At 62.3% G+C, this 56,571-nt stretch carries 50 protein-coding genes (2 of these 50 running past the window's edge); 24 read left to right on the top strand and 26 right to left on the bottom strand.

The window, feature by feature from the left end; all coding sequences use genetic code 11:
- A protein-coding gene (locus ACLBXN_RS15875) for a hypothetical protein (RefSeq protein WP_447612776.1) crosses the window boundary here: on the top strand, positions 1-815 show its 3' portion. It extends 4 nt beyond the left edge of the window; the window shows 815 of its 819 coding nt (coding positions 5-819); its start codon lies off the left edge, out of view; it ends in the stop codon at positions 813-815.
- Entirely contained in the window at positions 808-1,872 is a 1,065-nt protein-coding gene (locus tag ACLBXN_RS15880) for a sensor histidine kinase (protein WP_447612777.1), read from the top strand. The genes ACLBXN_RS15875 and ACLBXN_RS15880 overlap by 8 nt, the downstream gene beginning before the upstream one ends.
- 560 nt (positions 1,873-2,432) lie before the next feature.
- Here the strand turns inward: ACLBXN_RS15880 and ACLBXN_RS15885 are convergent.
- From ACLBXN_RS15885 to ACLBXN_RS15900, 4 genes are all read right to left on the bottom strand, one after another.
- A complete protein-coding gene (locus tag ACLBXN_RS15885) occupies positions 2,433-2,585 on the bottom strand; it encodes a hypothetical protein (RefSeq protein WP_447612778.1) in 153 nt (50 codons plus the stop codon).
- Complete coding sequence (locus ACLBXN_RS15890; protein ID WP_447612779.1) at positions 2,582-4,111, bottom strand: ATP-dependent nuclease; 1,530 nt, start codon at positions 4,109-4,111, stop codon at positions 2,582-2,584. Before ACLBXN_RS15890 ends, ACLBXN_RS15885 begins: the two co-directional genes overlap by 4 nt.
- Before the next feature lie 59 nt (positions 4,112-4,170).
- Positions 4,171-5,979: a DEAD/DEAH box helicase gene (locus tag ACLBXN_RS15895; RefSeq protein WP_447612781.1), complete on the bottom strand. Its 1,809-nt coding sequence runs from the start codon at positions 5,977-5,979 to the stop codon at positions 4,171-4,173.
- 1,087 nt (positions 5,980-7,066) lie between these two features.
- On the bottom strand, positions 7,067-8,074 hold the full coding sequence (locus tag ACLBXN_RS15900) for a zinc-dependent alcohol dehydrogenase family protein (RefSeq protein WP_447612782.1): 1,008 nt from the start codon (positions 8,072-8,074) through the stop codon (positions 7,067-7,069).
- 162 nt (positions 8,075-8,236) lie between these two features.
- Between ACLBXN_RS15900 and ACLBXN_RS15905 the strand changes: the two genes are divergently transcribed.
- Positions 8,237-8,635, top strand: coding sequence for a winged helix-turn-helix transcriptional regulator (locus ACLBXN_RS15905; RefSeq protein ID WP_211458246.1), 399 nt, complete (start codon positions 8,237-8,239; stop codon positions 8,633-8,635).
- Positions 8,636-8,738: 103 nt separating this feature from the next.
- Here ACLBXN_RS15905 and ycaC read toward each other — a convergent pair whose 3' ends face one another.
- Together ycaC and ACLBXN_RS15915 are read right to left on the bottom strand one after the other, a co-directional pair.
- Positions 8,739-9,368 carry an isochorismate family cysteine hydrolase YcaC gene (gene ycaC / locus ACLBXN_RS15910; RefSeq protein ID WP_447612783.1) on the bottom strand — a complete coding sequence of 210 codons (630 nt, stop codon included), beginning with the start codon at positions 9,366-9,368 and terminating at the stop codon, positions 8,739-8,741.
- 81 nt (positions 9,369-9,449) lie between these two features.
- Positions 9,450-10,358, bottom strand: a complete 909-nt coding sequence (locus ACLBXN_RS15915; protein ID WP_447612784.1) for a pirin family protein — start codon at positions 10,356-10,358, stop codon at positions 9,450-9,452.
- Between the two features lie 131 nt (positions 10,359-10,489).
- Between ACLBXN_RS15915 and ACLBXN_RS15920 the strand changes: the two genes are divergently transcribed.
- Positions 10,490-11,401, top strand: coding sequence for a LysR family transcriptional regulator (locus ACLBXN_RS15920; protein WP_407714622.1), 912 nt, complete (start codon positions 10,490-10,492; stop codon positions 11,399-11,401).
- 66 nt (positions 11,402-11,467) lie between these two features.
- Here ACLBXN_RS15920 and ACLBXN_RS15925 read toward each other — a convergent pair whose 3' ends face one another.
- On the bottom strand, positions 11,468-11,953 hold the full coding sequence (locus ACLBXN_RS15925; RefSeq protein WP_043004613.1) for a glutathione peroxidase: 486 nt from the start codon (positions 11,951-11,953) through the stop codon (positions 11,468-11,470).
- A 266-nt stretch (positions 11,954-12,219) separates the two neighbouring features.
- On the opposite strand from ACLBXN_RS15925, the gene ACLBXN_RS15930 reads away from it, so the two are divergent.
- The 4 genes from ACLBXN_RS15930 to ACLBXN_RS15945 all read left to right on the top strand — a co-directional run bounded on the left by ACLBXN_RS15930 (position 12,220) and on the right by ACLBXN_RS15945 (position 17,527).
- Complete coding sequence (locus ACLBXN_RS15930; protein ID WP_447612848.1) at positions 12,220-14,676, top strand: transglycosylase domain-containing protein; 2,457 nt, start codon at positions 12,220-12,222, stop codon at positions 14,674-14,676.
- A gap of 127 nt (positions 14,677-14,803) precedes the next feature.
- Complete coding sequence (gene putP, locus ACLBXN_RS15935; RefSeq protein WP_447612785.1) at positions 14,804-16,327, top strand: sodium/proline symporter PutP; 1,524 nt, start codon at positions 14,804-14,806, stop codon at positions 16,325-16,327.
- Between the two features lie 212 nt (positions 16,328-16,539).
- The gene (locus ACLBXN_RS15940; RefSeq protein WP_447612786.1) at positions 16,540-16,959 is read left to right on the top strand and encodes a ribonuclease domain-containing protein; all 420 of its coding nucleotides are present in this window, start codon (positions 16,540-16,542) and stop codon (positions 16,957-16,959) included.
- A gap of 142 nt (positions 16,960-17,101) precedes the next feature.
- Positions 17,102-17,527, top strand: coding sequence for a barstar family protein (locus ACLBXN_RS15945; protein WP_447612787.1), 426 nt, complete (start codon positions 17,102-17,104; stop codon positions 17,525-17,527).
- Between the two features lie 72 nt (positions 17,528-17,599).
- On the opposite strand, the gene ACLBXN_RS15950 is transcribed toward ACLBXN_RS15945, so the two are convergent.
- Positions 17,600-18,292 carry a TerC family protein gene (locus ACLBXN_RS15950; protein ID WP_343676720.1) on the bottom strand — a complete coding sequence of 231 codons (693 nt, stop codon included), beginning with the start codon at positions 18,290-18,292 and terminating at the stop codon, positions 17,600-17,602.
- Positions 18,293-18,550: 258 nt separating this feature from the next.
- On the opposite strand from ACLBXN_RS15950, the gene ACLBXN_RS15955 reads away from it, so the two are divergent.
- From ACLBXN_RS15955 to ACLBXN_RS15965, 3 genes are all read left to right on the top strand, one after another.
- Positions 18,551-19,243: a LuxR C-terminal-related transcriptional regulator gene (locus tag ACLBXN_RS15955; protein ID WP_043004610.1), complete on the top strand. Its 693-nt coding sequence runs from the start codon at positions 18,551-18,553 to the stop codon at positions 19,241-19,243.
- A complete protein-coding gene (locus ACLBXN_RS15960; protein WP_447612788.1) occupies positions 19,244-21,184 on the top strand; it encodes a sensor histidine kinase in 1,941 nt (646 codons plus the stop codon).
- 290 nt (positions 21,185-21,474) lie between these two features.
- Positions 21,475-22,398 carry a transcriptional regulator gene (locus ACLBXN_RS15965; RefSeq protein ID WP_447612789.1) on the top strand — a complete coding sequence of 308 codons (924 nt, stop codon included), beginning with the start codon at positions 21,475-21,477 and terminating at the stop codon, positions 22,396-22,398.
- Here the strand turns inward: ACLBXN_RS15965 and mnmA are convergent.
- Complete coding sequence (gene mnmA / locus ACLBXN_RS15970) at positions 22,392-23,522, bottom strand: tRNA 2-thiouridine(34) synthase MnmA (RefSeq protein WP_447612790.1); 1,131 nt, start codon at positions 23,520-23,522, stop codon at positions 22,392-22,394. The genes ACLBXN_RS15965 and mnmA overlap by 7 nt on opposite strands.
- A gap of 53 nt (positions 23,523-23,575) precedes the next feature.
- On the opposite strand from mnmA, the gene ACLBXN_RS15975 reads away from it, so the two are divergent.
- The 5 genes from ACLBXN_RS15975 to ACLBXN_RS15995 all read left to right on the top strand — a co-directional run bounded on the left by ACLBXN_RS15975 (position 23,576) and on the right by ACLBXN_RS15995 (position 30,383).
- A complete protein-coding gene (locus tag ACLBXN_RS15975; protein WP_447612791.1) occupies positions 23,576-24,514 on the top strand; it encodes a LysR family transcriptional regulator in 939 nt (312 codons plus the stop codon).
- A 302-nt stretch (positions 24,515-24,816) separates the two neighbouring features.
- Positions 24,817-26,202 carry a GntP family permease gene (locus tag ACLBXN_RS15980; RefSeq protein ID WP_211458238.1) on the top strand — a complete coding sequence of 462 codons (1,386 nt, stop codon included), beginning with the start codon at positions 24,817-24,819 and terminating at the stop codon, positions 26,200-26,202.
- A gap of 293 nt (positions 26,203-26,495) precedes the next feature.
- On the top strand, positions 26,496-27,941 hold the full coding sequence (gene tcuA, locus ACLBXN_RS15985; RefSeq protein ID WP_447612792.1) for an FAD-dependent tricarballylate dehydrogenase TcuA: 1,446 nt from the start codon (positions 26,496-26,498) through the stop codon (positions 27,939-27,941).
- A 155-nt stretch (positions 27,942-28,096) separates the two neighbouring features.
- Complete coding sequence (gene tcuB, locus ACLBXN_RS15990) at positions 28,097-29,308, top strand: tricarballylate utilization 4Fe-4S protein TcuB (protein ID WP_447612793.1); 1,212 nt, start codon at positions 28,097-28,099, stop codon at positions 29,306-29,308.
- Between the two features lie 91 nt (positions 29,309-29,399).
- Positions 29,400-30,383, top strand: a complete 984-nt coding sequence (locus ACLBXN_RS15995; RefSeq protein ID WP_447612794.1) for a Bug family tripartite tricarboxylate transporter substrate binding protein — start codon at positions 29,400-29,402, stop codon at positions 30,381-30,383.
- A gap of 94 nt (positions 30,384-30,477) precedes the next feature.
- Here ACLBXN_RS15995 and ACLBXN_RS16000 read toward each other — a convergent pair whose 3' ends face one another.
- The 4 genes from ACLBXN_RS16000 to ACLBXN_RS16015 form a co-directional block, all read right to left on the bottom strand.
- The gene (locus tag ACLBXN_RS16000; protein WP_447612795.1) at positions 30,478-30,975 is read right to left on the bottom strand and encodes a carboxymuconolactone decarboxylase family protein; all 498 of its coding nucleotides are present in this window, start codon (positions 30,973-30,975) and stop codon (positions 30,478-30,480) included.
- 233 nt (positions 30,976-31,208) lie between these two features.
- On the bottom strand, positions 31,209-32,132 hold the full coding sequence (locus ACLBXN_RS16005) for an RNA polymerase sigma-70 factor (protein WP_447612796.1): 924 nt from the start codon (positions 32,130-32,132) through the stop codon (positions 31,209-31,211).
- A 196-nt stretch (positions 32,133-32,328) separates the two neighbouring features.
- On the bottom strand, positions 32,329-33,930 hold the full coding sequence (locus ACLBXN_RS16010) for a gamma-glutamyltransferase family protein (protein WP_447612797.1): 1,602 nt from the start codon (positions 33,928-33,930) through the stop codon (positions 32,329-32,331).
- Positions 33,931-34,086: 156 nt separating this feature from the next.
- A complete protein-coding gene (locus ACLBXN_RS16015; RefSeq protein WP_447612798.1) occupies positions 34,087-35,097 on the bottom strand; it encodes a Bug family tripartite tricarboxylate transporter substrate binding protein in 1,011 nt (336 codons plus the stop codon).
- A gap of 171 nt (positions 35,098-35,268) precedes the next feature.
- Between ACLBXN_RS16015 and ACLBXN_RS16020 the strand changes: the two genes are divergently transcribed.
- Complete coding sequence (locus ACLBXN_RS16020; RefSeq protein ID WP_211458227.1) at positions 35,269-36,189, top strand: LysR family transcriptional regulator; 921 nt, start codon at positions 35,269-35,271, stop codon at positions 36,187-36,189.
- Between the two features lie 22 nt (positions 36,190-36,211).
- On the opposite strand, the gene ACLBXN_RS16025 is transcribed toward ACLBXN_RS16020, so the two are convergent.
- From ACLBXN_RS16025 to ACLBXN_RS16035, 3 genes are read right to left on the bottom strand one after another with little or no spacing between them, the layout of a single operon-like run.
- Positions 36,212-37,108 carry a DMT family transporter gene (locus ACLBXN_RS16025; RefSeq protein WP_447612799.1) on the bottom strand — a complete coding sequence of 299 codons (897 nt, stop codon included), beginning with the start codon at positions 37,106-37,108 and terminating at the stop codon, positions 36,212-36,214.
- 58 nt (positions 37,109-37,166) lie between these two features.
- Positions 37,167-37,724: an NUDIX hydrolase gene (locus tag ACLBXN_RS16030; RefSeq protein ID WP_059440011.1), complete on the bottom strand. Its 558-nt coding sequence runs from the start codon at positions 37,722-37,724 to the stop codon at positions 37,167-37,169.
- Between the two features lie 26 nt (positions 37,725-37,750).
- Positions 37,751-38,263, bottom strand: coding sequence for a GNAT family N-acetyltransferase (locus tag ACLBXN_RS16035; RefSeq protein WP_447612800.1), 513 nt, complete (start codon positions 38,261-38,263; stop codon positions 37,751-37,753).
- Positions 38,264-38,459: 196 nt separating this feature from the next.
- Between ACLBXN_RS16035 and ACLBXN_RS16040 the strand changes: the two genes are divergently transcribed.
- A complete protein-coding gene (locus ACLBXN_RS16040) occupies positions 38,460-38,714 on the top strand; it encodes a DUF2061 domain-containing protein (protein ID WP_003066898.1) in 255 nt (84 codons plus the stop codon).
- 336 nt (positions 38,715-39,050) lie between these two features.
- Positions 39,051-40,406, top strand: coding sequence for an aminotransferase class III-fold pyridoxal phosphate-dependent enzyme (locus tag ACLBXN_RS16045; protein WP_447612801.1), 1,356 nt, complete (start codon positions 39,051-39,053; stop codon positions 40,404-40,406).
- Positions 40,407-40,469: 63 nt separating this feature from the next.
- On the opposite strand, the gene rsmA is transcribed toward ACLBXN_RS16045, so the two are convergent.
- From rsmA to ACLBXN_RS16060, 3 genes are all read right to left on the bottom strand, one after another.
- Complete coding sequence (rsmA, locus tag ACLBXN_RS16050; RefSeq protein ID WP_447612802.1) at positions 40,470-41,231, bottom strand: 16S rRNA (adenine(1518)-N(6)/adenine(1519)-N(6))-dimethyltransferase RsmA; 762 nt, start codon at positions 41,229-41,231, stop codon at positions 40,470-40,472.
- 102 nt (positions 41,232-41,333) lie between these two features.
- Positions 41,334-42,761, bottom strand: coding sequence for a peptidylprolyl isomerase (locus ACLBXN_RS16055; RefSeq protein WP_447612803.1), 1,428 nt, complete (start codon positions 42,759-42,761; stop codon positions 41,334-41,336).
- A gap of 14 nt (positions 42,762-42,775) precedes the next feature.
- Positions 42,776-45,196, bottom strand: a complete 2,421-nt coding sequence (locus ACLBXN_RS16060; protein WP_447612804.1) for an LPS-assembly protein LptD — start codon at positions 45,194-45,196, stop codon at positions 42,776-42,778.
- 168 nt (positions 45,197-45,364) lie between these two features.
- Here ACLBXN_RS16060 and ACLBXN_RS16065 point away from each other — a divergent pair, with 168 nt between their 5' ends.
- The 3 genes from ACLBXN_RS16065 (at position 45,365) to ACLBXN_RS16075 (ending at position 48,115) form a co-directional block, all read left to right on the top strand.
- Positions 45,365-46,471: an aminoglycoside phosphotransferase family protein gene (locus ACLBXN_RS16065; RefSeq protein ID WP_447612805.1), complete on the top strand. Its 1,107-nt coding sequence runs from the start codon at positions 45,365-45,367 to the stop codon at positions 46,469-46,471.
- A 164-nt stretch (positions 46,472-46,635) separates the two neighbouring features.
- Entirely contained in the window at positions 46,636-47,376 is a 741-nt protein-coding gene (locus ACLBXN_RS16070) for a 16S rRNA (uracil(1498)-N(3))-methyltransferase (protein ID WP_407714642.1), read from the top strand.
- A gap of 4 nt (positions 47,377-47,380) precedes the next feature.
- Complete coding sequence (locus tag ACLBXN_RS16075; RefSeq protein ID WP_447612806.1) at positions 47,381-48,115, top strand: SOS response-associated peptidase; 735 nt, start codon at positions 47,381-47,383, stop codon at positions 48,113-48,115.
- On the opposite strand, the gene ACLBXN_RS16080 is transcribed toward ACLBXN_RS16075, so the two are convergent.
- From ACLBXN_RS16080 to ACLBXN_RS16100, 5 genes are all read right to left on the bottom strand, one after another.
- Positions 48,116-48,991 (bottom strand): alpha/beta hydrolase, encoded by an 876-nt coding sequence (locus tag ACLBXN_RS16080; protein ID WP_447612807.1) that lies wholly within the window; start codon positions 48,989-48,991, stop codon positions 48,116-48,118.
- A 169-nt stretch (positions 48,992-49,160) separates the two neighbouring features.
- Positions 49,161-50,654: a M20 family metallopeptidase gene (locus ACLBXN_RS16085; protein WP_211458216.1), complete on the bottom strand. Its 1,494-nt coding sequence runs from the start codon at positions 50,652-50,654 to the stop codon at positions 49,161-49,163.
- A gap of 363 nt (positions 50,655-51,017) precedes the next feature.
- Positions 51,018-51,602 carry a methionine biosynthesis protein MetW gene (gene metW, locus ACLBXN_RS16090; RefSeq protein WP_043004586.1) on the bottom strand — a complete coding sequence of 195 codons (585 nt, stop codon included), beginning with the start codon at positions 51,600-51,602 and terminating at the stop codon, positions 51,018-51,020.
- Positions 51,599-52,753 (bottom strand): homoserine O-succinyltransferase MetX, encoded by a 1,155-nt coding sequence (gene metX / locus ACLBXN_RS16095; protein ID WP_211458215.1) that lies wholly within the window; start codon positions 52,751-52,753, stop codon positions 51,599-51,601. The genes metW and metX overlap by 4 nt, the downstream gene beginning before the upstream one ends.
- A 218-nt stretch (positions 52,754-52,971) precedes the next feature.
- Positions 52,972-53,541 (bottom strand): TMEM165/GDT1 family protein, encoded by a 570-nt coding sequence (locus ACLBXN_RS16100; protein ID WP_043004584.1) that lies wholly within the window; start codon positions 53,539-53,541, stop codon positions 52,972-52,974.
- A gap of 496 nt (positions 53,542-54,037) precedes the next feature.
- Between ACLBXN_RS16100 and ACLBXN_RS16105 the strand changes: the two genes are divergently transcribed.
- Together ACLBXN_RS16105 and ACLBXN_RS16110 are read left to right on the top strand one after the other, a co-directional pair.
- On the top strand, positions 54,038-54,430 hold the full coding sequence (locus ACLBXN_RS16105; RefSeq protein WP_003072279.1) for an RNA recognition motif domain-containing protein: 393 nt from the start codon (positions 54,038-54,040) through the stop codon (positions 54,428-54,430).
- Between the two features lie 240 nt (positions 54,431-54,670).
- A complete protein-coding gene (locus tag ACLBXN_RS16110) occupies positions 54,671-55,162 on the top strand; it encodes an RNA-binding protein (protein ID WP_343676769.1) in 492 nt (163 codons plus the stop codon).
- A gap of 104 nt (positions 55,163-55,266) precedes the next feature.
- Here the strand turns inward: ACLBXN_RS16110 and ACLBXN_RS16115 are convergent, their stop codons facing one another.
- Together ACLBXN_RS16115 and lptC are read right to left on the bottom strand one after the other, a co-directional pair.
- Positions 55,267-56,058, bottom strand: a complete 792-nt coding sequence (locus ACLBXN_RS16115) for an SDR family oxidoreductase (protein ID WP_447612808.1) — start codon at positions 56,056-56,058, stop codon at positions 55,267-55,269.
- Positions 56,059-56,061: 3 nt separating this feature from the next.
- On the bottom strand, positions 56,062-56,571 hold the 3' portion of the coding sequence (gene lptC / locus ACLBXN_RS16120) for an LPS export ABC transporter periplasmic protein LptC (protein ID WP_447612809.1). Its footprint extends 111 nt past the window's final position; the window shows 510 of its 621 coding nt (coding positions 112-621); its start codon lies beyond the right edge, outside the window; its stop codon occupies positions 56,062-56,064.

Below are 56,571 nucleotides of genomic sequence, written 5' to 3' on the forward strand. Positions count from 1 at the left end.
CGCAAGAGTTTTTCGATCCCGTGCTGTTCATCAAGGAGGATGCGCCGACTGCGGTCGATCTGTCGCAGACACCGTTCTTCTGCAATCTCCACGGCTACCCGCACTACTGCGCAGAGCCGCCCGCGGGCTTGACGGTGCTGGAGCCGGCCATCAGCAATCCCGAGGTCGCCATCGGCAACGCATACCGCGTCCTTTCGGCAACCACCACGCATCCGCAACCCGAATACGGCAGCCAGACCCAGTTGGTGTTCCAGGCCGACCGGATCGAGTACCAGGCCCTGGCCGCCACCCCTGAAACCGCAGCGGCTTTCGGCATGACGCTGATCGAGTCGGGACAGGGCATACGCATCACCAGCCCGCAGCCGCATCTTTCGCTGGTCGACTATGAATACGGCATGTTTGCCGGGCACCGCTCGCCCTACGAGGGAACGGGCTACCGTCTGCTGGGCAAGGTCTGCACCGATCTCGAACATCACGATTTCCCGCATGTCTTCACCTCTATCGACCCGCATCTGCCGCTGGTGATTTCGGTGGGAAAGTACTGGCCGCAGCAGCAGAAAATCTGTCTCGCCGACCTCTGGCTGCCGCGCGGCAAGGCCTTGTATGTGCCGCCCCGGCCCAGCCTGCCCGGCCAGGCCTGCCTGGATCTGCACGGCAACCGCAACTCGGCCCTGGCCTGCTGGCGCGGGATAGCGCGCTCCAGTGTCAGAACCCAGACCCTGCTGCAGACCGAAGGCGGCTATTTCTACTGGTTCTGGAACGAGCTGCCCACCACCCATCCCCTTCTGGACATGACAGGAGTGCTCCATGCTTGAAGTCCGACCCCGCCTGCGCACACTCGAACCCGACACCGGCAACCGCCTCTACCAGACGCTGCTGGAGTCCACCCTGGCGATCCCCTTCAAGATCGACTGGGCCAGCCAGAAATACAGCTATATCGGGCCGCAGATCGCGGACCTGCTGGGCTGGAGTCCCGAGAGCTGGGAGACCGTGAACGACTGGGCCGAACGCATCCACCCCGACGAGCGTGAGCAAACCGTCTCGCGCTGCGTGGAGCTGTGCCTGGCCGGCGTGGACCACGAAGCCGAGTACCGCGCGCTGACCAGCGACAACCGCTTTGTCTGGGTCAGGGAAGTGGTGCATGTGCTCTGCGACGAGCAAGGCCAGACCACGGCCCTGATCGGCTTCACCTTCGACATCACCGAGCAGAAGAAATCCGAGCAGCTGCGCGCCGAGCTGGAAGCCCAGAAGCTCTCCAACGCGCGCCTGCAGGAGCGCCTGCGCCTGACCCACGATCTGCACGACGGCCTGGGCGGCGAACTGGTCCACATGATTGCCTCGGTCGAGCAGGGCAGCGAAGCCCTGACCCGGCCCCAGGTGTTGTCCATGCTCAAGCTCATCCGCAACGACCTGCGCCAGAGCATAGACAACAACGCCTCGTCCCAGGTGCGCGTGCCCGCCACTCCGCAGGAATGGCTGGCCCCCTTGCGCCGCCGCTTCAACGATTTGTTCGAGGCCCTGGGTGTGCGCTGCGACTGGCAGTTTCCGCAAAGCTGGAGCCAGCCGCCCAACGCGCTGCAATACCTGGCGCTGACCCGGCTCATCGAAGAGGCCCTGACCAATGTCATCAAGCACAGCCAGGCTCGTCATGTGCGCCTGTCCCTGCTGCAACCCCAGGCGCAGGAGCTGCTGCTGGAGATCGAGGATGACGGCGTGGGCTTTGATGTGCAGGCCGTGGAGGCATCGGGCCTGGGCGTTGGCATGCGCTCCATGGCGGTGCGCATTGCGCGGGTCGGCGGACTGCTGGGAATTGAATCATCGCCGGGGCGGACGGCGTTGACGGCACGGGTGGTGTTGGGGGCTGAGGAATGAGTTTTTGAGCTGTAGTGCTTATGCAGCAAACGCTAGCAGTTATCAATTTCCTACTGCCCTGAATTCACCGTTTGCTGCGTCGCCTGCGACAGAGGCCGGGTCTCGCCCCGGCAGGCGACCTTCTTTTCTTGCTCGTGCAAGCAAAGAAGGCAAAAGAACACGCCCCGACTGTCCGCGTCCCTACGCTACGTTTCACTTCGCTGCGGGCAAACCTGCGTCACGCCATTCGGTCTGCGGTGCGGCAAAACTCGCTTTGCGCTACGCGCGCCGCTCAAATACGTTGCCGCAAGTCAGATGACGATGCATTGGCACTCTTCGGTGCCAATGCCCGCACCCCGAACCACGTGCCGCAGGCGCTGACATAAGGGTGGATACGGGTACGGATGGCCTGCGAGAGTTATGACGAAATCAGACTCAAGCTCTTATTCAACAAGCGGTAGTAGCTATCAATTTTTCAGAAAGCTATCTGGCTGGATGCTGCGCCGCAGAGTGCAGCATATAAAAAGGCAGAGTGACAACGTATTATTCTTTATCTCGACAAACCTTGGTTTATCAGAAAACTAATTTTTGTATTCCTTTATTTCCTCGAATTTACGGCTAAGCCCGGAATCTAACGCATTTAACACAGCTATTAATTCTGCAGCCCAAGCATAGTGACCACTATTTTTAAACTCTTCATCTCCACGCTTCATCAACCAATTTACTATATTCATTTTTTTGAATCATCAATTTTCATTGAGATAATTTTATTTTTTATATCTCTTTCAATGGAAATCCATCCCTCATGCACTTTTGACAATTCAATGAGCCAGTCCTCTGGAAAAATCCCCTCAATTGGAAGCCTATTTGGCAGAAGAAAATATTCCTCATTAGATCGGAAATTTATTTTCCCCCTAAAATAATTCGTTAGATCCGAAGTAACTTTAGTTGAAGCATCATCTCCATCAAGCAATATTACTATTGCTCTTTCCTTCCCCATAAAAATGTAAGTAGACTTCAAAAACTCTTTTAGTTTAGATACACCACCATAATCAACTATAGTCGCCGACCTAAGAAAATTAAAAGCATTAGATTTACCTTTGGGCTGTATTAGCCTCAATGCCCATTCAAGGACTATTTTGTCAGTTTTCCCTTCGACAAAAACATTGAACTCACTTAAGTTATAAAAGTCACTAAACCTTAGCCCCAAAGCCTTACGAATAGATGAGGTAGCCTCTGCATAAGTCTCAAATCCGTGACAAGAGGTGCCTTGCTCAGTAATTGCAGTAGCAATTGTTTTTTTAGGTTCCTGGGGAACAAAACCAATCGCATGAGTAGTGATGAAGACCGTACTAATCTCCGATAACTTATTTATTATTTTATTACATGAATCATAAAGCCCAGGATGCAAATATGATTCAGGCTCCTCAATCAACCAAATAACTTTTTTATTACTTCTATTTTCCTGCTCGGTAATCCATTTAAAACATGCCAAGGTCGTGGCAGCCTGAATTCCTGTCCCCTTCCTTAGCGAATGTGTTTTTTTCCCATCGTTGATAAAAAAATCAAATTTCGAAAGTGCATTTGAGAAAAGATTATTTGGTAAAGAAAATTGACAACTAATATTTTTAATTCCAGACTCTTCTAGATTTTTACCAACTTCCTTTGAAATATCATCAAGACAATTTACTATCAAATCCTCTTGATGTTGTAATAAATTTCCCACCTGATTTTTCAAATGAGGCAAAAATAAATTCCTATATAATGATTCGGCACTCTTTTCAGATGGGATATATTTACAAGAGAAATACCCTCTAAACTTATTCATCAATTCATCATGCAATATTTTATAACCTTCCCGCAAATCAGATCTAATTTTATAATTTGTATGAAATCTATAATTTGATTTACCGAGAGAGGAAAAATTCAAATAAACAGGTATTTCATCTGTTAATGCAGGCCCACCCTCTAGATGAGTTAATAAATGCGAATATTCAGAATGAAGACTAGCACTATCCTCAGAGAACCCTGAAAAATAGACAATGATGCTTGTTTGCTCGCCAGATGAATCAAATGGAAGATCCTCTGAAATTGAGTACTTCTGATCAATATCAGATGAAAAGAACAGATTTATTGCCTCTAATATATTAGTTTTCCCAGAATTATTTGGACCAACTAAAACAAGATTATCTTCGTAGGATATAGATATTTCAGACCTTATGCTACGATAATTTTTAATTCTGATTTTTGATATTTTCATTAATTAACAAAACCATATTCAAAATATTAATAGTGTCTTAACCAAGGTTTTTTATGCATTCATCGAAAATAAAGCATTAGGGTTGCCCGCGTCGAAGCAACATAAACCAACCTAGCCTCCAACGCCCCATCCTTCTTCACATCCCGCGCCTTACGCTCCTCATCCGAAGTCACCACGGCCACCACCGGCCACTCCAGCCCTTTGCTGGCATGCATGGTCATGACCTTGATGGAATCTTCATCAGGCTTGAACTGGCCTGACTTCTCCCGCACCCGGTAAGGCAGGCCTTTGCGGCGCAGGGCGTCGGCGCAGATAAACATTTCGTCTTTATGGCGGCAGAGCACGGCCATTTCGCCCCAGGCATGGCCTTGGGCGTGCTGGTCGGCCAGCAAGTCCGCCACGCGGCCTGCGCGGGCGGGGAAGGTGGGCAGGTCGATGACGATGGGGTCCGGGCCTTCGCGGCCACAGCTCAGGGGTTTGAGCAGCGGAATACCGTCTTCGTCCTTGGCATCCTCGGGTGTGAGCATGTCGCCGGCCACGCGGTGGGCCAGTTGCAGAATCTGGCGCGTGTTGCGGTAGTTGATCTTGAGAATGGTAGTGCGACCGGACGCCTGTATGCCCACGCTCTTGAGGCTGAAGTTGCGCTTCTGACCCCGGTCGTAAATGCTTTGCGCATCGTCATAGAGCAGCAGCAGGCTGTTGGTGCTCGGGTCCACCATCTGCGTGACAAGCTTCAGCCATTCGGGCGCAAAGTCATGGCCTTCGTCGATCAGCACGGCGTGGTACTGGCCTGCGGGAATATGTTTGTCGTCGAGACCCTTGATGACGCGAATCACAAACTCTTCCATGGCCTTGCCCACGGGCCACTTGTTGGCGTCTTCCGGCAGCAGGTTGTACGTCACCAGTTGCTCGCGGCACCATTTGTGGAAATGGCGCACATGAACGCGATCCTGCAGGCCTTTGGTCTCCATGCTGGCCGCCAGCTTCACGCCCAGCGGCTCGTTGTAGCAGAGCACGAGGATTGGCTTGCTGCCCGGCCCCTGGGTCTGGGCCAAATGCTCCGCGCGGTAGCCGAGGATCATGGTTTTGCCCGAGCCTGCCACGCCGTGGATGACGCGGTGGCCGTCGCCCAGGCTGCGTGCCAGCTGCTCCTGCTGCAGATCCATGACGCGCATGATGTCGGGCAGCTCTTCCTCGTCCTGACCGGCATCATCGCCAAACAGGTTTTGCTGCTGAGGCACACGCACTTCGGGAAACAGAATCCAGCGAATGCGGTCTAGCTGGGGCAGGGTAATGGCGCGGCCAAAGCTGTGCGGGAACATATCCCAGAGGCGCCGTTGAAAGGCCTCCGCGTCCACTGCTTCGACCATTTCGTCCTGGCAGATGACCAGATGGCCGGGCAGCGCATCGCCCAGACCCGCAGCATCAAACTGCTTACGCGTGATGCGCGTGAAGACCACGCCGTGGCCCCAGGGGAAAGCCAGTTTGCCTTTGTGATCGCCGTCGCCCTGCACCAGTTGCGGATCGCGCTCCAGTGCATTGATGACCTGAATCGCGCAGTGGCGGGCCTGCTGAAGCGGGCTCATCACCACCTTGGGCTGGCCGCTGCTGCTGTCGAGAATCTCGAAATACTCGCGTGTGGCCTTGCGAATGGTTTCCAGATGCCAGTCCTTGGTTTCCAGAATCAGCGCACCCCGGCGCGGATGCACCACCACAAAATCGGGTCGTGTCTGCTTGGGGCCAATTGGCACATCCCACCACAGCAAATAATCCTCTTCGAGTTTTTGCTGCAAACGCTCTGCCAACCGTTTTTCACCGCTGGTCATACGCCCCGCGCAGCTGCCGAGCGCAGGAATCAATACCGCCATTGCCTCCACCCTTACTTGTATCTTCTTGTTTCAGGAATGAGGTGTTTATAGCCGATGAACCCTTTCTAAATCTTGCAAAACCGATTAAAGCTGTCGCTCACGTTGGCTGACACGCGGGTTTAGGGTTTATTTCGGAGATGGATTCCGAATGGATATTCGGAGTCCGCTGCTTTTTCTCTGTCCCGTCAGAACAGAGAATTCAAGCTAAATCAGGCTCTAACTCAATAGAATCAAGCACTGATAGCTATCAAAATAGATTCAATGTTGTCGTACACGACAGAGGCCGGGATTTCGCCCCGGCGGGCGACTCACTTTCTGGCGCGCCAGAAAGTGAGCAAAGAACGCTGCCCGACTGTCTGCGTCCCTGCGCTTCGCTACGGGCAAACCTGCGTCACGCCATTCAGTCTGCTCTGCCGCCCAACTCGCTGCGCGGCATGCCGCTTCGCTCAAACAAGCGGCGGCAAGCCAGAGCACGATGCAACGCTGTCCTACGGCAGCGTTGCCCGCAGCCCGAACCGCGTGCCGCAGGCGCAGACACACGGAGGGATGCGGGAGCGGGCGGTCTGCCAGGGTTATGACGAAATCGCCCCATAACGCTTATGCATCAAGCGTTGGCAGCTATCAAACTAATCAAGAAGCTATCCCGAATTTAGTATTGCCCCTTGTGCCCACGCCTGCGACGGCAAGCGCTTGGTGCGGGCAGTTGCACCGCAGAGTGCAACTGCATCGTCATCACTTCTGCGGCAACCTGTTTGAACGGAGCGCTGAAAGCGCGCAGTGAGTTTTGCCGCAAGCAGCAAGAGGTTGACGGCGCAGGTTGCCCCGTAGCGCAGCGAAGGGGACGTGGGCAGCAGGGGCCGGCTCTTTGCCTACTTTCTTGCAGAAGAAAGTAGGTCGGCCGGCGGGCCGAGACCCGCCTTCCGCCCGCCGACAAGGCATATCCCTTGAAAAAAAACTCAAGCCAAATCGACCTTAGCGCAAGGCAAACCACGCGCTGAGAGCTATCAAAACAAGAAGGGCATGCGACCCCACAAGAACCACATGCCAAATCAGCCTCAAACCCAGGCGCAAAAAGCTCCTTAAGCTATCAATATTCAAGGCAAATCTTGCCAAAATGCTTGCCCGCCGCCTGATGCTCGAAAGCCGCCACCATCTGCTCCAGCGGATAGCGGCTGTCGATCACGGGCTTCCAGCCGAAGTTCTCCAGCGCGCGCACCATGTCCTGTTGCTGCTCGCGGCTGCCGACGATCAGGCCCTTGAGGGTTTGCTGCTTGCGCATCATCTCCACCGTGGGCACGGGGCCCGCAAAACCGGTCAGCACGCCGATCAGCGCGATATGGCCGCCCACGGCGCAGGCTCGGATGGACTGGGGCAGAGTGCCAGGGCCGCCGACCTCGACCACGATGTCGGCCCCGCGACCGCCGGTGGCGGCCAGCACGGCATCGCCCCATTCGGGCTGCTCCTTGTAGTTGATCACCAGATCGGCCCCCAATGCCTTGAGCTGCTCGGCCTTGGCCGCGCTGGAAGTGGTGGCGATGACGGTAGCGCCCATGCTCTTGGCCATCTGCAGCGCAAAGATGGAGACGCCGCCCGTGCCCAGCACCAGCACGGTGTCGCCAGCCTTGAGATGCCCGTCCACCACCAGGGCGCGCCAGGCCGTGAGGCCGGCCGTGGTCAGCGTGGCGGCCTCGGCATGGCTCCAACCCTCGGGGGCATGGGTAAAGCTGGTCGCGGGCAGGTTCACGAATTCGCGTGCAAAGCCGTCTACGCCGTCGCCGGGCACGAGCTGGAAGTCGGAGGGCACATGGCGGCCCGACAGCCATTGCGGGAAGAAGGTGGAGACCACGGCATCACCCACGGCAAATTCCGTCACGCCTGCGCCCACGGCCGTGACCAGGCCTGCGCCGTCAGCCATGGGAATGCGGCCGTCGGCCGCCGCGCCGGGACGGCGCACCACGCCCAGGTCGTGGTAGTTGAGCGAGCTGGCGTGAATGCGCACCTGGATCTCGCCCGCAGCAGGCGCCGCAGGCGCGGGCAGCTCGACAAGCTTCAGGTTTTCGAAACCACCGGGCGCGGCCAGTTGCATGACTTTCATGGAGTGCTCCTCAAGAGGTGAAACAGATGCTGCGCATGGTGCCGTCAATGCGCAGCCTCCACCAGTACCAACATATTTGTTGGGTAGTATTAAAAATGTAAGCAATGCATGAATGCCGGCCGGCGCTACGATCTTGGCGTCCAGAACTGCAGCGAGGTGCCCATGAAACGATTGAACAGCAAGAGCGGCTGCGCCGTGGAGGTGACGCTGTCGGTCATGGGCGGCACCTGGAAGCCCATCATCCTGTTCCAGCTTCTACACGGCAAAAAGCGCTTTGGCGAGCTGAGCCGTGCCATCCCCGGCATCACCCAGCGCATGCTGACACTGCAGCTGCGCGAGCTGGAAGAAGCCGGCATCGTCGAGCGCACGGTGTATGCCGAGGTGCCGCCGCGCGTGGACTATGCGCTGACCGAGTTGGGCCGCAGCCTGCAGCCGGTGCTGATCGCCATGCGCAACTGGGGCATCGCCTACAGCCAGAACTTTGCTCAGGCCGAGCCCATGCATGACGCGGATCAGAACGGCGCAAGCTGCCTGCCGGAATTGAAGCAAAAACAGGCTTGAACGCTTACCCATCAAGCGTAAGCAGCTATCAATTTCAATAATTCAACAACAGAAAGCCCACAGGCAGCAAAAGCCTGCGGGCTTGGGTCTGAAACCGCCGCGCTTACTTGCCGGCGGTCAGCGTGGTGTAGCTATTGATCAGATTGCGATAGTCGGGGATATGGTTGGAGAACAGAGTACCCAGCCCCTCGATGTCGTTGCGCCAGTCGCGGTGCAGCTCGCAGGCCGCGCCAAACCAGGTCATGAGCTGGGCGCCGGCCTGCTCCATGCGGCTCCAGGCGGCCTGCTGGGTCATGCTGTTGAAGGTGCCCGAGGCATCGGCGATGACGAATACCTCAAAGCCTTCCGCCAGCGCCGAGAGCACGGGGAAAGCCACGCAGACCTCGGTCACCACGCCGGCCACGATGAGCTGCTTCTTGCCCGTGGCCTTGACGGCCTTGACGAAGTCCTCGTTGTCCCAGGCATTGATCTGGCCAGGTCGGGCGATATAGGGGGCGGTGGGGAATTTTTCCTTGAGTTCGGGCACCAGAGGTCCGTTGGGGCCGGTCTCGAAGCTGGTGGTCAGAATCGTGGGCAGCTTGAAGTACTCGGCCATGTCGGCCAGGGCCAGCACATTGTTCTTGAACTTGTCGGGATCGATATCGCGCACCAGGGACAGCAGGCCGGTCTGGTGATCCACCAGCAGCACGGCGGCATTGTCTTTTTCGAGGCGAACGTAAGGCTTTTGGCTCATGGGAATCTCCTTCAAGAGTGGAGGGGGTGAAAGTCGGCGGGCTTGCCCGCCGGTGGGAAAACTCGATACCAGACAACCCGCTCAGGCGGTTGCGCCAGGGCGCTCAGCCGCCGGAATGCGGCCGAACTGACCGCTGCGGAAGTCCTCCAGCGCCTGCTGGATTTCCTCGTCGCTGTTCATGACGAAGGGGCCGTAGCCGACCACGGGTTCGTCAATCGGCTCGCCCGACAGCCACAGCAGCGTGACGTCGCTGTTGGCTTCCAGATGCACGCTGTCCGCAGCGCGGTCCATGTGCACCAGCTGCCCGGCGCGCGCAATCTCCTGGCCGTTGACCATCAGCGTGCCGTGCAGCACCACCAGCGCCAGCGTGTGGCCGGCCCGGGCCTGCAACTCGGTGGAGGCACCGGCGTTCAGCCTCACATCCCAGACATCGATGGGCGTGAAGGTTCTTGCCGGGCCGCGATAGGCGGCCCCCTTGCTGTCAAGGTAGTCACCGGCGATGACACGCAGATGACCCGCACCGTCCGGCAGCGCGACCTGCGGGATGTCGGCATTCAGCAGGGTCTGGTAGCCGGGGGCGGACATCTTGTCCCTGGCCGGCAGATTGACCCACAGCTGCACCATCTCCAGCGGACCGCCGCTCTTGGCAAAGGCTTCGGAGTGGTACTCCTCGTGCAGGATGCCCGAGGCCGCCGTCATCCACTGCACGTCGCCGGGGCCAATGGTGCCGCCGGCACCCGTGGAGTCGCGGTGGGCCACCTCGCCCTCATAGACGATGGTCACGGTCTCGAAGCCGCGGTGCGGATGCGTGCCCACGCCGCGCCGCGCCGTGGTGGGCGTGAAGCTCTGGGGACCGGCGTGATCGAGCAGCAAGAATGGGCTCAGTGCCTTGCCGTGGTCGCCATAGCTGAACAGCGAACGCACGGGAAAGCCATTGCCCACCCAGTGGGGACGGGGGGCTTCGTAGACACCCAGAATTTTCTTGAGCATGACATTTCTCCTTGCGGCAGGCCTGCAGTCCCGGTGGTCACTGCAGGTGTTGAACATGGGAGAAGTATGAATTTGGAACGATGGCTTGAGTAGTCCACAATATTCAGCCTCAGAGTTCTATTTTTAAAACGATGAAGCTGCCAGACCTCAACGAGCTCTACTACTTCGCCCAGGTGGTCGAGCATGGTGGGTTCGCACCTGCAGGCCGCGCCCTGGGGCTGCCCAAGTCCAAGCTCAGCCGCCGCGTGGCGCTGCTCGAAGAGCGCCTGGGCGCGCAGTTGCTGCTGCGCTCCACGCGCAGCTTTGCCGTGACCGAGGTGGGCAAGCGCTACTACCAGCACTGCCGCGCCATGCTGACCGAGGCCGAGGCAGCCGAAGAGTCGGTGGCGCTGGTGCATTCCGAGCCCTGCGGCAAGGTGCGCATGAGCTGCCCCGTGGCCCTGCTGGCCTCACGCGTGGGCCGCATGCTGGGCGAATTCATGCGCCAGTACCCGCGCGTGGAGCTGCAGGTGGACGAGACCAACCGGCGCGTTGACGTGATCGGCGAGGGGCTGGATCTGGCCCTGCGCGTGCGCCCCCCACCGCTGCAGGACAGCGATCTGGTGCTGCGCACGCTGGCCGAGCGCCGGCAATGCCTGGTGGCCGCACCCGAGCTGCTGCAGCGCCTGGGCCAGCCCGGCGGGCCCATGGATCTGTCGGCCTGGCCCAGCCTGGATATGGGCGGCGTGCAGGAAACTCACCGCTGGGTGCTGCACGGCCCCGACGCCGTGCGTGCCGAGGTCAGACACCAGCCAAGGCTGGTGACGCAGTCCATGCTTGCCCTGCGCGACGCTGCCGTGCTGGGTGCCGGCGTGGTTCAGCTGCCCAATATGTTTGTGCGCGAGGAACTGCGCAGCGGCACACTGGTGCAGGTGTTGCCGGGCTGGCAGCCGCGGCCCGAGATCATCCACGCCGTCTATGCCTCGCGCCGCGGGCAGCTGCCTGCCGTGCGCGCCCTGCTCGACCATCTGGCCCAATCCTTCAGGACTTTGTCGGAAGACTGAGCATCAAAACCGCCTCCAACACTTGCTGGACAAGCGCTGTCAGCTATCGAAACGATAACGACAGCATCAGCCCAGAGCCGCCTGGATATCGTCTGCCAGCTTCTCGGGCTTGTCCTGGGGTGCGTAGCGTCGTATCACCTGTCCGTCGCGGCCCACAAGGAATTTGGTGAAATTCCATTTGATGGACTTGGTGCCCAGCACGCCCGGCGCTTCGGACGTCAGCCAGCGGTACAAGGGATGCGCACCGTCGCCATTGACCTCGATCTTGTGCATGAGCGGGAAGCTGACGCCGAAGTTCAGCTCGCAAAAGCTCGCGATCTCGTCATCCGAGCCTTTCTCCTGGGCACCGAACTGGTTGCAGGGAAAGCCCAGCACCACCAGGCCCCGGTCCGCATATTGCTCGTGCAGTGCCTGCAATCCCTTGTACTGGGGTGTGAAGCCGCAGGCGCTGGCGGTATTCACGATCAGCAACACCTTGCCCTGGTACTGCGACAGAGGGACGCTGCGCCCCTGGATGTCGGTGGCTTCAAAGTCATAAACGCTGTTTGCCATGCTGCTCTCCCGCCAATGCGAAGCCGCAAGCTTAAGGCAGTCGGCAACTTGTCTCACAGCTAGAAACAACCCTGCTTAACCGCGCCACGGAGACAATACCGGGGCTGCGACCATAGAAAAACCGATCCCCGCAAGCAGAGCGCCTGTTTTTTGGGCATTCTTCGCAGTCTTGCCTTCTTGCGGCCCTTGGCGGGCTGCCTTGTCACGTGCGTTTGTCCTTGAACGAATTGAAAGAAAAATGGGTAGCTCAGGCCACCGCTCTGTGGATGCGCGCTCGCGCCAGCACTGCCGGACAGCGCATTGCGGGCCTGCCCTGGTGGCGTCGCTGGCCGACGCGGCGTGAATGGCTGTGGTTTGCCGCCGCCTTGCCGGTGCTGTTTGTCGTCTATGTGCTGCTGCTGATTCCGTTCACGCCCAGCATCAGCGACATCCGCAAGGCCAAGCTAGAGCAGCCCGCGCAGATACTGAGCGCAGACGGCAAGCTGATCGGCGAGTTCAAGCGCAGCAACCGCCAGTGGGTGCCGCTGGAGCAGATTTCGCCCGCCGTGGTCAAGGCACTCGTGGCCACCGAAGATCACCGCTTCTACGAGCACCACGGCATGGACTTCACGCGCACCGTGGGGTCGGTCATCCATACGCTGGGCGGCAACCCCCAGGGCGGCTCCACCATCACCCAGCAGCTGGCGCGCAATCTCTACCCCACGGAAATCGGCCGCGCCCGCAATGTGAACCGCAAGCTCAAGGAGGCGATCACGGCCTTCAAGATCGAAGCGCTCTACACCAAGGACGAGATTCTCGAGACCTATCTGAACACCGTGCCCTTTCTCTACAACGCCTATGGCATAGAGATGGCGGCGCGCACCTATTTCGACAAGCCGGCGGCCAGGCTCACGGTGCTGGAAAGCGCCACGCTGGTGGGCATGCTCAAGGGCAATGCCTATTACAACCCGGTGATCAATCCCGACCGCGCGATTGCCCGGCGCAACACCGTGCTGAGCCAGATGGTCAAGCGCGGCGAGCTCAAGGACGATGAGTTCGAGCGCCTCAAGAAGCGCCCCATGCGTCTGGACTTCGAGCGCCAGGAGGAACCCACGGGCATGGCGCCGCATTTTTCCCAGCAACTGCGCAAATGGCTGATCGCCTGGGCCGACAAGAATGACTACAACATCTATACCGACGGTCTGGTGGTGCGCACCACCCTGGATTCACGTCTGCAGAACTGGGCGCAGCAGGCCGTGAACCGCCAGATGCAAACGCTGCAGGGCATTGCCAACAACAACTGGAGCCACCGGGACGGCTGGAGTGCCGAGAACACCCTGGTACTGCAGCTGGTGCGCGAGACGGAGGCCTTCCGCAAGCTCGCCAGAAGCGGCAAGCCTTCCGATATCAGCGAAGAAGAAGCGCTCAAGAAGCTGCTGGCCGACAAGACATTCATGAGGCAGCTGCGCGAGGACAAGACCCGCGTGCAGGCCGGCTTTCTGGCCATAGACCCGCGCACCTCGGCCGTGCTGGCCTGGGTGGGCAGCCGCGACTATGCCCAGGATGCATTCGACCATGTGGCCCAGGCGCGTCGCCAGCCCGGCTCCACCTTCAAGCCCTTTGTCTATGGTGCGGCCCTGCAGCGCGGCGCCAGACCCGACGACACGCGCAAGGACGAGGCCGTGGAAATCCAGCTGCCCGGCGGCGAGGTATGGCGTCCCAGCGATGCCGTCGAGCCCACGGGCGTGCCCATGAAACTCAGCGATGCGCTGGCCTATTCCAAGAACACCATCACGGCCGAGCTGGGCCAGGAAGTGGGCATGGACCGCGTCATCAAGCTGGCCCGCGCTCTGGGCGTGCGCCAGAGCCCGCTGGAGCCCGTACCTTCGCTGGCGCTGGGCTCCAGCCCCGTCACGCTGCTGGAAATGGTCAACGCTTACGGCAGCATTGCCAACTCCGGCCACTACATTCCGCCCCAGCTGGTCACCCGTATCGAGAATGCCGACGGCGAGCTGCTGGCCGAATTCACTCCGCCCAAGCCCGATCAGGTCTGGGACGAGGAGGAGAACCACGGTCTGCTGGAGATGATGCGCGCCGTGATCGACAAGGGCACGGGCCGCGCGATTCGCAAGCAATACGGCATTCGCGCCGATGTGGCCGGCAAGACCGGCACCACCCAGGGCAATGCGGACGGCTGGTTCATCCTCATGCACCCGCAGATCGTGGCCGGTGCCTGGGCCGGCTTCAACGATGCGCGCATCACGCTCAAGAGCGACCAGTGGGGCCAGGGTTCGCGCAGCGCCCTGCCCATGGTGGGCGACTTCATGTCGCGCGCCCTGCGCTCCCCCTTGCTCAATGCCAAGGCAAGATTCACCGAACCCAACACCAGCCACTGGTGGAGCGATCTGGTGGGCCGTCTGCGCGACAGGCTGCAGGAATGGAGCGGGCCGGCAGACGAGGACCATTCAGCGCCGACGACTCCCGCACATCCAGCACCCAACAGGAGCAATGGCAGCGAGGTCGACATCATCGAGAGCACACCCGCAGCGCCGCCCTCGACCGCCGTCCAGCCGGTGCCTGCCGACAGCAGCGCCCAGCCGCCTGATCTGGACAGCAGCCCCGGGCTGGCGCCCGGCGAGCTGATGCCGGCACCGGCCAGACCCCCCGCGCCTTCAAGCTGGAGCGATATAGGTACACCGCTGCCACCAGCGGCGCCACTGAATGCGCCGCAGGACAACCAATAGCGCGGTTTTCAGCCACATGCCCTACTGGGCTGTCGAATAACTGGTCCAATTGCAGACCGATACCCGCCAGCAGGTCTCCCACCAGGAGGCCACTGGCGGATTTGTTTTCGCCGGGCATGAAACCCACATGCCGAAAGCGCTGCGCCGACCCGGAGCCGACATGACCGCCAATACGCCAACCATCGTCACCTTTGCCATCTACCTGCTGGGCATGCTGCTCATAGGCTGGGCGGGGTACAAAGCCACGTCCAACCTGTCCGACTACATTCTGGGCGGGCGCAGTCTGGGCTCGGTGGTCACGGCCCTGTCGGCCGGGGCATCGGACATGAGCGGCTGGCTGCTCATGGGCCTGCCCGGGGCGGTGTTTGCCTCCGGCCTGTCGGCCTCGTGGATCGCCATCGGCCTGTGCATCGGTGCCTGGCTCAACTGGCGCTTTGTCGCGGCACGCCTGCGCGTCTATACAGAGAAGGTGGGCAATGCGCTGACCCTGCCCGACTACTTCACCAATCGCTTCGAGGACGGCAGCAGCCTGCTGCGCATCGTCACTGCGCTGGTGATTCTGGTGTTCTTCACCGTCTACTGCGCCTCCGGTGTGGTCGCCGGCGCCCGCTTGTTCGAATCCATGTTCGGCATGGACTATCAGACCGCCCTGTGGGTGGGTGCCGTGGCCACCATGGCCTATGTTTTCATCGGCGGCTTTCTGGCCGTGAGCTGGACCGACACCATCCAGGCCTCGCTGATGATCACCGCACTGATCCTCGCGCCGCTGATGGTGATCTATGCCGACGGCGGCGTGGGAGCCAGCGCGGCCATCATAGAAACCGCCCGCACCGGCGCCTTCGACATGTTCAAGGGCCAGGGGGCGATTGCCATCATCTCCTTGCTGGCCTGGGGTCTGGGCTACTTCGGCCAGCCCCACATTCTGGTGCGCTTCATGGCGGCCGAGTCGATCAGGACCATTCCCAACGCACGCCGCATCGGCATGACCTGGATGGTGCTGTGCCTGGGCGGCGCCGTGGCCGTGGGCTTCTTCGGCATTGCGTTCTTTGCCAGCCGCCCCGATATCGCGGTGAACGTCAACGGCAATCACGAGCTGGTTTTCCTGGAAGTCGCCAAGCTGCTGTTCAACCCCTGGATCAGCGGCGTGCTGCTGGCCGCCGTGCTGGCCGCCGTGATGAGCACCCTGTCCTGCCAGCTGCTGGTCTGCTCCAGCGCCCTCACCCAGGATATCTACAAGACCTTTCTGCACAGGAACGCCAGCCAGAAGCAGCTGGTCTGGTTTGGCCGCGCCATGGTGTTCGCGATTGCCGTGATTGCCATCCTCATTGCGCAGGACCCCAAGGCCAAGGTGCTGGGCATGGTCAGCAATGCCTGGGCCGGCTTCGGCGCCGCCTTCGGCCCGCTGGTGCTGATCTCGCTGCTCTGGGCCCGCATGACACGCAACGGCGCCCTGGCCGGCATGGTCGTGGGCGCGGTCACGGTGCTGGTCTGGCAGCATTACCAGTGGTTCAAGCTCTATGAAATCGTTCCCGGGTTTGCGTTGTCTGCTATTGCTATCGTAGTAGTCAGCCTGCTGGACAAAGCGCCTTCGGCCACGATTGCAGCCAAGCACCGCGAGGTGGAAGCCGAAATCGCCGCCCACGGCGAATAAGCAGCTTGGACTGCTGCGCCAAGGCCCTGCCCGGCCATGCCGGCAGGGCCTTTTTGTTGCCGAAACGGCCGGGACGAGGGAGCCGAAAGAGCCCAGGCAGCCGCCCCTGCAACTGCACAAAAAATAGGCGCAACTTGCATTTTCAGGGCCTATCCGTCACACTTACGGGTCGAAATTTCAGGCATTACCTGAGATTCTGAAAGGTTTAGTGAATGCTCAAGGCCGCTGCAGCCAAGGTATATCAGACGGGTTTAGCGTTGATGCTGGGTGCCGCTTTTGCGCTGGCATCCCCTGCGGCTTTGGCGCGCAAAGCGCCCGAAGTCGGTGTCGCCGTTTCCGGTTTTGAGACCGTGAGCCTGGCCGACCTGCCCCGCGAAGGCCGCATCACCTATGGTCGCATCCTGCAAGGTGGGCCGTTCTCGAACGACAAGGACGGCTCGGTATTCGGAAACCGTGAGCGCATACTTCCGCGCCAGGCCAGAGGCTACTACCGTGAATACACGGTGCGCACGCCGGGCGCGAGAAATCGGGGTGCGAGGCGCATCGTCTGCGGCGGCTTGCAGCCCCAGGTGCCCGATGCCTGCTTCTACACAGGCGACCACTACAACAGCTTTCAGCAGATCGTTCAATGACATTCAAAGACGCTCTGCAGGCCCGCCATACAGCGGCTCTTGACCTCTTAAATTCCGCAGCGGCGGTTTGCGCAGATAGCCTACAGCGCTGTCAGTACCGCCTCTGCCACCAGTTTTGATGTTTTTAGAAAGAATCACGGAGATGGACACGCCACTTCGTAAGCCCTCGGAAGCACCGTTGCGCAATGTTCGCCCGAACATCGTGCAATCCATTCGTGCCTTCCGCATACCTGATCTTCAGGCCGCAGCCGAGGCGCTGGGCTCCCATTTCCTGTATGCCAATCTGGCCCATGCCCAGACCAAGGCCGATGTGTTCGAGCTGCTGTCCACCCAGTTCTACCTGCCAGCGCACTTTGGCAAGAACTGGGATGCACTGTATGACTGCATGACCGAGCCGATCAACAAATCGGGCCCTCAGCCCGGTTTTGTGGTGGTGCTCGACCAGATCCCGACCACTCCCAAATTCGACAAGGAAGTGCGCGAGCAGCTGCTGGACGTGTTCCGCGACACCGCAGACTTCTGGGCAGAACGCAAGATCTCCTTCCGCTGCTTCTACTCCTTCCTGTAAGCCCTGGCGGCTTACCTCCTGCACAAAGCGCCCGTCTTGAATACGGGCGTTTTTGCTTTCAGCGCCAGAGGCTCAGGCCGTTCTGCCCTGGGCTGCAGCCTTCTGCTGCATCCACTTGCCCATCGCAATCACCAGCACGGCGCCACAGGCAGCCGCTGCGTAATGCGCCCAGGGATTGACCTCTACAAAGCCTTCGAGCAGATGGTCGCTGGTGATGGTTTCGCCGGCCACCCAGCCAATCAGTGCAGCCCCCAGAGTGACGATCACCGGGAAGCGCTCCATCAGTTTGATCATCAGCGTGGAGCCGAAGATGACCAGCGGAATGCTGATGGCCAGGCCCAGGACCAGCAGTAGCATGTCTCCGCCCGCTGCCGCCGCCACGGCAATCACATTGTCCAGGCTCATGACCAGATCGGCGAGCAAGATGGTACGAACAGCAGCCATCATGCCCTGCCTGGCCACGCTGCCGGAATCCTCTTCCTCATCTTCGCCCTTGAGCAGGCCCACGCCTATCCACAGCAGCAGCAGGCCGCCGATGACTTCCACAAACGGCAGCTGCATCAGCTTGGCAGCGACTACCGTCAGGGCAATCCGCAGCACCACGGCAGCGCCGGAGCCAAGCATGACCGCTTTTTTCTGCTGCTCGGGCGGCAGTCCGCGTGCGGCCAGGGCGATGACCACCGCGTTGTCACCCGAAAGAATGATGTTGATCCAGACAATCTTGAACAAGCCGATCCAGAAATCGGCACCGAGCATGACATCCATGGGGAGAGTTTCCTGAGTTCTTTGTCCGTTGCCACTTGAACGGACGAACGCCCCGGGCTGCACCGCCGGGAGCTATCCATGCAGGAAAGTTTAGCCAACTGGCTCTGGCGGCCGCTGCCGGCGTATTGCTTCTGGCGTCATGGGAATTGCGGACCGTGCAAGGCACTGCAAGCGCCTCAAATTACCAGTTTTCAGTGATAGGCAAACCACTGGATCTCGGTGACAGTACGCCACAATACCAGCGGTACCCCACACAATATGGCAGAGACATTCTCCCTACCCACCGAGTCCATCCTCCCCAGCCCCTTGCTCGTGGTGGAGGATGAGCCGCTGATCCGCAACAGGCTGGAAAGCATTTTGCGCGGCCTCGGGTATGCGGATGATGCTCTCATTTTTTGCGGGACCCTGAAACAGGCACGAGCGCAGCTGGCGGAGCATCCGGTGGCCATGGCGCTGGTGGACCTGGGACTTCCCGACGGCAGCGGAATCGACCTGATCAGCCAGCTGCGTGCCGCAGACCCCGGAATGGGCATTCTGGTCATCTCGGCCTGGAGCACCGAAGACGCCATTCTTTCGGCGCTGCGCGCCGGGGCCAACGGCTATGTGCTCAAGGAACGCGACGACCTGGAAGTCACGCTGTCCATCCGCAGCGTGCTGCGCGGCGGCGCCCCCATCGACCCTTTCATTGCACGGCGCATCATTGCCGAGCTGCAGCCGGCCCAGCCCACGGAAGCGCACAAGGCGATGCCGCCCGAGGCCGCTCTCAGCGCCCGCGAAATCCAGATCCTCAAGCTGGTGGCCGATGGCATGACCAACAGGGAGATCGCAGAGTCGCTCTTTCTCTCGCGCTACACGGTGGAATGCCATGTGAAAAACATCTACCGCAAGCTGGCCGTGCCTTCTCGCACCAAGGCGGTCAGCGAGGCCCGTGCGCGCGGTTTGCTTATCTGAATGCCCGAGCGGACGGCTCTCATGCTCCGCCTGATATTTGCGCTCATCCTGGGATGGAGCTGCAGCATGGCCTGGGCACAGGAGACCAAGCCTCAAGACCTGCGCTGCGAGCCCCGCATCGTGGCCCGCCAATCGGCCAAGGCCTTTCCCGAAGGGCCTCCGCCCGATGCAGCCCTGCTGCAGTGGGTGGACGTGCCGCCGCTGGACGACTGGAGCCAGCGCTGGCCCGGCTATGACGGTGCCGCCTGGTACCGCATCGACTGGGAAAGCCGCTGCGGGCACGACCAACCCATGGCTCTGGCCGTCATCAACATGGTGATGGCGGGCGAGGTGTTCGTGAATTCGGAGCTGATCTGGCGCGACCAGTCGCTGGTGGAGCCCCTGAGCCGCAGCTGGAACATGCCGCGCTACTGGCTGCTGCCCAAGGCACTGCTCAAGGAGCAAGGTAACAGCATCTGGGTGCGCATCCATGGAATCAGCAGCCAGACGCCGGGCCTGGGACGGCTGCGCCTGGGAGACCCCGCCGAGCTGGAGCAATGGACGGCACAGGCTACCTGGAGCCTGCGCACCATCTATGTGGTCTGCATCACGGTCAGCCTGGTGCTGTGCCTGCTGTTTGCATTTGCCTGGCTCCACCATCGCCACCAGAAACTCTATGGCTGGTACGCACTCAATCTGCTGTGCTGGGCACTGATGCTGTGCTTCATCGTCATGACGGATCCCTGGCCCTTTGCCAGCACGCAGGCCTTCGCCCGAGGCAATTTGCTGATTTTCATCGCCTTTACCTACACGTTCTGCATTTTTGCGCTGCGTTTTGCAGAGTTGAGCCTGAAGAAACTGGAGCGCATGCTGATCGGCCTGTGCAGCCTGTGCGCCGTGTTCGCCCTGACCTTGCCCGAGGCACAGATGGCGCTGAGCCAGGCCATCTGGCTGCTGATGTTCTGTCTTTGCGCTCTGGTCTGCCTGCTGTTTCCGTTGCGTGCGCTGCAGACACGCACGCCGGCCCACATCATTTTCAGTCTCTGCTTCGTGCTCTACCTGGCCATCGGCGTGCACGACCTGCTGCTGCTGACCAAGGCCCTGGATCACAATCTGACGCTGATTCCCTACACCACCTTAATGAGCATGCTGGTGATCGCCTGGTTGCTGGGGCGACAGATCGTCAAGAGCATGCGCCACATCGAGCGCTTCAATCACGAGCTCAGCCTCACGGTCACCCAGGCCTGCGATGACCTGAGCCAGACTCTGGAGAGAGAGCACCACCTGGCTCTGAGCCACTCCCGCCTGCAGGAGCGGCTGCGCATTTCCCAGGATCTGCACGACGGGCTGGGAGGCTCTCTGGTGCGCTCCATTGCGCTGGTCGAGCAAAGCAGCACTCCCTTGCCCAATGCCCAGGTGCTGTCCATGCTCAAGCTGATGCGTGACGACCTGCGTCAGATGATTGATACCGGCACCAGCGCCGCCATCCAGGTTCCAGAGACACCCGTGCAATGGCTGGCACCGCTGCGCCACCGCTTTGCACGGCTGTTCGAGGAGCTGGACATTCAGGTGAAATGGAGCCTGCCCGCCTACTGGACTCACGCGCCCAGCCCCATCCAGTGTCTGACGCTGACCCGCGTGCTGGAAGAGGCTTTGACCAATGTCGTCAAGCACAGCCACGCCAGCCAGGTAGAAGTTCGGCTGGAGATTCCTGATTCCAGGGAGTTGCAGTTGCAGATCGAGGACAACGGCACAGGCTTTGACCTCGACAGCACCCAGATCAACAGCATGGGCGTAGGTATGCGCAGCATGCTGGCGCGTCTGGAGCGCCTGCAGGGCACTCTGGTCATACAGTCCCGCCCCGGCCGCACCGAGCTGCGCGCCAGCCTGCCGCTGCTCGGCAAGGTGCAACGCCACACCGAGGTACAGAGTGCCATGCCGTCGGCACAGAGCGTGCTGTAACTGCGCTAAGCTTTCTGCATGCCCCTGCTTATCGACGGAACACCGCATGAAGACGGCATCTTCACCCTTCAACTGACGTCAGGTGCACCGCACAGACTCAAAACCAGCCCCGGTCAGGGCAGTCTGAGCCTGGGCCCCGAGAAGCTGCTGAAAACCGCCGACCTGCGGCTGCCAGTAGACGCCTGCGTGCTCTGGCACTGCTTTGACCCCTTTGCCACGCCTGCCGGCTCGCCCTGGCCGCGCAGCTTTTACTACACGGGAATGACCACGGTTTTTTCACATGGTCGCAGTTGCGCCCTATCGAAAACTTCAGCTGGTACCCGCAGCTGCAGCAAGACGTGCATATCGACGCCAGTCAGTCACGGATTCGCGAGCTGAGCATTCATCTGCAGGCCGGCCATCAAGGCCATATCCACCTGAAGCTGCCGCAGCAGGGCATGCACCTTCATCTGCAGGGCAATCTGGAGCAAATCACCGTCACAGCAGGCCTGCCTGAAAGCCTGAGTCTGAGCCCGGCCACCAGCAAGAACCCGGCCGACAAAGCCTTCCAGCTGCCCGACATGGGCTGCCTGAAACAGGTCGGTACGCTGGAGCTGCGCAACGGTGCGGGTAAACAAGCTGTTTCGCTGCAGAATCTGCTGCAATTTTCGAAGCTGGATTCGCTTTCCCTGTGGGGAAATCACAGCGACTTGGCCCAGCTTTCTTCATGCACGCAGCTCAGGGCGCTATCACTGCGTTTTATGCGCCATCTGTCGGAGCTTCCTGCGCTGCAGGCCTGGCCGCAACTGGACTCCTTCATCGCCTACAACGTGGAAGAAGCTGCTGGAAAACGCCTGCGCCAGCAGCTCAAGGAGCGCACCAGGGCACGACCCTGGGCCGGCTACACATCCGTCAGCCAGCTACGCAAGCCCGAATGGTGGAACAAGGAATATGGGCGGCCATTTGCAGGCTGGCCCGCAGCCCGCGCCAGGATCGCGTATGCGGCTTACGACCTGGCCGAACAGGAGATCGGCACGGCCAGCAGCCTTGACCATGTACAAGCTGCACTGACGACCTTTACCGCCCGCTTCAACACGGTCAAAGGCATTGAGACCAGCGAACGCGAAGACCTGGGACTGGCCGTGCAGCAGCTGGCACAACTGCCTGCGGCGCTGGCTCTGAAGCTTACGCATGAGCAGGCCGGGCAATGGTTTGACGAGAACCGCGATTACTGAGCGGCTGCGGGATCGACCTGCGCAATGATGCCGCCGCCCAGGCAGACATCGCCGTCATAGAGCACGGCGGACTGACCAGGGGTGACAGCCCATTGCGCTTCGGGGAAGTCCAGGCGGAAGCCCGCCTCGGAAGCCTGGGAAATCAGCGCCGGGGAATCCGGCTGGCGGTAGCGGGTCTTGGAACCGTAGGCCTTGCCCTCTGCCGGGGCATGGCCGGCCACCCAGCTGACCTGATCGGCCAGCAGCGCATGCGACAGCAGCAGCGGATGGTCATGGCCCTGCACCACGCGCAGAATGTTCTTGTCCATTTCCTTGCGCGCCACAAACCAGGGCGCATGGTCACCCGCACCACGGGCAGCACCCTTTTCCTTGACGCCGCCAATGCCCAGACCTGAACGCTGCCCCAGCGTGTAGAAGGACAGGCCCACATGCTTGCCCAACTTGCGGTTGCGGTCGTCCAGGATCGGTCCCGGCTCCTTGCTGATGTAGCGGTTCAGGAAGTCGCGGAACGGGCGCTCGCCGATGAAGCAGATGCCCGTCGAGTCCTTCTTCCTGGCGTTGGGCAGGCCGATCTCCTCGGCAATGCGGCGCACCTCGGTCTTGTGCAGCTCGCCCACGGGAAACATGGCCTTGGACAACTGGGCCTGGTTCAGCCGATGCAGAAAATAGCTCTGATCCTTGCTGTTATCCAGACCTTTGAGCAGCTCGAACAGCTGGGTGGACGGATTCTGGCGCACACGTGCATAGTGGCCGGTGGCAATCTTCTCGGCGCCCAGACGCATGGCGTGGTCGAGGAAGGCCTTGAACTTGATCTCCGCATTGCACAGCACGTCCGGATTGGGCGTGCGACCTGCCTGGTACTCGCGCAGGAACTCGGCAAACACGCGGTCCTTGTAGTCGGCGGCGAAGTTCACGTGCTCGATCTCGATGCCGATCACGTCTGCCACGGCCGCCGCATCGACAAAATCGATATTCGACGAGCAGTATTCGCTGTCGTCGTCATCTTCCCAGTTCTTCATGAAGATGCCGACGACCTCATGGCCCTGCTTTTTGAGAAGATAGGCGGTGACGGCGGAATCCACACCGCCCGACAAACCCACCACGACACGCTGCTTGTTGCTCATAGGTATGCGATTATCCCAGCGCCCGTCAACTGCTGCGGGCGTGAGGATTTGCCATGGAACTGCGCCAGCTGCGCTACTTTGTACGAATTGTTGAACTGGGCTCCATGAGCCGGGCAGCGCTGGATCTGGACATGGTGCAGTCGGCGCTGAGCCAGCAGATCAGCCGCCTGGAGTCAGAACTCTCGACCCGGCTGCTGCAGCGCACACCGCGCGGCGTGATTCCTACCGAGGCCGGCCAGGCCTTTTTCCACCAGGCCCAGCTCACCCTGCGCCATGCCCAGCAGGCCATTCACGCGGCCCAGCAGGCGCGGCTGTCGGGCGCCGTCAGCATGGGCCTGTCGCCCACGATTGCGAATGTGCTGGGCCTGCCGCTGATGCGCGCCATGCGCGAGCGCTACCCCGAGGTGCGTCTGCACATCGTGTCCGCGCTGTCAGGGCATCTGACCAGTCTTCTCAACGCCAGACAACTGGACCTTGCCATTCTTTTTGATACGCAGAATGCCCGTCGCTGGAGCGTGATGCCGCTGCTCGAGGAGCAGCTGTTTCTGATCCAGTCGCGCCAGCAGCCTGTGGCGCCGCAAATCCAGCATGCCGAGCCCATCAGCCTGGAGTTGCTGCAGCAGGTGCCGCTGATCCTGCCCTCGGGCAGCCACGGCCTGCGCAGCTCCATCATGGCCTCGTTCACCAGCGCCGGTTTCCAGTCGCAGATGGCCATGGAAATCGACTCGCTGTCCCTGCTGATGGAAGCGGTCGCGGCCGGCATGGGGGCCACGGTCCAGCCCTGGTCGGCCATGGGCATGTACCGCGATGCGGCCGAGCGTTTTCAATGGTCGCAGATCGCCGATGACTCGGTGCGGCGCAAGGCCGCGCTGTGCAGCCTGTCTGACGATGAGCTGTCACCCGCAGCCCTGGCGGCACGTGTGGTGCTGACGGACTGCGCCCGCCAGTTGGTGCATTCCGGGGTCTGGCGAGGCGCGTCGCTGACGGACTGAGCGTGCTCTCCAGCAGTCGGCATGCGGCGGTGCAGTCGGAAATCAGGACCCGGGCCCTGGCAGCGCTTACGTAATTTCCACAGCAACTTTGTTGCCCTGTGAAGCTCATACCTGGTGGCAAACCTAGATCTTCATTACAACATTGCTGTTGCGCCCCCTGGGCCGCATCTCGACATCCATCTTGCATCACGCCGACGGCGCCAGCCTACAGCGGGTGCGAGTGCGCTTTTTTAATATGAGCCTTGCCTCGTGCTGGATGTGAAGTGCGCTTCAGGACAGCCAGCCAAAACCAAGGTTCATTTATGACATCTCTCGATATTCAGTTGCTGCTGACCGCCCTGGTCAGCGTGCTGGTGCTGGTCGCCTTGATCGTTTCACGCATCAAGCTGCACCCGCTGCTGGCCCTGCTCATCGTCTCGGTAGGCGTCGGCTTTGCCACCGGCATGGATCCGGAAACCATCGTCAAGCAGCTGACCAATGGCGCCGGCAAAACGCTGGGCGCCGTAGGCGTCGTGATCGCGCTGGGCGCCATGCTGGGCAAGATCCTGGCCGATGCAGGCATCACCGAGCAGATCGCCGAAGCCATTCTCAGGCACTCCTCCGATCGCATGATCCCCTGGGCCATGACCCTGGTGGCCTTTATCGTCGGCATCCCCATGTTCTTCGAGGTCGGCCTGGTGGTCATGCTGCCGCTGATCTTCAGCGTGGCGCGCAAGCTGGAAGGCCAGGCCCGATTCAAGGGCTCGGCCTATGTCTACGTCGGCGTGCCCGTGATCTCGGCACTGGCGGCCATGCACGGCATGGTTCCGCCCCATCCCGGCCCCCTGACCGCCATCGCCACCCTCAAGACCACGGTCGGCCCGACCATGCTGTACGGCTTTCTGGCCGCCATTCCGGCCATGGTTCTCGGCGGCCCGCTGTATGGCGCCTTCATCGCCCCGCGCATGAGCACCAAGCCCGACCAGGCTTTGCTGGACCAGTTCACCATCACCGAGAAAGCCACTGCCGGCCAGCAGCCCAGCATCGCCCTGGGCGTGCTGGCGGCCCTGCTGCCCGCCATTCTGATGCTGATCCACGCCGTCGCCGAGATGCTGCTGCCCAAGGATGCGGCAGCCATGCATGTGGCCAGCTTTCTGGGCAATCCCCTGATCGCCATGCTGCTGGGCGTGCTGTTCGCCATCGTGGCCCTGGTGATGGCCCGTGGCGGCGATACCGAAAAGCTGCGTGACGCGCTGGGCAAGAGCCTCAAGCCGATTGCCTCCATCATCATGATCATTGCCGGCGGCGGTGCCTTCCAGCAGATGCTGACCAGCGCCAAGGTCGGTGATGCCATCGTCCATCTGACCCAGCAGTTCGCCTTCCCGCCGCTGATCCTGGGCTGGCTGATCGCCATGCTGCTGTCCGTCTCCACCGGCTCGGCCACCGTGGGCATCGTGGGCGCTGCCGGCCTGCTGGCGCCGCTGGCGGGGGCCGACCCCAGCCTGAACCTGCCCCTGCTGGCCCTGTCCATCGGCTGCGGCTCGCTGTTCTTCAACTATGCCAACCACGCCGGTTTCTGGATGGTCAAGGAGTCCTTCGGCATGACCATGGGCGAAGCCACCAAGACCATCTCGGTCGTGCAGTCCATCGTGGCCGTGGTGGGCCTGATCATGGTGCTGCTCTTCAACGCGCTCATCACCGTGCATTGAGGCTGGCCGTCCAGGCCACACCGGGTGCTGCAGCGCAGCGGCCCCGGTACCTGCCGCCGGGCCGCAGCCTGTGGCGCATGACAGCATCGCGCCGGCTTGCGCCCGCGGCACAACCAATCCATCACGATTGGTGATACCCCCATCCCCTAGCCCCGCTGCACGGGTGAGGCGGTGCTCACTACAGTGGCGTTCAACTCCAATCTGACCCTGTCAACCGCGCTCCAGCGGCGGAAATGACAGAGGACATCCACCCACGTTGAACCGCTGCAGGCATCGCCCCGTGGCAGCCCATCATGAAAACTGAAGCCTTTGACACCGATGTACTCGTCATCGGTGGTGGCAATGCCGCCCTGTGCGCCGCGCTGATGGCGCGCGAAGCCGGCAGCCGCGTGCTGCTGCTTGAATCCGCTCCGCGCGCCTGGCGCGGCGGCAACTCCGGCCACACCCGCAATCTGCGCTGCATGCACGACGCACCCCAGGACGTGCTGGTCGAGGCCTATCCCGAAGAAGAGTACTGGCAGGACTTGCTCAAGGTCACGGGCGGCATCACCAACGAGCATCTGGCGCGCATGGTGATCCGGGCCTCCTCGACCTGCCGCAACTGGATGCGCAGGCATGGGGTGCACTTCCAGCCGCCGCTGTCGGGCGCGCTGCATGTGGCGCGCACCAATGCCTTCTTCATGGGCGGCGGCAAGGCGCTGGTGAATGCCTATTTCCGCAGCGCCGAAAAGCTGGGCGTGGAAATCCGCTACGAGTCGCCCGTGGACAAGGTCGAAATCGAGGACGGCCGGTTCCAGGCTGCCTGGGTCAAGACCAAGGATGGGAGCCAGCGCATCACGGCCAAGAGCTGCGTGCTGGCGGCGGGCGGCTTCGAGTCCAACCGCGAATGGCTGCGCGAGGCCTGGGGCCAGAACGAGCGCGGCGAATGGCCGGCCGACAACTTCATCATCCGCGGCACGGCCTTCAACCAGGGCGTGCTGCTCAAGCATATGCTGGAAGAGCAGCAGGCCGACGGCCTGGGCGATCCCACGCAGGCGCACATGGTGGCCATCGATGCCCGCGCTCCGCTGTACGACGGCGGCATCTGCACGCGTATCGACTGCGTCTCGCTGGGCGTGGTGGTGAACCGCGATGCCCAGCGCTTTTATGACGAGGGCGAGGACTTCTGGCCCAAGCGCTATGCGATCTGGGGCCGTCTGGTGGCCCAGCAGCCCGGCCAGATCGCCTACTCCATCATCGACAGCAAGGCCATAGGCCGCTTCATGCCGCCGGTGTTCCCCGGCGTGAAGGCCGACTCCCTGCCCGAGCTGGCGCAGAAGCTGGGTCTGGACGTGGACACCTTCATGGCCACGCTCGACGCCTACAACAGCAGCTGCAAGGTCGGCCATTTCGACCATACCGCGCTGGACGACTGCCACACCGAAGGCCTGGCTCCGGCCAAGACGCACTGGGCGCGCCCCCTCGATACCGGGCCTTACTACGGCTATGCGCTACGCCCCGGCGTGACCTTCACCTATCTGGGCCTGAAGGTGGACGACACATCCGCCGTGCGCTTCAAGGATCAACCCAGCCAGAACCTGTTCGTGGCCGGCGAAATGATGGCCGGCAATGTGCTGGGCAAGGGCTACACCGCCGGTGTTGGCATGTCGATCGGCACGGCCTTTGGCCGTATCGCCGGGCGCAATGCCGCCCTGGCGGCTGCTGGCAAACCCGCCGTGCATGGCGCCGTAAAGGACTGAAATGAAACACCCCCTGAGCGGCTTCGCCGCTTCCCCCTCCCTCTTTGGGAGGGGGACAACGCCCTCGCGGCGGGGTGGCCCTTGCTCGGCGTCTCTGACTTGGAGCACGCCAGTTTCAAGTGATGCGAATCACGCCCAACGTCATTGATACTGACATGCAAACCCTGAAATCCCTGCAAGAACTGGGCAAGCAAGCCCAGACCCTGGCCACCGGCAAGGTGATTCCCATCCTCCCCGCCCCAACGGAAACCGCTGCCGAAAGCGAAGTGGCGCGTGTCATGCAGATCTGCAATGCCTGCCGCTATTGCGAAGGTTTCTGCGCTGTGTTCCCGGCCATGACGCGCCGTCTGGAGTTCGGCAAGGCCGACGTGCATTACCTGGCCAATCTCTGCCACAACTGCGGCGCCTGCCTGCACGCCTGCCAGTACGCACCACCGCACGAATTCGGCATCAACATTCCCAAGGCCATGGCCGAAGTGCGCGGCCAGACCTATGCCGACTATGCCTGGCCGCCCGCCATGGGCAAGCTGTACCAGAAGAACGGCCTGACCCTGTCCCTGGCACTGGTCGCCGGCCTCTTCCTGTTCCTGGCGCTGGCCGTCGCGGCGCAGGGCGGCATTGGCCAGCTGTGGAACGGTAATCTGGGCAACAACTTCTACAACCTGTTCCCGCACAATTTGCTGGTCGGCATCTTTGCGCCGGTGTTCCTGTTCGTGGTGTTTGCGCTGTCCATGGGCGTGCGCCGCTTCTGGAAGGATGTGAAGCCCGCCACCAGCAATGTGGATGTCAGCGGCCCGGCCGCTGCCGAAGCCACGCACGACGTGCTGCGCCTGAAATACCTGGACGGCGGCCATGGCGACGGCTGCCACAACGAGGACGACGAGTACACGCTCAAGCGCCGCCGCTTCCACCACCTGACCTTCTACGGCTTCATGCTGTGCTTTGCAGCCACGGGCCTGGCCACGGTCTATCACTATGTCTTCGATCTGCCTGCGCCTTACGAGCTGCCCAGCCTGCCCAAGATTCTGGGCGCCCTGGGCGGCGTGAGCCTGATGATCGGCACGGCCGGCCTCTGGATGCTGAACCGCGCACGCCATCCGCTGCATGGCGACGCCAGGCAAAAACCCATGGATCTCGGCTTCATCGCCCTGCTGTTCCTGGTGGCATCCAGCGGCCTTGCGCTGTGGCTGGGCCGCGGCACGCCGGCGCTGGCATTGCTGCTGTGCCTGCACCTGGGCGCCGTGATTGCGCTGTTTGCCACCCTGCCCTACGGCAAGTTTGCCCACGGCGTGTTCCGCACGGCTGCGCTGCTGCGCCACAACACCGAAAAGCGCCAGCCCAGCCCCATCGGCCTGGGCGCTGATTGAACGACGCCCCATGACAGGCACGCCCGCTGTGCCTGCTCTCAGAAAAATCAGCCGGAATACCGGCATTCCTTTCCGACCAAGGAGACATCCCATGATGAACAAACGCCATTTCCTGCGCGCCACGGCCGTGGCCGCCTCCCTGCTGAGCCTGGGCTCGGCGGCACAGGCCGCACCCGACTGGCTGCCCAACAAGCCCGTGACGCTGGTCGTGGGCTTTGCCGCTGGTGGCGCCGCCGACGCGGCAGCACGCATGATTGCCAAGAAGCTGGGCGAGAACATCGGCCAGACCGTGGTGGTGGACAACAAGGGCGGCGCGGGCGGCAATATCGCCCACCAGTTCGTGGCCAAGGCACCAACCGACGGCTCGGTGCTGCTGTTCGGCTCCATCGGCCCGCTGACGATTGCGCCCCACATCATGAAGGTGGGCTACAACCCCTTCAGCGATCTCGCGCCCATCTCGGGCGGCGTGAACTTCCCCAATGTGCTGGTGGTGCACAAGAGTGCGGGCGTGAAGAATCTGGCCGAGTTCGTGGCCAAGGCCAAGAAGAGCCCCGGCAGCGTGGACTATGCATCGACCGGCGCGGGCTCGGCCTCGCACCTGGCTGGCGAGCTGTTCAACCAGCGCGCTGGCGTGGAGATGGTTCACGTGCCCTACAAGGGCGGTGCACCGGCCCTGCAGGACCTGCTGGGCGAGCGCGTCACCTCCTACTTTGCCGCGCCCCCGACGGCCCTGCCGCATGTCGAGACCGGCAAGCTGATTCCGCTGGCCACCACCGGCCTGACTCGCCCCGCCTACATGCCCAATATCCCCACCGTGGCCGAAGCCGGCTATCCGGGCTTCGAGGCGCTGAACTGGTATGCCTTCGTCGCCCCCGGCAAGACCCCCACGCCCGTGCTGGACCGCTGGAACCTGGAGATCGTCAAGGTGCTCAAGGACCCCGGCGTGGCCGAGGCGCTCAAGGTCCACGGCCTGACGCCCCAGCCCACGACGCGGGCCGAGTTCGCGGCCTTCATGAAGAAGGAATACGAGCAATGGGGCAAGGTGGTCAAGGAACGCAAGATCACCCAGAACTGAGAGCACAACCCCGCTCGTGCCGATGCATAAGGCATGAATTGGGCGCAATCCAGGTCAGGACGGCGAGCAAGGGCCTCGCCGGCCGCGCAGCGGCTCAGGGGGTGATGGGCTTTTTCTCCACGGGAGCCGCAAAGCCCACGCACAGACGGTTCCAGACATTGATGCAGCCGATGGCGTAGCTGAGCTCGACGATTTCGCGCTCGCTGAAGTAGGGGCGCAGGGCCTCGAAGTCCTGCCGCCCGGGATGGGCCTGGCTCAGCTGCGTGCAGCGCTCGGCCCAGTTCAGCGCGGCGCGCTCGCGCATCTCGAACAAGTCCACCTCGCGCCAGACCACCACGCTGTTGATGCGCTGCAGGTCCTCGCCGCGCGACAGCAGCTCGCGCACATGCATGTCCACGCAGAAGGCGCAGCCGTTGATCTGCGAGACGCGCAGATAGACCAGCTCCAGCAGCTGCACACCGAGGCTGGAGCGCGCGATCTGGGCGTTGAGGCCGGCCTGCGCCTTGTAGAGCTCGGGAGCCAGCACACGGAAGTCCAGGCGCGGCGTGGGGATGGCAATAGGGCTGGCGGTGGGGTTGGCGATGTCGGCCATGTGAATACTCCTTGAGGGACATTGCAGGCCCGCCCCTGCGGCCGGCCCATACCTCTTAGACGCGCCAGCGTCGCGGTTTGTGACAAGCCTCGTCATTCATCGCCGGGCCATCAATAAACATAGCTGCTATCGCTCTGCAATAAACAAACTCAGCAATAGAACTATCTGAGTTTATTTATTTGCATGCGGTAGCAGCTATTGTTTTCTTCGCCTTCTGCGACGGGTCTCACCCATCAGGCAGCCGGCACCAGCACGCGGGTCAGCTTGTCCGGATTGCGCAATGTGTAGATGCGCCGGATCAGTCCGTCCTCGACCAGCAGCGTCTGCACCGACTCCACCCGGCCGTCCACGCAGCGCACCAGACCCGGCAGGCCATTGACGCGCGCCAGATGCAGGGTCTGCTCCTGCCCGTCGCGGCGCAGACGCCGGGCCGTGGCGAAGTAGAGCAGCGCCAGGCGGCGCCCGGTCTCCAGCACGCGACCAAAGGATGCCACCTTGCCGCCGCCGTCGCTGATCAGCGCGGCGTCGGGCGCGAAGAGCGCCTGGATCTGCGCCAGATCACCGCCCCGTGCAGCCTGGGCAAAGCGGCGCAACAGCTCGGCATGGGCTTGTGCGGGCGCCTCGAAGCGCGGCCGTCCGGCCTTCACATGGGCACGCGCGCGGTGCACCAGCTGGCGGCAGGCGGCCTCGCTGCGGCCCAGCGCCTGGGCCACCTCGGCGTAGTCGGCATCGAAGACCTCACGCAGCAAAAAGGCTGCGCGCTCTTCGGGCGTCAGTTGCTCCAGCACGAACAGCAGCGCCGTGGAGACATCATGAGCCTGCTCCAGCAGCTCCTCGGCCGAGGGGGCGGCCTCGGTCCAGGGCTGGACCAGCGGCTCGGGCAGCCAGAAACCCGCATAGTGCTCGCGCTCCACGCGGAGGCGCCGCAGCCGGTCTATGGCCAGCCGCGTGGCGGTGGTCACCAGCCAGGCCTCGGGCTGGACAATGGCGGCGCGCTCGCTGTCCTGCCAGCGCAGCCAGACATCCTGCACCAGATCCTCGGCCTCGGCCCGCTGGCCCAGCATGCGATAGGCCAGCCCGAACAGGCGCGGGCGATGGCGCTCGAAATCCTGCAGTCCCGCATCGGCGGGCGGCGCAGTGTGGGAAGTGGGGCTCACGTGATGTCTCCTGCAAATAGGCCGGGCCAGCCACCCAGTGTGACAGGCACCAGGCCTTAGACGCAGAACGCACAGCTTTTGTGACAACGCAGCCAAAAACTGGCGCACTTCGAGCCAGGGACTCCAAGCAAGAGCCGCCTCGCGGCGAAGGCGTCGTCCCCCTTCCGGGGGAAGCCGCGCAGCGGCTCAGGGGGGATCAATACCCCACCGCGCACCCGTCCTTGCGCGGATCGGAGCCCGCGATGTAGAGCTCGCCGTCGCGCAGCACCAGCTGGGCGCCGCCAAAGGCGAACACGCCGTGGCCGGCCTCGATGCTGACCTCATGCCCACGTGCGCGCAGTTGCTCAACCACGGCGGCATCGAAGGACGGCTCCACGGCCACGCCCTTGCCGCCGGTCACGCGCCAGCGCGGTGCATCGGCCGCAGCCTGCGGGTTCTGGCCGTAGCGCAGCACACGCAGGGCCATCTGCAGATGGCCCTGGCTCTGCATCGGGCCGCCCATGACGCCGAACGCCATTTGCGGCGTGCCGTCGGCATGCATGGCAAAGGCCGGAATGATGGTGTGCGAGGGGCGCTTGCGCGGGCCGACCTGATTGGCATGACCGGCCTCGGTGGTGAAGCCGTGGCCGCGGTTCTGCAGGCTGATGCCCGTGCCCGGCACGACCACGCCCGAGCCGAAGCCCATGTAGTTGGACTGAATGAAGGAGACCATCATGCCGCTGGCATCGGCCGCCGCCAGGTAGACCGTGCCGCCGGGCCGGGGCGCGCCGTAGGTGGGTGAGCTGGCCTGCTCGCGGTCTATGAGACGGGCGCGTTCGCGCAGATAGTCGCGGTCCAGCAGCTGCGCTGGGGTGACGCGCATATGGTCCAGGTCGGCGTTGTACTGGTGCAGGTCGGCAAAGGCCAGCTTCATGGCCTCGATCTGCAGATGCACGCTGTCCACGCCGTCGAGGTCTTGCTTGCCCACGCCCAGCTCGTCCAGCATGCCCAGCGCCATCAGCGCCGCAATGCCCTGGCCGTTGGGCGGAATCTCGTGGATCACCGAGTCGCCGAACTTCTGCGACACCGTGCCCACCCAGTCGGCCTGGTGCGTGGCCAGGTCTTCCTCGCTCATCACGCCACCGCACGCCCGCGAATGCTCGACCATCTTTCTGGCCAGCGCACCGCGGTAGAAGGACTCGCCCATGGTCTCCGCAATCTCCTCCAGCGTGCGCGCATGGGCTTCGCTCCTGAACACTTCTCCGGCCCGGGGCGCACGGCCGCCAGGCAGAAAGCACTCGGCAAAGCCGGGCTGATCGCCCAGCTTCTTGCCGCCCAGCTCCCACAGCGTGGCAATGGTGGGAGAGACCGCGAAACCGTTGCGCGCATAGTCTATGGCGGGCCGGGCCACCTGCGCGAAGGGCAGCTTGCCGAAGCGCTTGGACAGCGCCACCCAGGCCGACACGGCGCCGGGTACGGTCACGGCGTTCCAGCCCTTTTCCGGAATGCCGCCCAGCTGGGCAAAGTAGTCGGGCGTCCAGCCCGCAGGCGAGCGGCCCGAGGCGTTGAGGCCGTGCAGCTCCTTGCCGTCCCAGACGATGGCAAAGCCGTCGCTGCCGATGCCGCAGCCCGTGGGCTCGACCACCGTGAGCGTCATGGCCGCAGCCAGCGCTGCATCCACGGCGTTGCCGCCGGCCAGCAGCATGGAAAGGCCGGCCTGCGCGGCCAGCGGCTGCGAAGTGCTGACCACATTGCGCCCCAGCACCGGCGAGCGGTTCGAGGCATAGGGAAGCGTCCAGTCCTTGACGAGGTTAGTCATATCTAAGTCCGATCAGTGATTCATGGGCGCCGCGCACAAGACGGGCACCGCCAACGGCGCACGCCGAGCAAGGGCCGCCCTGCAGCGAGGGCGTCGTCCCCCTCCCGCGCAGCGCCCGGTCAGGGAGGAAGGCGCGGAGCGACTCAGGGGGTGTTTTTATTCCAAAGTAATGTGGTTGTCCCTGATGACCTTGGCCCAGCGCGCGCTGTCGGCCTGCACCATGGCGGAGAACTGTCCTGGCGTCTGCGGCTTGGCGGGCTCCACGCCCTGCTTGGCCAGACTGGCGATCACCTCGGGATTCTGGATGGCGCGGTTGAAGGCCTGGTTGATCCTGCCGACCAGCTCGGGCTTCATGCCGGCCGGGCCGTAGACACCGAACCAGGTGACCGAGGAATACCCTGGCAGGCCCGATTCGGCCACCGTGGGCAGGTTCGGAGCCAGCGTGCTGCGCCTGTCGCCGGTCACGGCCAGGGCACGCAGGCGGCCGCTGGCCACATGGGGCATGCCCGTGGGAATGGAGTCGAACAGCAGATGCACCTGGCCTGCCGCCAGATCGGTGATCGATTGCGCCGTGCCCTTGTAGGGCACATGGGCGAGCTGTATGCCAGCCTGCGCTGCAAAGGCGGCGGTGTTCAGGTGCACGATGGTGCCGTTGCCACTGGTGGCGTAGTTGAGCTTGCCGGGATTGGCCCTGGCATAGGCAATCAGCTCCTGCACGCTCTTGACCGGCAACGAGGGCGTGACCAGCAGCACGCTGGCCGCGTCCGCCGTATGCGCGATGGGACTGAAGTCCTTGTCCGCCTTGTAGGCCAGCCTGGGCATCAGATGCGGCGAAATCGCATGCGTGCTGCTGGTGGTGAACAGCAGCGTGTAGCCGTCGGCCGTCGCCTTGGCGGCCTCGGCCGTGCCTATGGTGCCGCCGGCGCCGGGCCGGTTGTCGATGACCAGTTGCTGGCCCAGCTCCTGCGATACGCGCTGCGCGATCACGCGTGCCACCAGATCGGTGGCGCCGCTGGCCGGAAACGGCACGATCACCCGCACCGGTCGGGTGGGCCAAGCAGCCTCACCCTGGGCCAGGGCCGGCAAGGCCAGCAGGCCACCGGCCACCGCCGCTGCGGCATGGAGCCACTGGCGGCGCGTCGTTGAAACAGTAAACCGTGCCCGCATGGCAACTCCCGGTGAAATGGCAGCTTGTTCGAAAGGGGGCGCCGCTGCCCGGCAACCCTCGAACGGGACATCTTAGAAAGCCGAGGCATTTGCCGCTATCGGCAAATTTGCAAGCCATCATTGCCAGAACAGCAAACCGAGCACAATGGCGGTTTGCTTTCACCGACTGTCATGCCCGAGTCCCGCCATTTGCTGCTCCAAGACACCGCGCTGCGCTACTTCCACGAAGTCGCGCAATGCGGCTCGCTGACCGAGGCTTCGGCAAGGCTGCATGTGGCGGCCTCGGCCATCAGCCGCCAGATTGCGGCATTGGAGGCGCGCCTGGGCACGCCGCTGTTCGAGCGCCACCCGCGCGGCATGGTGCTCAACGCTGCCGGCGAGATCCTGGCCGATCATGCGCGCCGTGCGGGGCTGGACGCGGAGCGCGCACTGGACGAGATCAAGGCCTTGCAGGGCCTGCGCAGCGGCAAGGTACGCATCGCCAGCTCCGACGCCTTCGCCAGCGAATTCCTGCCACGCCTGTGCGCGACCTTCCAGCGCGAGCACAGCGGCATCGTCTTCGAGGTGACGGTGCTGCCCACGCACGAGGTTTCCGGTGCCGTGCGCACCGGCATGGCCGATATAGGCCTGTGTTTCAGCCGGGCCCCCGAGCCCGGCATTGCGGTCGCCTGCCGCGTGGCCGCGCCCGTGCTGGCGCTGGTGGCATCCGGCCATGAACTGGCACAGGAGCGCAGCGTGGCACTGGCCAGGCTGGTGCGCTATCCACTGGCACTGACGCCGCCCAGCACGGCCGTGCGCCAGCTGCTGGACGCAGCCTGCAGCCGCCAGGGACTGATGCTGGCACCGGCCCTGGAGAGCAATCACGGCAAGACGCTGCTGAACTTTGCGGCCCAGGGCACGGCGGTTGCCGTGGCCAGCGAAATCGCCGCCCGCGACATGGTGGCCACGGGAGCGCTCGTGGCCGTGCCGCTCAGCGACCGCGGCATGGATCTGCGCGATATCGAGGTGCAGACCCTGGCCGGCCGCACGCTGCCGCATGCGGCGCAGTCCTTTCTGGAGCTTTTGCAGCTGCGCCTGCCCGCAGCCTGGTGATACGGCAACCGCTCTCGCCGATTCAATCCACCTTGGGGCGCAGTACCAGCCATAGCGACAGCGCAATCAGCCCGCCCCCCATGGCATGTGCGACTGTCAAGGACTCATCGAGCAGGGCCCAGCCCCAGAGCACGGCGAACACGGGCACGATGAAGGTCACGGTCAGCGCCTTCTGCGGCCCCTCGTCGGCAATCAGCCTGAAGTACAGCACATAGGCCAGAGCCGTGCTCAACAGGCCCAGCAGTGCCACATTGCCCCATGCCAGCAGCGGCGCAGCCTGCAGCCTGGCCAGCATGCCGGGCTCCAGCGCCATGTCGATGAGCAGCGCCGGTGTCAGCACCATCAGCGCACCCAGCTGGCTGATGAAAACGGCAGCGCGCGTGTCCACGGACGCATTGGCACCCGCAAGCCTGAGCGTCAGATAGCTGGAAAACGCATAGCAGACCGTGGCCACAAAACAGGCCGCCATGCCGCCCAGCACAGCTGCGCTGAGATCCAGCGGCCCGGCCTGGGCCAGCACCGCCACGCCGCCAATCCCCAGCAGTACCGCAGCCACGCGCGCGGGCGTGATCGCCTCGGCAAACACCAGCGCTCCCACCACGGTGGCCACCAGCGGCGTGGTGGCATTGAAGATGGCGCTATAGCCCGATGGCAGCACCTGGGCCGCCAGGGCGTACATGAGAAAGGGGATGCCGGAATTGATGACGCCCAGCCCCAGCAAGGGCCACAGATAGCGCCCGATCCTGGGCCGGTAGCCCATGGCAAACAGCGCCGCGCCAAGGCCCAGCGCCGAAAACAGGCCGCGCCCCACGGCCGTGGGCACGGCCCCCAGATGTGGCACGGCCACGCGCATGAATAAAAAACTGCCGCCCCAGAGGGCGGCCAGTGTCATGAGTCGGATCAGGCTGGCTACAGACATACAGGGCATTGTGCACAGCCCCGGCCTTCACGCCTGTCACAACTGCCGAATGCCAGGATCAGTGAATCTGCACCAGCACATCGTCCAGTGTGGCACCGGCCTCTTCGGGTACCGGCCGCGTCAGCTGCGGCACCTTGTAGATGCTGGCATCGGCATGGATCAAGCCTATGTCATAGCGCTGGCCGGCCAGATAATCGCCCACCGACTCCAGCACGATGGGGCTGCGGTGCAAATGCTCGGTAGCCCGCAGTTCGTCGAGCGAGAGCCAGACGCTGCGCACGATGCCGTCGTCCAGATGGCGCTGGGCATGGTGCATGCCCAGATCGCCCGTGAAGGCAAAGCGCAGATAGGTGATGTCCGATCCCGTGCGCGTGCGCACAAAACGGTTCATGTAGATGCCGACCAGGGCCGTGGGCGTGAAGCTGTAGGCCGTCTCTTCCATGACTTCGCGCACACAGGCATCGACAGGGCTTTCGGAGGGGTCGAGATGACCGGCCGGCGTGTTCAGACGCAGTCCATCCGCCGTTTGTTCTTCCACCAGCAAAAAACGGCCATCGCGTTCGATGATGGCCGAGACAGTCACATTGGGTTTCCAGCGATTGGGCATGGCGGGCATTATCCTTGCCCCAACCCGACGATGTGTCAGATAAATCCCACCATATAGAGCGCTCCTTCGCCGTAACTGTCCAAATGTTGTTGCTGCGCAGCATTTGTCACGGATTCGACCACATAGCCTTGACGCTCCCAGTAAAGCCGTGAGCCCTGCACCGAAACCAGTGCCGTGCGCTGCACGCCGCGCTCTCTGGCCTGCGCCTTCAGGACCTGCACCATCCGCCGCGCCAGACCCTGGCCGGCTGCAGCTTCGGACACGGCCATATCGTGCAGATAGAGCACGCTGGCGTCCTCATATTCGGCAAAGTCGCCGTTGAGCGGCGTGATGGCCCCGGGGCGCGACCAGTAGGCCGCCAGATAGGCCACCAGCTCGCCTCCTTGCTCGGCCGCCCAGGAACAATGCCCGGCCGTCCGCAAACGGCGCACAAACACCTCGCGCGGCTCGGCAAAGTCCGCGCCATAGCAATGCTCCTGTATGCGCAGCAGGGCATCCACATCGTCCGCACCCAGCGCACGCAGCTGGATTGGCATCAACTCCGGCATCAAAACTCTCAAATCAATAGCTACCAACGCTTATCAGAAAAGGGCTTGTTGCCAATTTCAATCAAAATCCAGCACATAGCTTAGCAAGCCGTCCATCCCGCAGCAGTCTGTAGGCGCTATCGCAATGGTAATGATTCTCAATTGGAAACTCAGCGCCATCCTCCCTACCATTCATTCATCGCTCAGGGAGAAACAGATGACACGCTTGATCAAGACATTGCGCCAGAACCAGCTCACGCTGACCAAGACCGCCAGCTATTACGTGATCCACATCACCGTGGCCGCCTGCGTTGCCTATGCCGTGACCGGCAATCTGATTGCCTCGCTGACTCTGAGCCTGCTGGAGCCCACGGTCCAGGCCTTTGCCTTCTTCTTCCATGAAAAAGTCTGGGAGCGTCGCCTGAAGAAACGCGAGCAGCAAGCGCTTGCCGGACAGGCGCTGAGCGCCTGAGAGCCGCCGATGAACGCCGACCACCCCGCCACTTTTGCGCAATGGCTGCTGCGCTCCCTGGCCACGCTTGGCGACTGCAACGGCCAGCTCGATGATCTGTAGAAATCCTGTTTACAAGCTTCTTGATAAGCCATGGATAGATATTGAACACTCTAGGCCTTTTCTGATTTTCTGATCATCAAGACTGGAAGCCATCCGGGCTCAGCTCTACGACACCAGCGGTGTCTGTGGATAAGTCATGCAGAACATGCCAATTCGGCCTTCCGCCCATGGGTTTGCGGCTATTTGCCAAACCGGGGCCAGGGCCAACAATGGCCGGGAATCCAAGGAGTTCCCATGCAGCTTGCAGACCCCCAGACATCCGCAGACCTCAACCGCCATGACGAACAATGGCTGAGCGCCCACTGGATGCCGTTCACCGGCAACCGCAACTTCAAGGCTAGGCCCCGGATCATCACCGGCGCACAGGGCGCCTACTACAGCGATGCCGACGGCCGGCGCATTTTCGACGGCCTCTCGGGCCTGTGGTGCTCGGGTCTGGGTCATGGCCGCCGCGAGATCGCCGAGGCCATTGGACAGGCCGCGCTGCAGCTCGACTACGCTCCCGCCTTCCAGTTCGGCCACCCGGCTTCGTTCGCGCTGGCCAACCGCATCGTGGCACTGATGCCGCAGGGGCTTGAGCATGTGTTCTTCACCGGCTCGGGCTCGGAAGCCGCCGACACCTCGCTGAAGATGGCGCGCGCCTACTGGCGCGCCAGGGGCCTGGGCAGCAAGACCCGGCTGATCGGGCGCGAGAAGGGCTATCACGGCGTGAACTTTGGCGGCATCTCGGTGGGCGGCATGGGGGGCAACCGCAAGATGTTCGGCCAGGGGATCGAAGCCGACCATCTGCCGCACACCCAGCCGCCACCCGGTTCGTTCTTCAAGGGCCAGCCCCAGACCGATGGCCGCGCCCTGGCAGACCGGTTGCTCGATCTGATCGCCCTGCATGACGCCAGCAATATCGCCGCCGTGATCGTGGAGCCCATGTCAGGCTCGGGCGGGGTGGTGATTCCCCCCGCCGGCTATCTGCAGCGTTTGCGCGAAATCTGCACCCAGCACGACATCCTGCTGATCTTCGACGAGGTCATCACCGGCTTTGGACGCCTCGGAGCAATGACGGCGGCAGAGGCCTTTGGCGTGACGCCGGACATCATGAATATCGCCAAGCAGGTCAGCAATGGCGCCCAGCCGCTGGGAGCCTGCGTGGTCTCGCCCGCCATCTATGAGCAGTTCATGGCAGCCGGAGGGCCGGAGTACATGCTGGAATTTGCCCACGGCTATACCTATTCGGCCCATCCCGTGGCCTGCGCGGCAGGCATTGCGGCACTGGATCTGCTGGAGCGGGAAGACGGCCCGGGCCGTGTGCGCGCGCTGTCACCCTTTTTCGAGCAGGCCGTGCACAGTCTCAAGGGCGCCAGGCATGTGCTGGACGTCCGCAATATCGGCCTGGCGGCGGGCATCACGATCGCCCCTCTGCCCGGCGAGCCCGCCAGACGCCCTTACGAGATCGCCATGAAATGCTGGGAGGCCGGCTTTTATGTGCGCTACGGCGGCGACACGATTCAGCTGGCACCGCCGTTCATCAGCGAGCAGGCCGAGATCGAGCGGCTGATCAATGCACTCGGCGATGCGCTACAGGCCACCGATTGAACTATGAAATCAATAGCCTCAATCGCTTACCCCGTAAGTGATTGAAGCCTTTTTTATCTCAATTCAGGAAAGCTGTGCCGCCAGAGCTTCGAATTCGGCGACCGGCACTTCCTCCGCGCGGCGCTGCAGATCGAACTCGCCCGCAAAACCCTTGGCTTCCAGCCACTTGCCCAGGGTGTTGCGCAAGATCTTGCGGCGCTGACTGAAAGCGACCTGCACCAGCTCTTCCAGCAGCTTGGGATCGAGATCCGCAGGCTGCTCGCGCGGGACCATGCGCACCACGGCGCTGTCCACCTTGGGAGGCGGATTGAAGCTGCCCGGCGGCACGAACAGCACATCCTCCATGGCGTAGCGCCATTGCAGCATCACCGACAGACGGCCGTAGGCCGAGGTGCCGGCGTCGGCCACCATGCGGTCGATGACTTCCTTTTGCAGCATGAAATGCTGGTCCTGCACCACATCCACCTGCTCCAGCAGATGAAAAAGAATGGGGCTGGAGATGTTGTAGGGCAGATTGCCGACCACACGCAGCTTGGCCACACCCAGACGCGCAGCCAGCGCACGGAAGTCCACCTTGAGCACGTCGGACTCGACCACATCGAGATCGTCGCGCAGACGCAGACGGGCCGCCAGGTCGCGGTCCAGCTCGATCACGGTGAGCTTTCCCAGGCGCTCGACCAGGGGCTGGGACAGTGCCATCAGGCCGGGGCCGATCTCGACCATGGGTTCGCCCGCCTTGGGATCGATGGCCTGGACGATGTTGTCGATGATGGCGCCGTCGGTCAGGAAGTTCTGGCCGAAGCGCTTGCGGGGAATATGTTTCATGAATGCGAAAGCGGTGCCTGGGCACCGCTTGGAATGGGGGGGAGCTCCGATGCCCGGTGCGCAATGATGACACTACCGGGCACTCAAGCGGATTGAATGGGCTTATTGGGGTGGCTCGCGGTATTCCACAAAGGCCTTGCCGCGCAGCTCCTTGAGCCAGGTTTCGTAGTCCTGCTCGGCCTTGCGCTCGCGCACCACGTTGCGCACCATTTCGCGCTGTTCGCGTTCGGTGAGCTTTTCCTGGCGACGCTCGATCAGCTGAATCAGGTGCACGCCGAACCGCGACACCACGGGGTTGCTGATCTGGCCGGGCTGGAGGCTGTCGAGCACGCGCTCGAACTCGGGCACGAACTGACCTGGCGAGGACCAGCCCAGATCACCGCCATTGCGGGCGCTGCCGTCCTTGGAGAACTCCTGCGCCAGTTGCTGGAAGGTGGCCTGACCGGCTTCCACGCGACGCTTGTAGTCCTCCAGACGCTTGGCCGCCTGCGCTTCGGTCATGCCCTCACCTACGGTCAGCAGGATATGGCGGGCGTGATTCTGCGTGATGTACACGGGCGCACCGGACTGGGACTTCTCCAGCACCTTGAGCACGTGGAAACCAGCACCCGAACGGAACGGGCCGACGATGGCGCCGACCGCGGCATTGCCCACCTGCTGGACAAACAGCTCGGGGTAGTCGCTCATGGCGCGCATGCCCATGGCGCCGCCGCCCTGGCCATTGGGCACATCCGAGAACTCGCGCACGGCAGCGATGAAGTCGGGGTTCTTGCGCGCCGCTTCTGCGGCCTGCTTGGCCTTGGCCTCGCGCTCCGCCACTACGGCCGGGCTGGCGTTTTCAGGCACGGTGATCAGGATATGGCCGAGATTGGCGGCGGCACCCGCAGCCGCCTCGCCGGGGCGCTTTTGCTCCTTGAGATAGCGGTCGATATCGGCTTCCGTGACCTTGACGCGGCCGTCCACGTCACGCTCGCGCACGCGCTGCATCAGCATCTGGCTGCGGATTTCCGCACGGAACTGCGCTTCGGAAATGCCTTCTGCCCTCAGGCGCGACACCAGGCCGGCCTTGTCGGTGCTGTTCTGGCGAGCCACATTGGCCACGGCCTGGTCCACGGCCAGGTTGTCGACATTGATGCCCGTGTCCTTGGCTTCCTGCAACTGCACGCGCTCGACAATCAGGCGCTCCAGCACCTGTCGGGCCAGCTCGCTCTGAGACGGAAGCTGGCCGCCCTGCTCGGTCACGTTCTGCGCCACACGCGCCATGCGCGCACGCACCTCGTTGTTGGTGATGGGCTCGGAATTGACCACGGCCACGATGTAGTCGGCCGAACGAACTCCCTGCGCGGCTGTTGGAGCCTGGCGCCCCGAGGGCTGTGCCGTGGCCTCCAGTGCGCGCGAGACGGAGGAGTCATTGCCGGCCTTGGCCTTGCTGCCGGGGCTCTTCAGACCCTGGGCCTGCACACCGGCAGCCATTACAGCCAGTGCTACGGCAACAGCACATGCATTGGATGTCTTGGAGAAAAAACGCATGAAAAAAGCCTTGATTAATCGTAATTGGTAAAGCGGCTGGGCGGAGTCACCGCCTCACGCAAATATTGGTAGCGCGGCACATTCTGCTTGAGACTGGAGGTGGGGTCGGCACCAAAGCTCAGGCGCGAGAAGCCCACGAACTCCATCTGGAACAGCAGACGCAGATTGGACTGGATGACCGAGCTTTGCAGACGCTCCAGCACCACTCGGCCAATCCAGCAGCAACCGTCGTATTCGAAGCCGACCACGGTATCCACCAGCTTGTTGTCCTTGATGGAGTAGTTGAGGCGGCCCACGGCATACCAACGACCGCCACCCTGACCGCGACCGGCGCCCAGATCCTTGCCCTTGTCGCCCCAGAGATCGTTGATCGGCCATTGCCAACCCACATCCACCAGCTCGCTGGACGGCTTCTTGGTGACCGTATCCAGCTGCGTGCGGTAGCCGATGTTGAAGGTGCGATAGTTGCCCGGGCTGTAACGCGCCGTGGCCGTGGTACGGACCGTGCGGTTCAAGTCCTTGTTGTACTGGGTCGTGCCTTCCAGAGACCACTTGTCGGTCCAGTTGAAGGCCGCGCCCAGCAAGATGTCGGAAAGCTTGCTGGTGGCGGCCACCTCTCCGGGCAGCAGCACACGCTGGTCGGACAGGCGCACACGCTGGGCCACGGCGAACTTGAGCTTCTCGGCACCGCTTTCGGGGTCGATGAAGCGCGAAGTCGCGCCCAGGGTCACCAGATGGTTGTCGGCAATGCGGTCCTGACCGACATAGTCGTTCTCGGAAAAAATACTCGCGAAGTTGAAGTCGCTGCGCCCCGTGTCATAGAGCGGCAGCATGCTCTGGTCGCGATAAGGCGTATAGGTATAGAAGGCCCGGGGCTCGAAGGTCTGCAGCAGGTTCTTGCCGAACCACGAGGTGTCGCGCTCGAAGATCAGGCCGCTGTCCAGGCTGAAGGTGGGCAGAGTGCGGTTGGCGCTCTTGCTGCCGTTGCTCATCAGCTGATCGGTCTGATACATGGCCGTATGCAGCATCAGCTTGGGCGTGATGAAGGCACCAGGCGACAGGAATGGCTGGCTCAGCTGCGCCTGCACATAGCTGCGCTGGCCGTTGTTGCCCACCTGGCCCGTGATGGGGCGAATCAGCTCGAAACGCGTGGTGTCGGCCACCACGGAGAAATCCAGCCCATGCGGCAGATCCAGCGGCGTATAGCGGTACTGCAGCTGCGGCACCATGCTGTAGGGCGGCGCAATCGGCGAAGTTACATCCTGCTGCACCTGATAGCGCAGCACATTGAGGCTCAGCACCCCATCGCCCTTGGCCCAGCTCAGATTGGCCGTGCTGGGCAGCAGGCGCTGGCGCAACGCCACGGGCGCCAGGCGAAAGTCACGCCAGTAGTCGCCGTCGCTGACGCGGTTCAGGTTGAGGTTCAGCCCCAGACCGCCAATCGGCGTGTCAAAGCTTGCGCGATGCTGCCAGGAATAGCCCCAGCGATCCCGGTTGCGCAGATTGTCGCCCGGCATGTAGCTGGCATAGGTCTCGCCCGAGTAGCTGGGCTCCAGATAGCGGAACTGTCCCGTCAGGTTCACGCCGCGCTTGGTCATCAGCGTGGGCGTGATGGTCATATCGCGGTTGGGGGCGATATTCCAGTAATAAGGCTGCGAATACTCGATGCCGCCGAGCTTGTCCATGCCAATCATGGGCGGCAGCAGGCCCGATTTGCGCTTGTCCGAGAGCGGAAAGCTCATGCGCGGCACGGGCAGGACGGTCACGCCCTTGAACTTCAGGGACGCGCCCTCGGCCACGCCCACCTCTTCGGCCATGTCCAGGTGAATGGTCTTGGCTTCCAGCACCCAGGCCGGCTCCCAGCTGGCCTCGTCATCGCGCTGGCAGGTGGTGTAGGTGGCGTCATGGACCACCGAACGGCTCTTGTCGATGAAATCCACGCGCGACGACTCGCCATGGCCGCCGGTGGCCAGAAAGCGATAGTTGGCATTGTCGAACTGGCCCTTGAAGGCATCCATCTGCAGATCCAGCGCCGTGCCCTCGTAGACATTGCCGGCCTGGTTGATATGGACCGAGCCCACGGCGTTGATCCTGTCATCCGGAACCGCGTAGTCCAGCTTGTCCGCACGGATCATGGTGTCGCCACGGCGCAGCTCGGCCTCGCCATGGACCGAGGCCTTGATATCGGGCTGGCCGGAGAGGCTGTCACCCTTGATATAGGTGGGCTGCTGGTCGCGCACCTCCTGCGGGTAGCTTTCTTGCAGCGCGCTGCTGGACTTGAGCTCCAGGGCCGGCAACTCGCCCGCGACGCTGGAGGAGGACGATCCGCTCGTTTCGGCAGACTGGGCATGGACCTGCATGCCAGCGCCCGCCCATGCCAGTGCCACAGCCCATGCCAGAGGACGAATCACCGGCCGGGCGGTTCCCGCCCGCATCGGACGGGCAGAGCGGACAGGTAGGAAATCTCGCGGATGGGATGGGGATTGCACGATGATCTTGAACGTCAAAAGCGCGCGTGCCCGGGCACACGTCAACAGAAAACCGAGAGCCTAGCACCACTGTCCACAGATGCGGCGGCATCGGTTTGTAAAATCCGATTATCCATGACCGCTCCTATCACCCCCACAGTTGGCGTTGCCTGGGCAGATTCTGCCCGCCACGCCGCATTCGACGCCTGGCTGGCACCGCTGGCTGAAAAGCACCAGCTGCTTCCCGCAACCCTGCGCCCCGCTTCGGCCGATGCCAGCTTTCGCCGCTATCTGCGCCTGGATCGCAGCGATGGCAGCAGCCTGATCGTCATGGACGCGCCGCCCGACAAGGAAGATTGCACGCCCTTTGCCAAGGTTCAGGGCCTGATGAGCCAGGCCGGCCTGTGCGTGCCGCAGATTCTGGACTGGGACGCCGGCCATGGCTTCATGCTGCTGAGCGACCTGGGCGGCCAGACCGTCATCGAGGCTCTGAACCCCGAAAAGCCCCAGGATGCCGAAGCCTGGTACCGCTCCGCAGTCGAGGTCCTGCTGGACTGGCAGCTGGCCTCCAAGGCCGGCAATGCCGGAGCCTTGCCGCTCTATGACGAAGCCCTGCTGCGCCGCGAGCTACAGCTGTTTCCCGACTGGTACATCGCCAAGCACCGTCAGTTCACGCTGGACGACAAGCAGCAGGCCCTGCTCGGCAAGACCTTCGATCAGATCGTCGCCCACAATCTGCAGGCTCCCTGCGTCTATGTGCACCGTGACTTCATGATGCGCAACCTGATGCAGCCTGTAGTCAGCGGCGCACCCCTGGGCGTGCTGGACTTTCAGGATGCCGTCTACGGCCCCATCACCTATGACATCGCCAGCTTGCTGCGTGATGCCTTCATCAGCTGGGAAGAGGACTTCATCATCGACATCACCATCCGTTACTGGGAAAAGGCCCGCAAGGCCGGTCTGGTGGGCGCCAACAGCGCCAGCGGCTGGGGCGACGACTTCGGCGAGTTCTACCGTGGGGTTGAATGGATGGGTCTGCAGCGCCACCTCAAGGTTGCGGGTATCTTTGCGCGCCTGACACTGCGCGACGGCAAGCCCAAATACCTGGCCGATGCGCCACGTTTCATCCACTACATCCGCTCCACCTGCAACCGCTATCGCGCACTGGGCCCGTTCCTCAAATTGATCGACGAGATCGAGGGTATCCAGACGCAGGTGGGTTACGCCTACGGAAGAATGTAGATACCCCCTGAGCCGCTTTGCGGCTTCCCCCTCTCTCGCTTCGCGGAGGAGGACGACACCGGCGCGGCGGGGCGGCCCTTGCGCGGTGTCCATGGATTAGAGTGCGCCAGTTTTAAAGGCTGCGAAGCAGCTCTAACCACAAGTAACAAATATCAATTCTCCCTATGCCGCGCTATCACTGCCCTATCCCTTTGCATCTTGGCAACGAGCTGGACCTGCCTGCAGGTGCTGCCCGCCATGTGCAGGTGCTGCGCCACCAGCCCGGCGATGTCATCACCCTGTTCGAGGGCCAGACCGGCAACGGTTTTACCGGTGGCGAGTTTCAAGCCACTATCACCCATATGGGCCGCAGCGATGTCGGCGTGCGCGTGGACAGCCACAGCCCGGTCGAGCGTGAAGCCGCCCGTGCCGTACACCTCGTTGTGGGCATGCCTGCCAATGAGCGCATGGACTGGCTGGTGGAAAAAGCCACCGAGCTGGGCGTGGCCAGCATTCAGCCCGTAATGGCGGCGCGCAGCGTGCTCAAACTCAAGGGCGACCGCGCCGACAAGAAGATCGAGCGCTGGCAATCAATTGCCGTCTCGGCCTGCGAGCAATGCGGCCGCAACCAGGTGCCCGTGATTCACGCACCCCAGTCGCTGGCCGACTGGCTGCGCAGCCAGCAGGCAGCAGCGGCCGATGCGGCGCGTCTGGTGCTGTCGCTGCGCGAAGGCAATCAGCCGCTGCGTACCGCCGCAGGGGATGCCCAGGCAGTCTGGGTATTGCATGGCCCCGAAGGGGGTCTGACCGCCCAGGAAGAAGACTGGGCCCTGGAGCAGGGCTGGAAACCTGCCAGCCTAGGCTCCCGCGTGCTGCGCGCTGAAACGGCATCTGTTGCCGCCCTGTCCCTGCTGGCCCTGGAGTAAATCAATGAGCAGCTGTCACCTCTCTCTGGCCAAGCCCGAGTTTTATACGCAGAGCTTTCGCGTGGAGGCCCCCGAGTCTCTGCCCGAGGCCGTGCTGACCCCAAGGCGCATGGGTCTCATCATCGTCAATGCAGCCGCAGAATCCTCTGCAGCGCTGCTGGGCCGAACGTTTATAGCTCCCGAAGAAGGAGCGCCTGCACTGCCTGTGGAGCGGGTGCTGGTGCCTGCCAGCTTCGGTCTGGTGCCGCACTGGGTGAAGTCGGCGTCTGACGGCCGCCTGCGCGCGCTCAAGCTGGTGAACGCAAAGATAGACAACCTGACCACTGGAACAGCGTTCCGCGATGCCTGGCTGGCCGGCCAGCGCTGCATCGTGCCGCTGCAGTCCTTTCAGGTCGACGACCTGCGCCCCGGCAAGCCCCTGCCCACACGCATCACCCGTGTGGACAACCAGCCCATGGGCGCCGCCGGTGTCTGGGCACGCTGGGTGGGCGAGGACGGTGAGGTCATCGTCAGCTATGCCCTCATCACCATCAATGCCAATGCCCATGCGCTGATGAACCGTTACGGCCAGCCCGGCAACGACAAGGCCATGCCAGCCATCCTCAACGAAGGCGCATACGACGCCTGGCTCAATGCCAAGGTCAACAAGGCCAAGGAGTTTCTGCGCCCCTACCCGGCGGAAAAACTGCGTGCCAACCCCGTGGAAAAAGGCCGCAAACAGCCGCCACAGCAGTGGTAATCAGGGGGCTGGAAACTGCTGTTCCAGCCACTGCTCGAGCCGCGCAAACACGGAGGCTGCCAGCTCGGGGCTCTCGTTGAAGATCTCGTGATAGGCCGCCTCGAAACACTTGGCCTGCACCAGATCGCCCGGAGCCTGGGCGGCAAAGGCCGCACTGCCGGCCGGGTTGACCAGCTTGTCCTCGCCCGCCCACAGCAGCAGCGTGGGCACGCACCAGGCTGGCGCCTTGGACAGCACATGGCGGCCGGCCTCGGCCATATAGCGCGCCAGCCGGGCGCTGATGCGTCTGTGCTGCAGTGCATCGGCGTCATAGGCCAGCGCTACTGCGGGATCATGCGAGAGATGCGCGGACTGCACGCCATTGGCCACGCGCAAATTGGGCAGCAGTCTGGGCAGGCTCGCCACCAGCGCCTTCTGCACTCCCGACAGATGCAGGGCCAGCGCCGGAGAGGACAGCACCAGTCCATCCACATGACGCAGGCCGGACGCAACAAAATCCGCCGCCACCAGTCCACCCAGACTGTGCCCCAGCAGCACCAAGGGCTGATGCTTGGGCATGGCTGCACGGGTAGCGTCCAGCACCACCGCCAGATCGTCGAGCAAGCGCATATCGCTGGTCAGGCCGCCCTGCGGCCCGCCCGACAGGCCGTGGCCGTACTGGTCATAGGCCCGCACCGCAAAGCCCAGCTCGTTGAGCCGCTGCGCCAGTGCGGCATAGCGTCCGCTGTGCTCGCCCAGGCCGTGCACCAGCAGCACCTGGGCACGGGACTTGACGCCCGACGCCAGCGGCCAGTCGCGCAGCGCAAGCTGGGTGGCGTCCGATGCGGCCATATGCAGCAGCCGGGGCGGATGGGTACTGGAATCGGTGGGCGTCATGCACGATCTCATCAGGCTGGCAAGAGCTTGCAGGATGCAGCCGCCGCCAGCGCACGTCAACCGTGGCAGTCCCCGGTCCGGCCATGGCGACCGGTCACGTTGTTATCAAGGAAGAGAGCGCCGGAAGCTTTGGCGACCATCGCCAGCGGCTGTGCTCTCGATACTTGCATCAGGCCTGTGCAGCCTCGGTCTGATGACGGGCCATGGCGGCAATCACCTCGGCCACCGAAGCCGTGAGCTTCTTGGCATAGGGCACATGGAGGAACTCGTTGGGACCGTGAGCATTACTCTTGGGGCCCAGCACGCCGCAGACCATCATCTGCGCCTTGGGGAAGCCCTTGCTCAGCATATTCATCAGCGGAATCGTGCCGCCCTGGCCGATATAGCCGCAACCGGCGCCGAAATGGGCCCGGCTGGCGGCATTGAGCGCATTCTCGAACCAGCCGTCCATGCCCGGGGCATTCCAGCCACTCGAGCTGGACAGGCCTTCCCAGGTCACCCTGGCCTCATAGGGCGCGTTGTCCTCCAGCAGGGCCTTCATCTCCTGCACGCAAGCTGCGGCATCGACCAGCGGCGGCAGCCGCAGGCTGAGCTTGAAGGCCGTGTAGGGACGCAGCACATTGCCGGCATTTTGCAGATTGGGCATGCCCTCCACACCGGTCACGCTCAGCGTGGGCTCCCAGGTGCGGCGCACCAGGGCCTGGACCGGGTCGGTGGTCGTGGGCAGGGACACACGGGCCGAGCCGCCGCAGTCGTAATGCGCCCAGGGAAAGCGCGCATAGGCATCCTCGCCGAGGATCTCCGCCGTGGCGCGGATCTGTGCCATGCGCTCGTCTGGCACCTCGCAGTGAAAGCTCTGCGGCAGCACGCGGCCGTTCTTGCTGTCCTCGAGACGGTCCAGCACCTGACGCATGATGCGAAAGGACGAGGGCACCACGCCCGAGGCATCGCCCGAGTGCACGCCCTCGGTGAGGATCTGCACCTTGAGCGTGCCGCTGGCCATGCCGCGCAGGCTGGTGGTCAGCCACAGCTGGTCGTAGTTGCCGGCACCGCTGTCCAGACAGATCACCAGGCCCACATCGCCCAGGCGCGGGCGCAAGGCATCCACATAGGGCAGCAGATCGGCCGAGCCGCTTTCCTCGCAGGTCTCGATGATGGCCACGATGCGCGGATGGGGCACGTTCTGGCGCTTGAGCTCCTGAATCGCCGCCACGCTGGCATAGACCGCATAGCCGTCATCGGCTCCACCACGGCCATAGAGCTTGCCGTCTTCGTACTTGGGCGTCCAGGGACCCAGATCGTTGCGCCAGCCTTCGAACTCGGGTTGCTTGTCGAGGTGGCCGTACATCAGCACCGTGGGGCTGGTCGAGGCCTTCTCGGCCGTGCCTTCCACCTCGAAGAAGATGAGCGGCGTGCGACCCGGCTGCTGAATCACTTCCAGCTTCAGCCCGGCCACCTTCTGCGCTTCCACCCAGGCCGCAGCGTTGCGCAGCACGGTGGCGATATGGCCTTGCTGCTCCCAATCGGGCGCAAACATGGGCGACTTGGCGGGGATGGTGATGTAGTTCGTCAGCTCCGGGACGATGCTCTGGTCCCACTGCTGGGTGATGTGCTGCAGCGCATCCTGGGGCTGCAGCAGATTGGCGGGAGTACGTGCGTTCATGGTCGGCTCCTTCTGTGACGGGGCGACGAGCCATGGCAGGCCCGCGCCATGTCCATGATTGTGCGCCATTGCCGGTGGCTGCACCGCAGGCATTGGCATGGCAGTGCCGGCGCCCCCCATTGGGGCTGCCAGCCTGGTCGGCCGGCACTCTGCCGCTTTGGGGTCATTCACGCTGACGATGATCAGCACACTGGCCAGCGCATGTGCCTGGCCCGGCAGCCAAGGCCGCCGCGCCGATTCACTCCGGCCAGGTTATCACTTCATATTTGATAGCTCATTGCGCTTATCAGATAACAAATTCAATATCAATCGACATAAAATTCATTGCAGATAAGCGCTATAAGCTATTTTTTTAATAGCAAATCATGCATGTTCGAAGTGAAACACCGCCGTCGTTGCCAGCAGATTGGGCAGGCTGCGCACCACCTGGCCGTTCTGCAGGCCGAAGGAGTCGCGAATACGCAAGCGGTTCTTGGTGGCCAGCACTTCAAAGTCCTTGTAGGTGCCCACGCGGATATTCGGCGTGTCATACCACTGATAGGGCAGACGACGCGTGACCGGCATGCGCCCGCGCAGTACGGACAGACGGTTTTGCCAATGTGCGAAATTGGGGAAGGCGACCACGCCCTGCTTGCCGATGCGGGCCGTCTCCCGCAGCATCACCTCGGCATTGCGAAGATGCTGCAGCGTGTCGATCTGCAGCACCACGTCAAAGCTGTTGTCGCCGAAGATGGCCAGGCCGTCCTCCAGATTGAGCTGCAGCACGTTCACGCCGCGGCGCGTACAGGCCAGCACATTGGCGTCGTCCAGCTCCACGCCATAGCCCGTGCAGCCGCGCTCGCGCACCAGATGCTCCAGCAACGCGCCGTCGCCACAACCCAGGTCCAGCACGCGTGCGCCCTGCGGCACCAGCTGGGCAATGGCTTTCATGGTGGTCAACTCGGTCATGCGGCGTCTCCTGCGCGTTCGGTGGTCTTCAGTTCCTTGGCAATGCCCTCGAAATAGGAGCGCATCACGCTCATATAGCGCGGGTCGTCGAGCAAAAACGCATCATGACCATGGGGTGCGTCGATCTCGGCATAGCTGACGTCGCGGTTGTTCTCCAGCAGCGACTTGACGATCTCGCGGCTGCGCGCCGGCGCAAAGCGCCAGTCCGTCGTGAAGCTCACCAGCAGGAAGCGGGCCTTGGCCACGGCCAGTGCCCGGGTCAGATCGCCGTCATGGGAGCGCGCCGGATCGAAATAGTCCAGGGCGCGCGTGATGAGCAGATAGGTGTTGGCATCGAAGTAGCCGCTGAACTTCTCGCCCTGGTAGCGCAGATAGCTCTCGATCTGGAACTCCACATCCTGAGTGCTGTACTTGAGCTTCAGGCCGTCGCGCAGCTGACGACCGAACTTCTGGTTCATCACGTCATCGCTGAGATAGGTGATGTGACCGACCATGCGCGCGATGCGCAGGCCGCGCGCGGGCACCACGCCATGCTCGTAGAAATGGCCGCCGTTGAAATCCGGGTCGGTGACGATGGCGCGGCGCGCCACCTCGTTGAAGGCAATGTTCTCGGCGTTCAGATTGGGCGCGCTGGCCACCACCACGGCATGGCGCATGCGCTCGGGATAGCGCAGCGACCAAGACAGGGCCTGCATGCCGCCCAGGCTGCCGCCCAGCACGGCGGCCAGCGTCTGAATCCCCAGCCGGTCCAGCAGACGCGCCTGCGCATCCACCCAGTCTTCCACCGTCACCACTGGGAAATCCGCGCCATAGGGCTTGCCCGTGGCCGGGTTGGTGTGCATGGGGCCGGTAGAGCCGAAGCAGGAGCCCAGATTGTTGATGCCGATGACAAAGAACTTGTCGGTATCGACGGGCTTGCCCGGACCGATCATGTTGTCCCACCAGCCTTCGCTCTTGGGCTGGCCCTCATAGCTGCCGGCTACATGGTGGGAGGCATTGAGCGCATGACAGACCACGATGGCATTGCTCTTGTCGGCATTGAGCTGGCCATAGGTCTCGAAGGCAAGGTCGTAATCGGCGATGGAACCACCGCTTTGCAAGGGCAGCGGTTCATCAAAATGCATGAACTGAGGTGTCGCGATGAAGGACATATGAAAAAACCCGGCATCGCTAAAAACGAGGCCGGGTCGGTGTACTGTCACTTCGCGGACGGGTCTTTAGCTGGATTTATAAAGCGCCCGCAAGCTTTGGCAAATCGGCGCGTGAAAAGTGCAGTGTACTGCATTCGCTGCGCCTGCCCGAGGGCTGCAGATGTCACAACACCGCATCCCCTATCGGGCCAGCGCAGAAAGCTACATTTCCTGTAGCGTCATACCTTGGTCAGAAGCGCGGCGATACCCAGGACCAGGAAGATCACCGCGCACACCCGGTGAATCGTCTTGATGGGCAGCTTCTTGGTGATCTTCTCGCCAAACCACACCACCGGCGCATTGGCCAGCATCATGCCAAGGGTGGTGCCGGCCACCACCCAGTAGTAGGCCAGCGGGTACTTGGCGGCCAGGCCAACCGTGGCCAGCTGGGTCTTGTCACCCATCTCGGCCAGGAAGAACAACAACAGCGTGGTGCCAAAAACACCCCAGCGCCCGGCACCATTGCCGGTGTCGTCATCGTCGAGCTTGTCGGGAATCAGCATCCAGCCTGCCATGAGGATGAATGAAACGCCCAGTATCCAGCGCAGCACATCGGGGCCGAGTACCGTGGTGATCCAGTTGCCCACGGCGCCGGCCAGGGCATGGTTGACCAGCGTCGCCACAAAAATGCCCGCAACAATGGGCAGGGGTTTGCGGAACTTCGCCGCCAGTACCAATGAGAGGAGTTGGGTCTTGTCCCCCATCTCGGCCAGGGCGACGATGGAGGTGGATATGAGGAAAGCTTCCATGATGGGGAAAGATGGCCGGAGTTGCCAGAACGCATTGATCACGCACCGACTCCGGCCTATCTCTTCATAGGTTTTCTCGGTACGTAATCAATGGTCTCGGCCAGTCGCACTGCGCATTGCACGCTGTGCCGCATGCGCCATAGGTCACGAGGACCCAAGTCTGTTGACGCATGCATCCGGCAGCTGGCTGCCGAACGGCCTACTCCCCAAAGAAAGTAAGCCGTCATTCTATCTGTTTAACCCTGTAAGACAACTGCTTATTTGAATATTCAAAATTTTGTATTTCAGGGTAACTCCCATCAGGACAATGTTGTTACAAGCACGAAATTTGATCTTTTCGAAATACTACGGCTTCTCTTGTGATTCATAATGCATGAGTCTTTGTCTGGAAAGCAATTTCTGGGTGGGGGCAAGTGCGTTAGCGTCTCTAATGTTGTCATCCAAGGCTGACTCCCTAGGGCTCCATCGCGTTTTCAAGTTTTTTCAGGAGTCCAGCATGGGCAACAAGCTTTACGTAGGCAATCTGCCTTACTCTTTCCGCGACCAAGATCTGCAAGACAGCTTCAGCGAATTCGGCACTGTGAACAGCGCCAAGGTGATGATGGAGCGCGACACCGGCCGTTCCAAGGGCTTCGGCTTTGTGGAAATGGGCAGCGATGCCGAGGCACAAGCCGCTATCCAGGGCCTGCACGGCCAAAACCGTGGCGGCCGTGACCTGGTCGTGAACGAAGCACGTCCCATGGAACCCCGTCCTCCCCGTTCCGGCGGCTTTGGCGGCGGCTTCGGTGGCGGCCGTGAAGGCGGTGGCGGTTTCGGCGGTGGCCGTGGTGACGGCGGCTTCGGCGGCGGCCGTGGCGATGGCGGCTACGGCCGTCGCAATAGCTACTAATCAGTTATTGCCAATAACAAAAAAGGATCTTCGGATCCTTTTTTTGTTGCTAAACGTTAGCAACGCGGTTTTCGAGCATTTATTTTTTTCCTGGTTCTCCGTCATAATTCTTTTCTCGGGGCATTTCCCGTTCACAAGCGAATAGGTGTTCAGGGTTCCTTCGCGCGTTTTCCATAAAAATGCAACGACCATCCTGAATTCAATCGCGCCATTGAAGCATTGAGGAGCTAGGAGTTATTAATGGGCAATAAGCTGTATGTCGGCAACCTTCCCTATGGTGTGCGCGACAACGATCTGGAGCAGGCGTTCGGCCAGTTTGGAGCCGTCGCAAGTGCGCGCGTCATGATGGAACGAGACACCGGCCGCTCCAAAGGCTTTGGTTTTGTGGAAATGGCAAGTGAAGCGGAAGCACAGGCTGCCATTCAAGGCATGAATGGCCAACCCCTGGGTGGCCGCAGCCTCGTCGTGAATGAAGCGCGTCCCATGGAACCCCGTCCTCCTCGCTCCGGCGGTTATGGCGGTGGTTTCCGCAGTGAAGGCGGCTTTGGTGGCGGTAATCGCGATGGCGGTTATGGTGGCGGCCGTAATGAAGGCGGTGGCTATGGCCGCGGCGACGGTGGCGGCTACGGCGGTGGCGGCCGCGGTGAAGGCGGCTTCCGCAGCCCCTATGGCTCTGGTCCGCGTCACGGTGGCCGCGGCGGCTACGGTGGTGGCAATAACCACGGCGAATAAGCCTCTTTCACCTCTGTAAATAAAGGCACGTCATCGTGCCTTTATTTATTTGCCAAGACATTCAAATGCATAGTCATTTTCTCAATGCCTCTGCACTTTCTCGTTCAATCCTTTTGGAGATGCCTGGGCTTTCTGGTTTTCCCCAGGGTCAATCTATCCCATAGATAAGCGGGCAATACCCTCATTACGCAACCGACAACCCGCATCTGCCAGGGAATAATTGCATATCGGGCTTTGCGGTCGATGACGCGAACGGCACGCCTTGCGAATTCTTCGGGCGTCAGCAGAAAAGGCATGGAATACGGGTTATGCCGAGTCAACGGGGTGTCAACGTAGCCCGGCAATAAGCTGGTCACCGAGACACCGGTTTTCTGCAATTCCACACGCAGACTTTCACAATAGGCAATAGCAGCCGCCTTACTCGCCGAATATGCGGCATGACCCGGTAATCCGCGAATACCGGCCACACTGCAAATACCCACCAGACGACCGCTGCCGCGCTTCACCATGGGGGCAATAAATGGCTGAAAGCTTGCAGCCAGCCCCATGGCATTGCTGGCCAGCACCTGCTGCATTACCTCGAGGTCCTCACGCAAGGAAGTGTCCACACCCCAGCTGATGCCCGCGTTGGCGATCACGACATCGGGCAGGCCCTGGCGCTCCAGGCAGGCCTTGGCGGCACTACAGATGCTGTCGATATTCGTGACATCAGCGCCATAGACAACGTAGCGGGATGCGACCATGTGCCTGGACTGCGCCCATTGCTCCATGACTTCGGTGCGTCTTGCCACCAGGGCAACTGACCAGCCCTGCTGGTAATAGTGCCAGGCCAGGGCCTGGCCTATGCCGCTGGAGGCACCGGTGATGTAGACAAGTCCAGCTCCGTGTCCTGCCATGGCTTATCGCTTCTGGCTGGGCTGAATGACGCCCTTGACCCGCCCCTGCATTTGCAGAATCTGATCAAGATGCCCGTACTGCATGCTGTCACCGGTAAATTTGTCGCTGCCGCGGGTCATGACCACCGGCTTGTTGGTGCTGGCACGCTCCTCATTGGGCCAGAGCTGCAGAAACTCGCTCTCCAGCTGCATGGCCGGCAAGGCCTTCTGGGTCGCAGTGGCAGGCACGGGCTCGCGCGTGATGACGGCCTGCCCGAACATCTGGATTTCCGAGCCGTCGCCATTGCTCAGGGCACGGTTGGAGCTGCCAATAGTCTTGCGCCCGTCCGGCGTGAAGCTCAGCATGCGCGCATCCTGGATTTCCAGCGTATCGGTATCGGGGAAATGTTCACCCGTCGTGCCATTCAAGCGGCTTTTGAGACGTCCCGACGCCTCGAAATTCTTGATGACAAAGTCCTTGAGGAAATAGTCCGGATCGTGCCGTACGGCCTTCTCCGTGCCGCTGGAAAGCGG

It is taken from the genome of Comamonas sp. C24C (genome assembly GCF_053345995.1).

What these genes read in the sequence shown, in the direction of transcription:
- ACLBXN_RS15905 (WP_211458246.1), top strand. Translation starts at nt 8,237, where the DNA reads ATGAAACGATTGAACAGCAAGAGCGGCTGCGCCGTGGAGGTGACGCTG.
- ycaC (WP_447612783.1), bottom strand. Translation starts at nt 9,368, where the DNA reads ATGAGCCAAAAGCCTTACGTTCGCCTCGAAAAAGACAATGCCGCCGTG.
- metW (WP_043004586.1), bottom strand. Translation starts at nt 51,602, where the DNA reads ATGACCGAGTTGACCACCATGAAAGCCATTGCCCAGCTGGTGCCGCAG.
- mnmA (WP_447612790.1), bottom strand. Translation starts at nt 23,522, where the DNA reads ATGAGCAACAAGCAGCGTGTCGTGGTGGGTTTGTCGGGCGGTGTGGAT.
- ACLBXN_RS16020 (WP_211458227.1), top strand. Translation starts at nt 35,269, where the DNA reads ATGCCCGAGTCCCGCCATTTGCTGCTCCAAGACACCGCGCTGCGCTAC.
- tcuB (WP_447612793.1), top strand. Translation starts at nt 28,097, where the DNA reads ATGCAAACCCTGAAATCCCTGCAAGAACTGGGCAAGCAAGCCCAGACC.
- ACLBXN_RS15940 (WP_447612786.1), top strand. Translation starts at nt 16,540, where the DNA reads ATGCTCAAGGCCGCTGCAGCCAAGGTATATCAGACGGGTTTAGCGTTG.
- ACLBXN_RS16100 (WP_043004584.1), bottom strand. Translation starts at nt 53,541, where the DNA reads ATGGAAGCTTTCCTCATATCCACCTCCATCGTCGCCCTGGCCGAGATG.
- ACLBXN_RS16040 (WP_003066898.1), top strand. Translation starts at nt 38,460, where the DNA reads ATGACACGCTTGATCAAGACATTGCGCCAGAACCAGCTCACGCTGACC.
- ACLBXN_RS15895 (WP_447612781.1), bottom strand. Translation starts at nt 5,979, where the DNA reads ATGGCGGTATTGATTCCTGCGCTCGGCAGCTGCGCGGGGCGTATGACC.
- ACLBXN_RS16110 (WP_343676769.1), top strand. Translation starts at nt 54,671, where the DNA reads ATGGGCAATAAGCTGTATGTCGGCAACCTTCCCTATGGTGTGCGCGAC.
- ACLBXN_RS15955 (WP_043004610.1), top strand. Translation starts at nt 18,551, where the DNA reads ATGGCAGAGACATTCTCCCTACCCACCGAGTCCATCCTCCCCAGCCCC.
- ACLBXN_RS16075 (WP_447612806.1), top strand. Translation starts at nt 47,381, where the DNA reads ATGAGCAGCTGTCACCTCTCTCTGGCCAAGCCCGAGTTTTATACGCAG.
- ACLBXN_RS16085 (WP_211458216.1), bottom strand. Translation starts at nt 50,654, where the DNA reads ATGAACGCACGTACTCCCGCCAATCTGCTGCAGCCCCAGGATGCGCTG.
- ACLBXN_RS15920 (WP_407714622.1), top strand. Translation starts at nt 10,490, where the DNA reads ATGAAGCTGCCAGACCTCAACGAGCTCTACTACTTCGCCCAGGTGGTC.
- ACLBXN_RS16060 (WP_447612804.1), bottom strand. Translation starts at nt 45,196, where the DNA reads ATGCGGGCGGGAACCGCCCGGCCGGTGATTCGTCCTCTGGCATGGGCT.
- ACLBXN_RS15880 (WP_447612777.1), top strand. Translation starts at nt 808, where the DNA reads ATGCTTGAAGTCCGACCCCGCCTGCGCACACTCGAACCCGACACCGGC.
- ACLBXN_RS16010 (WP_447612797.1), bottom strand. Translation starts at nt 33,930, where the DNA reads ATGACTAACCTCGTCAAGGACTGGACGCTTCCCTATGCCTCGAACCGC.
- ACLBXN_RS16065 (WP_447612805.1), top strand. Translation starts at nt 45,365, where the DNA reads ATGACCGCTCCTATCACCCCCACAGTTGGCGTTGCCTGGGCAGATTCT.
- ACLBXN_RS15930 (WP_447612848.1), top strand. Translation starts at nt 12,220, where the DNA reads ATGCGCGCTCGCGCCAGCACTGCCGGACAGCGCATTGCGGGCCTGCCC.
- ACLBXN_RS15995 (WP_447612794.1), top strand. Translation starts at nt 29,400, where the DNA reads ATGATGAACAAACGCCATTTCCTGCGCGCCACGGCCGTGGCCGCCTCC.
- ACLBXN_RS16115 (WP_447612808.1), bottom strand. Translation starts at nt 56,058, where the DNA reads ATGGCAGGACACGGAGCTGGACTTGTCTACATCACCGGTGCCTCCAGC.
- ACLBXN_RS15890 (WP_447612779.1), bottom strand. Translation starts at nt 4,111, where the DNA reads ATGAAAATATCAAAAATCAGAATTAAAAATTATCGTAGCATAAGGTCT.
- ACLBXN_RS15950 (WP_343676720.1), bottom strand. Translation starts at nt 18,292, where the DNA reads ATGGATGTCATGCTCGGTGCCGATTTCTGGATCGGCTTGTTCAAGATT.
- ACLBXN_RS16070 (WP_407714642.1), top strand. Translation starts at nt 46,636, where the DNA reads ATGCCGCGCTATCACTGCCCTATCCCTTTGCATCTTGGCAACGAGCTG.
- ACLBXN_RS15925 (WP_043004613.1), bottom strand. Translation starts at nt 11,953, where the DNA reads ATGGCAAACAGCGTTTATGACTTTGAAGCCACCGACATCCAGGGGCGC.
- ACLBXN_RS16030 (WP_059440011.1), bottom strand. Translation starts at nt 37,724, where the DNA reads ATGCCCGCCATGCCCAATCGCTGGAAACCCAATGTGACTGTCTCGGCC.
- ACLBXN_RS16105 (WP_003072279.1), top strand. Translation starts at nt 54,038, where the DNA reads ATGGGCAACAAGCTTTACGTAGGCAATCTGCCTTACTCTTTCCGCGAC.
- ACLBXN_RS15980 (WP_211458238.1), top strand. Translation starts at nt 24,817, where the DNA reads ATGACATCTCTCGATATTCAGTTGCTGCTGACCGCCCTGGTCAGCGTG.
- ACLBXN_RS15945 (WP_447612787.1), top strand. Translation starts at nt 17,102, where the DNA reads ATGGACACGCCACTTCGTAAGCCCTCGGAAGCACCGTTGCGCAATGTT.
- ACLBXN_RS15885 (WP_447612778.1), bottom strand. Translation starts at nt 2,585, where the DNA reads ATGAATATAGTAAATTGGTTGATGAAGCGTGGAGATGAAGAGTTTAAA.
- ACLBXN_RS16000 (WP_447612795.1), bottom strand. Translation starts at nt 30,975, where the DNA reads ATGGCCGACATCGCCAACCCCACCGCCAGCCCTATTGCCATCCCCACG.
- ACLBXN_RS15960 (WP_447612788.1), top strand. Translation starts at nt 19,244, where the DNA reads ATGCCCGAGCGGACGGCTCTCATGCTCCGCCTGATATTTGCGCTCATC.
- ACLBXN_RS16035 (WP_447612800.1), bottom strand. Translation starts at nt 38,263, where the DNA reads ATGCCGGAGTTGATGCCAATCCAGCTGCGTGCGCTGGGTGCGGACGAT.
- ACLBXN_RS16025 (WP_447612799.1), bottom strand. Translation starts at nt 37,108, where the DNA reads ATGTCTGTAGCCAGCCTGATCCGACTCATGACACTGGCCGCCCTCTGG.
- ACLBXN_RS15900 (WP_447612782.1), bottom strand. Translation starts at nt 8,074, where the DNA reads ATGAAAGTCATGCAACTGGCCGCGCCCGGTGGTTTCGAAAACCTGAAG.
- tcuA (WP_447612792.1), top strand. Translation starts at nt 26,496, where the DNA reads ATGAAAACTGAAGCCTTTGACACCGATGTACTCGTCATCGGTGGTGGC.
- ACLBXN_RS15975 (WP_447612791.1), top strand. Translation starts at nt 23,576, where the DNA reads ATGGAACTGCGCCAGCTGCGCTACTTTGTACGAATTGTTGAACTGGGC.
- ACLBXN_RS15915 (WP_447612784.1), bottom strand. Translation starts at nt 10,358, where the DNA reads ATGCTCAAGAAAATTCTGGGTGTCTACGAAGCCCCCCGTCCCCACTGG.
- ACLBXN_RS16045 (WP_447612801.1), top strand. Translation starts at nt 39,051, where the DNA reads ATGCAGCTTGCAGACCCCCAGACATCCGCAGACCTCAACCGCCATGAC.
- ACLBXN_RS16015 (WP_447612798.1), bottom strand. Translation starts at nt 35,097, where the DNA reads ATGCGGGCACGGTTTACTGTTTCAACGACGCGCCGCCAGTGGCTCCAT.
- metX (WP_211458215.1), bottom strand. Translation starts at nt 52,753, where the DNA reads ATGTCCTTCATCGCGACACCTCAGTTCATGCATTTTGATGAACCGCTG.
- putP (WP_447612785.1), top strand. Translation starts at nt 14,804, where the DNA reads ATGCCGAAAGCGCTGCGCCGACCCGGAGCCGACATGACCGCCAATACG.
- ACLBXN_RS16055 (WP_447612803.1), bottom strand. Translation starts at nt 42,761, where the DNA reads ATGCGTTTTTTCTCCAAGACATCCAATGCATGTGCTGTTGCCGTAGCA.
- ACLBXN_RS16080 (WP_447612807.1), bottom strand. Translation starts at nt 48,991, where the DNA reads ATGACGCCCACCGATTCCAGTACCCATCCGCCCCGGCTGCTGCATATG.
- rsmA (WP_447612802.1), bottom strand. Translation starts at nt 41,231, where the DNA reads ATGAAACATATTCCCCGCAAGCGCTTCGGCCAGAACTTCCTGACCGAC.